General features: G+C 58.6%; 46 protein-coding genes, 1 other RNA gene and 1 pseudogene (1 of these 48 running past the window's edge). 8 read left to right on the plus strand and 40 right to left on the minus strand.

The window, feature by feature from the left end; genetic code table 11:
* The 40 genes from murJ to mraZ form a co-directional block, all read right to left on the minus strand.
* Positions 1 to 1,452, minus strand: the 5' portion of a protein-coding gene (gene murJ, locus EH55_RS09830; RefSeq protein WP_081839535.1) for a murein biosynthesis integral membrane protein MurJ. It extends 243 nt beyond the left edge of the window; only the first 1,452 of its 1,695 coding nucleotides appear in the window; it begins with the start codon at positions 1,450 to 1,452; the stop codon falls past the left edge of the window.
* A complete protein-coding gene (lptB, locus tag EH55_RS09835; RefSeq protein WP_037977253.1) occupies positions 1,452 to 2,198 on the minus strand; it encodes an LPS export ABC transporter ATP-binding protein in 747 nt (248 codons plus the stop codon). The genes murJ and lptB overlap by 1 nt, the downstream gene beginning before the upstream one ends.
* 1 nt (position 2,199) lies before the next feature.
* Complete coding sequence (locus EH55_RS09840) at positions 2,200 to 3,255, minus strand: hypothetical protein (protein WP_037977257.1); 1,056 nt, start codon at positions 3,253 to 3,255, stop codon at positions 2,200 to 2,202.
* A gap of 100 nt (positions 3,256 to 3,355) precedes the next feature.
* Complete coding sequence (locus EH55_RS09845; protein ID WP_051682812.1) at positions 3,356 to 4,237, minus strand: hypothetical protein; 882 nt, start codon at positions 4,235 to 4,237, stop codon at positions 3,356 to 3,358.
* On the minus strand, positions 4,238 to 4,834 hold the full coding sequence (gene pyrE, locus EH55_RS09850) for an orotate phosphoribosyltransferase (protein WP_037977261.1): 597 nt from the start codon (positions 4,832 to 4,834) through the stop codon (positions 4,238 to 4,240).
* Positions 4,834 to 5,541: an orotidine-5'-phosphate decarboxylase gene (pyrF, locus tag EH55_RS09855; RefSeq protein ID WP_037977262.1), complete on the minus strand. Its 708-nt coding sequence runs from the start codon at positions 5,539 to 5,541 to the stop codon at positions 4,834 to 4,836. Before pyrF ends, pyrE begins: the two co-directional genes overlap by 1 nt.
* 95 nt (positions 5,542 to 5,636) lie before the next feature.
* Positions 5,637 to 6,941: a dihydroorotase gene (locus tag EH55_RS09860; protein WP_081839536.1), complete on the minus strand. Its 1,305-nt coding sequence runs from the start codon at positions 6,939 to 6,941 to the stop codon at positions 5,637 to 5,639.
* Entirely contained in the window at positions 6,938 to 7,864 is a 927-nt protein-coding gene (locus tag EH55_RS09865; RefSeq protein WP_037977420.1) for an aspartate carbamoyltransferase catalytic subunit, read from the minus strand. Before EH55_RS09865 ends, EH55_RS09860 begins: the two co-directional genes overlap by 4 nt.
* 13 nt (positions 7,865 to 7,877) lie before the next feature.
* Entirely contained in the window at positions 7,878 to 8,429 is a 552-nt protein-coding gene (pyrR, locus tag EH55_RS09870; RefSeq protein ID WP_037977267.1) for a bifunctional pyr operon transcriptional regulator/uracil phosphoribosyltransferase PyrR, read from the minus strand.
* A gap of 240 nt (positions 8,430 to 8,669) precedes the next feature.
* On the minus strand, positions 8,670 to 9,878 hold the full coding sequence (locus EH55_RS09875; protein WP_160170744.1) for an HD domain-containing protein: 1,209 nt from the start codon (positions 9,876 to 9,878) through the stop codon (positions 8,670 to 8,672).
* Between the two features lie 82 nt (positions 9,879 to 9,960).
* Positions 9,961 to 10,518, minus strand: coding sequence for a ribosome recycling factor (gene frr / locus EH55_RS09880; protein ID WP_037977271.1), 558 nt, complete (start codon positions 10,516 to 10,518; stop codon positions 9,961 to 9,963).
* Between the two features lie 57 nt (positions 10,519 to 10,575).
* On the minus strand, positions 10,576 to 11,283 hold the full coding sequence (pyrH, locus tag EH55_RS09885; RefSeq protein WP_037977273.1) for a UMP kinase: 708 nt from the start codon (positions 11,281 to 11,283) through the stop codon (positions 10,576 to 10,578).
* A gap of 83 nt (positions 11,284 to 11,366) precedes the next feature.
* On the minus strand, positions 11,367 to 11,963 hold the full coding sequence (gene tsf, locus EH55_RS09890; RefSeq protein WP_037977275.1) for a translation elongation factor Ts: 597 nt from the start codon (positions 11,961 to 11,963) through the stop codon (positions 11,367 to 11,369).
* 1 nt (position 11,964) lies between these two features.
* A complete protein-coding gene (gene rpsB, locus EH55_RS09895; RefSeq protein WP_037977277.1) occupies positions 11,965 to 12,798 on the minus strand; it encodes a 30S ribosomal protein S2 in 834 nt (277 codons plus the stop codon).
* 138 nt (positions 12,799 to 12,936) lie between these two features.
* Positions 12,937 to 14,421, minus strand: coding sequence for a sodium/pantothenate symporter (gene panF / locus EH55_RS09900; protein ID WP_037977280.1), 1,485 nt, complete (start codon positions 14,419 to 14,421; stop codon positions 12,937 to 12,939).
* Positions 14,411 to 14,686 carry a YhdT family protein gene (locus EH55_RS09905; RefSeq protein WP_037977284.1) on the minus strand — a complete coding sequence of 92 codons (276 nt, stop codon included), beginning with the start codon at positions 14,684 to 14,686 and terminating at the stop codon, positions 14,411 to 14,413. The genes panF and EH55_RS09905 overlap by 11 nt, the downstream gene beginning before the upstream one ends.
* Positions 14,687 to 14,840: 154 nt before the next feature.
* The gene (locus tag EH55_RS14610) at positions 14,841 to 15,659 is read right to left on the minus strand and encodes a MogA/MoaB family molybdenum cofactor biosynthesis protein (protein ID WP_201769369.1); all 819 of its coding nucleotides are present in this window, start codon (positions 15,657 to 15,659) and stop codon (positions 14,841 to 14,843) included.
* 53 nt (positions 15,660 to 15,712) lie between these two features.
* Positions 15,713 to 16,042, minus strand: a complete 330-nt coding sequence (locus tag EH55_RS09915; protein WP_037977286.1) for a cupin domain-containing protein — start codon at positions 16,040 to 16,042, stop codon at positions 15,713 to 15,715.
* Between the two features lie 28 nt (positions 16,043 to 16,070).
* Positions 16,071 to 16,562, minus strand: a complete 492-nt coding sequence (gene moaC, locus EH55_RS09920; protein WP_037977288.1) for a cyclic pyranopterin monophosphate synthase MoaC — start codon at positions 16,560 to 16,562, stop codon at positions 16,071 to 16,073.
* A gap of 4 nt (positions 16,563 to 16,566) precedes the next feature.
* On the minus strand, positions 16,567 to 17,550 hold the full coding sequence (gene moaA / locus EH55_RS09925; protein WP_037977291.1) for a GTP 3',8-cyclase MoaA: 984 nt from the start codon (positions 17,548 to 17,550) through the stop codon (positions 16,567 to 16,569).
* Positions 17,538 to 19,460 carry a substrate-binding domain-containing protein gene (locus EH55_RS09930; protein ID WP_037977292.1) on the minus strand — a complete coding sequence of 641 codons (1,923 nt, stop codon included), beginning with the start codon at positions 19,458 to 19,460 and terminating at the stop codon, positions 17,538 to 17,540. The genes moaA and EH55_RS09930 overlap by 13 nt, the downstream gene beginning before the upstream one ends.
* Complete coding sequence (locus EH55_RS09935) at positions 19,445 to 20,683, minus strand: molybdopterin molybdotransferase MoeA (protein WP_037977293.1); 1,239 nt, start codon at positions 20,681 to 20,683, stop codon at positions 19,445 to 19,447. The genes EH55_RS09930 and EH55_RS09935 overlap by 16 nt, the downstream gene beginning before the upstream one ends.
* 32 nt (positions 20,684 to 20,715) lie before the next feature.
* Complete coding sequence (locus tag EH55_RS09940; protein ID WP_037977295.1) at positions 20,716 to 21,459, minus strand: SPOR domain-containing protein; 744 nt, start codon at positions 21,457 to 21,459, stop codon at positions 20,716 to 20,718.
* 16 nt (positions 21,460 to 21,475) lie between these two features.
* Positions 21,476 to 22,918, minus strand: coding sequence for a B12-binding domain-containing radical SAM protein (locus EH55_RS09945; protein WP_051682813.1), 1,443 nt, complete (start codon positions 22,916 to 22,918; stop codon positions 21,476 to 21,478).
* An 80-nt stretch (positions 22,919 to 22,998) separates the two neighbouring features.
* Entirely contained in the window at positions 22,999 to 24,291 is a 1,293-nt protein-coding gene (gene ftsZ / locus EH55_RS09950) for a cell division protein FtsZ (RefSeq protein WP_081839537.1), read from the minus strand.
* 19 nt (positions 24,292 to 24,310) lie between these two features.
* Entirely contained in the window at positions 24,311 to 25,657 is a 1,347-nt protein-coding gene (gene ftsA / locus EH55_RS09955) for a cell division protein FtsA (protein WP_037977297.1), read from the minus strand.
* A 99-nt stretch (positions 25,658 to 25,756) separates the two neighbouring features.
* The gene (locus EH55_RS09960; RefSeq protein ID WP_037977299.1) at positions 25,757 to 26,602 is read right to left on the minus strand and encodes a hypothetical protein; all 846 of its coding nucleotides are present in this window, start codon (positions 26,600 to 26,602) and stop codon (positions 25,757 to 25,759) included.
* 13 nt (positions 26,603 to 26,615) lie between these two features.
* Positions 26,616 to 27,494, minus strand: coding sequence for a UDP-N-acetylmuramate dehydrogenase (gene murB, locus EH55_RS09965; protein WP_051682814.1), 879 nt, complete (start codon positions 27,492 to 27,494; stop codon positions 26,616 to 26,618).
* Positions 27,495 to 27,503: 9 nt separating this feature from the next.
* Positions 27,504 to 28,916 (minus strand): UDP-N-acetylmuramate--L-alanine ligase, encoded by a 1,413-nt coding sequence (gene murC, locus EH55_RS09970; protein ID WP_037977300.1) that lies wholly within the window; start codon positions 28,914 to 28,916, stop codon positions 27,504 to 27,506.
* A gap of 35 nt (positions 28,917 to 28,951) precedes the next feature.
* Positions 28,952 to 30,016 carry a UDP-N-acetylglucosamine--N-acetylmuramyl-(pentapeptide) pyrophosphoryl-undecaprenol N-acetylglucosamine transferase gene (locus EH55_RS09975; protein ID WP_051682815.1) on the minus strand — a complete coding sequence of 355 codons (1,065 nt, stop codon included), beginning with the start codon at positions 30,014 to 30,016 and terminating at the stop codon, positions 28,952 to 28,954.
* Positions 30,006 to 31,154, minus strand: coding sequence for an FtsW/RodA/SpoVE family cell cycle protein (locus EH55_RS09980; RefSeq protein ID WP_037977302.1), 1,149 nt, complete (start codon positions 31,152 to 31,154; stop codon positions 30,006 to 30,008). The genes EH55_RS09975 and EH55_RS09980 overlap by 11 nt, the downstream gene beginning before the upstream one ends.
* Complete coding sequence (murD, locus tag EH55_RS09985) at positions 31,151 to 32,533, minus strand: UDP-N-acetylmuramoyl-L-alanine--D-glutamate ligase (RefSeq protein WP_236617108.1); 1,383 nt, start codon at positions 32,531 to 32,533, stop codon at positions 31,151 to 31,153. The genes EH55_RS09980 and murD overlap by 4 nt, the downstream gene beginning before the upstream one ends.
* Before the next feature lie 49 nt (positions 32,534 to 32,582).
* Positions 32,583 to 33,554 carry a phospho-N-acetylmuramoyl-pentapeptide-transferase gene (locus EH55_RS09990; RefSeq protein ID WP_051682816.1) on the minus strand — a complete coding sequence of 324 codons (972 nt, stop codon included), beginning with the start codon at positions 33,552 to 33,554 and terminating at the stop codon, positions 32,583 to 32,585.
* An 81-nt stretch (positions 33,555 to 33,635) separates the two neighbouring features.
* Positions 33,636 to 35,138, minus strand: coding sequence for a UDP-N-acetylmuramoyl-L-alanyl-D-glutamate--2,6-diaminopimelate ligase (locus EH55_RS09995; RefSeq protein ID WP_037977304.1), 1,503 nt, complete (start codon positions 35,136 to 35,138; stop codon positions 33,636 to 33,638).
* Between the two features lie 38 nt (positions 35,139 to 35,176).
* Positions 35,177 to 36,586 carry a UDP-N-acetylmuramoyl-tripeptide--D-alanyl-D-alanine ligase gene (locus tag EH55_RS10000; RefSeq protein WP_037977305.1) on the minus strand — a complete coding sequence of 470 codons (1,410 nt, stop codon included), beginning with the start codon at positions 36,584 to 36,586 and terminating at the stop codon, positions 35,177 to 35,179.
* The gene (locus EH55_RS10005) at positions 36,586 to 38,088 is read right to left on the minus strand and encodes a UDP-N-acetylmuramoyl-L-alanyl-D-glutamate--2,6-diaminopimelate ligase (protein ID WP_037977307.1); all 1,503 of its coding nucleotides are present in this window, start codon (positions 38,086 to 38,088) and stop codon (positions 36,586 to 36,588) included. The genes EH55_RS10000 and EH55_RS10005 overlap by 1 nt, the downstream gene beginning before the upstream one ends.
* Positions 38,089 to 38,126: 38 nt before the next feature.
* Positions 38,127 to 39,821, minus strand: a complete 1,695-nt coding sequence (locus EH55_RS10010) for a peptidoglycan D,D-transpeptidase FtsI family protein (protein ID WP_037977310.1) — start codon at positions 39,819 to 39,821, stop codon at positions 38,127 to 38,129.
* Positions 39,805 to 40,206: a hypothetical protein gene (locus EH55_RS10015; protein ID WP_037977311.1), complete on the minus strand. Its 402-nt coding sequence runs from the start codon at positions 40,204 to 40,206 to the stop codon at positions 39,805 to 39,807. The genes EH55_RS10010 and EH55_RS10015 overlap by 17 nt, the downstream gene beginning before the upstream one ends.
* A 17-nt stretch (positions 40,207 to 40,223) precedes the next feature.
* Positions 40,224 to 41,129 (minus strand): 16S rRNA (cytosine(1402)-N(4))-methyltransferase RsmH, encoded by a 906-nt coding sequence (gene rsmH, locus EH55_RS10020; protein WP_037977314.1) that lies wholly within the window; start codon positions 41,127 to 41,129, stop codon positions 40,224 to 40,226.
* Positions 41,126 to 41,566 carry a division/cell wall cluster transcriptional repressor MraZ gene (mraZ, locus tag EH55_RS10025; RefSeq protein WP_236617109.1) on the minus strand — a complete coding sequence of 147 codons (441 nt, stop codon included), beginning with the start codon at positions 41,564 to 41,566 and terminating at the stop codon, positions 41,126 to 41,128. The genes rsmH and mraZ overlap by 4 nt, the downstream gene beginning before the upstream one ends.
* A gap of 468 nt (positions 41,567 to 42,034) precedes the next feature.
* Here mraZ and rnpB point away from each other — a divergent pair.
* The 8 genes and pseudogenes from rnpB to EH55_RS10065 form a co-directional block, all read left to right on the plus strand.
* Positions 42,035 to 42,383: RNase P RNA component class A (gene rnpB / locus EH55_RS13580), an RNA gene on the plus strand.
* A 198-nt stretch (positions 42,384 to 42,581) separates the two neighbouring features.
* Complete coding sequence (locus EH55_RS10030; RefSeq protein ID WP_037977324.1) at positions 42,582 to 43,394, plus strand: phage minor capsid protein; 813 nt, start codon at positions 42,582 to 42,584, stop codon at positions 43,392 to 43,394.
* A gap of 209 nt (positions 43,395 to 43,603) precedes the next feature.
* Positions 43,604 to 43,999: a YjcQ family protein gene (locus EH55_RS10040; protein ID WP_037977327.1), complete on the plus strand. Its 396-nt coding sequence runs from the start codon at positions 43,604 to 43,606 to the stop codon at positions 43,997 to 43,999.
* Positions 44,000 to 44,065: 66 nt separating this feature from the next.
* On the plus strand, positions 44,066 to 44,458 hold the full coding sequence (locus EH55_RS10045; RefSeq protein ID WP_141730548.1) for a hypothetical protein: 393 nt from the start codon (positions 44,066 to 44,068) through the stop codon (positions 44,456 to 44,458).
* Positions 44,459 to 44,621: 163 nt separating this feature from the next.
* Positions 44,622 to 44,939, plus strand: coding sequence for a hypothetical protein (locus EH55_RS10050; RefSeq protein WP_141730549.1), 318 nt, complete (start codon positions 44,622 to 44,624; stop codon positions 44,937 to 44,939).
* Between the two features lie 160 nt (positions 44,940 to 45,099).
* Positions 45,100 to 45,498 carry a transposase gene (locus tag EH55_RS10055; RefSeq protein ID WP_037977333.1) on the plus strand — a complete coding sequence of 133 codons (399 nt, stop codon included), beginning with the start codon at positions 45,100 to 45,102 and terminating at the stop codon, positions 45,496 to 45,498.
* A 213-nt stretch (positions 45,499 to 45,711) separates the two neighbouring features.
* Positions 45,712 to 46,950, plus strand: a complete 1,239-nt coding sequence (locus EH55_RS10060) for an IS256 family transposase (protein ID WP_051682817.1) — start codon at positions 45,712 to 45,714, stop codon at positions 46,948 to 46,950.
* 339 nt (positions 46,951 to 47,289) lie between these two features.
* Positions 47,290 to 48,008: pseudogene (locus EH55_RS10065) on the plus strand (IS256 family transposase); the annotation flags it as partial.

Raw genomic sequence — 48,008 nt, forward strand, 5'->3', positions numbered from 1 at the left:
CTTTTCCCCTATGCTGCGCGAGAGCAGCCGCGCCGCGAATATCGCGGCCGAAGTGAAGGCAGCTGCGGAGGCCGCGGCAAGACCGGCGTAGCCGAAGCTCCGCATCAGCAGCACGCTCGCGCCGAGGTTGACGCAGACCGTTACGCCCGTTACCATCACGGCGGCGCGCGGCATGCGCCTTGCGTAGATCGCGCGCATTATTATCGTATTGCTCGCCATGCCGGGGAGCCCGAGCGCGTAGAGCGAAAGCGCGGTGGAAGTAGCCTTCCACGCCCATTCGGAGAAGGCGCCGCGGTAAAAGAGTATGTGCACGACCTCGCCGGAAACGGCGGCGAGCCCGACGGCGACGGGCAGGATGACGAAAAGGTTGAAGCGTATCGCGTCGCGCGCGAAATCGCGGAATTCGGCGGTCTTATTCGGGTCCTGCCGCGAAAGCATCGGAAGCACAGCCTGCGATATCGTTATCACAAAAAGTCCGAGAGGCAGCTGAAGCACGCGGTCCGCATATGTGAGCACGGAGATGGAGCCGGCCGAAAGGAAAGAGCCGAGCATCCTGCTTATCACAGGGTTGAGCTGATTGAGCGAGAGCCCGGCGGCGTAGGGAAGGAAGAGCGCCATCATGCTGCGCAGCTGCGCGTCGTTTTTGCGCGGCACGGCCGGGCGCAGCGGCATTTTCAGCTTCGAGCACCAGCAGAGCTGCAGCAGCATATGGAAGAGCCCGCCGATAAGTACTGCGAACGCGAGGTTCCACACCGAAAGATGTTTTCTCGTAGCGACTAGGAAGAGTATATAGGCTAAGTTGCTGACCGCCGGCGCGACGGCGGGGATGAAGAAGCTGCCCATGCTGTTCAGCACGCCCATCGCCAGCGCGCCGACGGATACGAGTATCAGGAAGGGGAACATCGCGCGCGAAAGGGCTATCGCGAGCGCGCGCTCCGCAGGAGCGAAGCCGGGCGCCATTATGTCGACGATCGCCGGCGCAAGCAACACTCCGGCCGCTATCACGGCCGAACAGCCGAGTATCAGGATTGAGAGCGCTTCATTCGAAAGCCTGCGGGCCCTTTCACATCCGTCGGCCGCGAGCGAGCGCGAGAACACCGGCACGAAGGAGGCCGAGAGCGCGCCCTCGGCGAGGAGCTGGCGCGACAGATTGGCGATCGTATAGGCGACGAAGAAGGCGTCGAGCTGACGAGTCGCCCCGAAGAGCGCGGCGGTCAGCATTTCGCGGATAAGGCCGAGGATGCGGCTGAGCAAAGTGCCCGCCATCATCCGCATCGCGTGGAAGACCATGCCCGATAACGCATCGGGACGCTTGGTCCCTATGGTAGTCTCTTCGCTTCGCGCTTTGCGCGAAGAGGGACCCGCGCAGCCCGATAACGCATCCGGACGCTTGGCCCTTTCCTCTTCGGTTATTTCCGGCTCGTTCGAGCCGTTCGTCTGGCTTTCTTCCATTACCAGGTGAAGTCTTCTCCGAGATAGAACTTTTTAGCGTCTTTGTTTTCCGTGATGTACTCCGGCTCGCCTTCGAGGAAGACTTTGCCTTCGTATATGAGGCAGGCGCGGTCCGTTATTTTCAGCGTGTCGCGGACGTTGTGGTCCGTCAGGAGTATGCCGTAGCCGCGCTCCTTGAGGTCGCGGATCATCGACTGGAGGTCCGCGACGGCGATCGGGTCGATGCCGCTGAAGGGCTCGTCAAGGAGTATGAAGAGAGGTTCCATCGCAAGGCAGCGCGCTATCTCGACGCGGCGGCGTTCTCCCCCGGAGAGCGCATGGGCTTTAGTGTCCTCAAGGCGCGAGAGGCCGTATTCTTTGAGCAGCCCCGTTATCTTCTCGCCGCGTTCGTCGCTCTCCATTCCCGATTCTTCGAGCACCAGGTCGAGATTTTGGCGCACCGTGAGGCTCCTGAAGACCGAAGGCTCCTGCGGAAGGTAGCCTATCCCGGCCCTCGCGCGGCGGTACATCGGCATGCCGGAGAGCGAGACGCCGCCGAGCGTGACGTTGCCGCTTTCGGGCAGTATCCGGCCGACTATCATATAGAAGGTGGTGCTTTTCCCGGCTCCGTTCGGGCCGAGCAGCCCCAGTATCTCTCCGCTCTTTATCTCTAAACTGACTTCGTCGACGACCCGCCGGCCGGAAAATGATTTCACAAGTTTTTCCGTGCGCAGCACCGCTGATCTTTTCCCGTCAAGCTGCGCCATTTTAATCGTTCACCCATTCTTCTTCTTCGTATGAAATATGCTGGTCGTCCGGGCGCCGCCGGCCGCTCTCCCCGGGTTCGCCCTCAGGGGCTTTTTTTTCGGCCTGTTTCGTCTCCTTCGCCCGCTTCGCTTCGTCCTTCGGAGCGCTCTTCGTGTTCGCCGGCGTTTTCTTTTCTTTTCCTTCGACTAAGAAGACTATCCTCGAATTTCCCTTGGCTTCGACGACCTTCGTGTCCTCGTGCATGACCATCGTATCGGCGGTCACCGTCTTGCCGTCGCTGCGTACGGCCTTAGTGTTGCCAGACACCACGACGGTGCCGCGAGCCTTCGAGTAGACGGCCTTGTCTCCGGTGATCTTCGTCTTCTTTCCCTCTTTGTCGATATAATCGAATATTACGTTCTTCTCCGCCACCATCTCGGTCATGCCCTCATCCCCCGTCTGCGGGTCCTCGGCTATGCGCCCCTCGACGCTCTTCGCGGAAAGGGCGAATTTTTTGACCTTGTCTTCGTAGCGCCTCACTTCGCGCGCCCAGAACTTGTCGTTTATCCTCGTGAATTCGTCGGAGTTTATCACCCTGTTGTCAAGCACGCCGTTGACCTTGCCCTTGGCCCAATAGTTTTTCGTGCCCATCTGCCAGCGCACGTAATCGGCGTTGAGCCAGTCCTTAGGCTCGCGCGTGAGCTTCACGTTGCCCTGCGCCTCGAACGTTCCGTCGGTCTTCTTCGTACTGTCGCCCGTCCACGACGCTCTGTCGGATTTAAGCGTTACGCCCTCGTCGGGAAACTTTCCGTCGACGTTGCCGCGGACCCTGAGTATCTCTTTTTCGGTGTTGCCGTCGGCCTCAGCTCCCTTTATAACCGCTCTGTCCTTGACGATCACCACGTTGCCCTTAGCGAAGGCGTCGCCGGTATTCGTGTCATAGCGGATGTCGTCCGCGGAAAGGGAATTTTGTGTTTCGGCGGCGTAAATCGTCCCCGGCTGCGCCGCAAGAAGGCCGCAAAGCGTGCAGAGCGCGGCGGCGGCGCATATTTTTTTTAATTTTATTTTTATTGCCATATCGTACCCCTCATTTCAGCAAGATGGAGCGGAGCTGCGCGAGCTCACAGATAGGGATATTCTACATGATTCGGCGCGATACCGCGATATATATTCAGAATCATTTTCCACTTCCGACCCTCTTATTTTTGCCCTGCGGCGCGCTCTGCGCCGGCGCTTTCAGCCTCTTCTCTATCTGCGTGAATATATCGTGCAGGAAGACGAAATAATCCATGCCGTTCTGCGGGGCGGCGAGGGTGAGGCGGTTGGCGTGCGCTACGGCGGCGTAACGGATCGTCTGCGGCGTCCACGGGTCGAGCAGCAGCAGCCAGCCGCGTCTTTCCGCTTCGTCGAGCGCAGCTGAGAGAGCGGCGGCGTCGCCGTTCAGCCAGCCGCGCCAGACTTCGTCCGGCGGGCGCACGACGCCCGGGAGCGACGAGCGTACCCATCCGCCCTGAGCGCCGGTAAGGTCGAGCATCTTTGCGTTCGCGAGCAGGTGGCGCCCGACTCCCATCGCGCTGTCGATGCGCGACTGGAATTCGGCGAGCCTCCTCTGATAATACGAATAATTTTTCCCATCCGCGCCGGCGATTATCTTCATCGTCTCCTGCGCGATGAAAGGCAGCATCGCTGGGTCGAAGAAGGCGGCGCGGCGCTTCTCCTCGCCGAGCGGCAGCTTCGGGTAGAGAATCCTCAGTTTCTTATTGCCGGAGGCGATTTTCAGCGTCGCCGCTTCCTGCGCGTCGAAGGCTATTATTATTTCGCCGGCCCGCGGCCGGCTCGACGGCACCTCTACGCCGGCGTCGTTCCATACCGCGAGAGCGCGCACCGAGGCCTGCTTGCCGCCGATGAAGGAGGCGACTTCAAGAAGCCACGGCGAGGCTACGGCGGCCCTGAGCTGCTGCGCCGCAGCGCAGGGCCCGGCGTTTGCCGAGATCAACAAAAGAAGGAGAGCGGCGCGCAGCGCGAGAATCGCACGGCGGGCGCGTCTGCCCGCTTCCATTTATTTTGCGTCCGGCCTGCTGCCGGGCTTTACGAGGGGCAGGCCGACTTTGCAGAGAGGGCACTCCTCCGGCCTGTAATTCGCGAAGCAGACCTTCACAAGCGATTTGAGGTCCCATTCAGGCAGGCAGCCCTTCGCGCGCCTGTCGACGATGCAGCCCGACGCCGCCCACACGGCCCCGCCGTCGGCCAGCGCCATAGCCGCCTCGCGCGACGATTTGCCGGTGGTGCACACGTCCTCCACCAGCGCAAAGCGAAGCGAGCCGGGGTGAGGGAATCTTTTCAGACGCATCTCGCCGTCGACCCGCTCGGTGAATAGGAAGGGAACGTCGAGGGCTCGCGCGACCTCGTGCCCTATTATCAGGCCGCCGAGCGCCGGCGAAAGGATGAAGTCAGGCTTATGCGGGGCGAGCAGCTTCGCGAGCTCCACGCCGGCGTAAGCCGCGTATTTCGGATAGCGGAGCAGCAGCGCGCACTGCATGTAGTTGTCGCTGTGGAGCCCGGACGTGAGCTTGAAGTGTCCCGTCAGATGGGCGCCGCTTGCCGCCATCATTTCAAGAATCTTTTCCGCCGCGTCGTTTTCACGGGAACGAGTCATCAGCGTGAGACCTCCTCAAGCGAAGCGATGATGTCCTTCGCGGCCGCGACGGGGTCCGCCGCTTCGAGAATCGGGCGCCCTACTACGACATATGTCGCTCCCGCGAGCGCCGCCTCCTTCGCCGTCGCGACGCGCGCCTGGTCCTCGGCGCCGGCCCTCTTAGCGCGGATGCCAGGCACCACGCGCATCAGCTTCCGGGCCCTTCCCTTCAGCAGATCGAGGTCGAGCGGCGAGCAGACGATTCCGTCGAGCCCTGCGCGCTCGGCCGCTTCCGCGCGCGCGACAAGCGCCAGCCCCATATCGCAGCCCGGGTGGACGTCTTCCCAGAGCTCCCCTCCGAGGCTCGTCAGCACCGTTATGCCGAGCAGCTTAGTCTCGCTTCCGGCTCTGTCGCGCGCCGCGACGCTGCGCGCCATCATCTCGCAGCCGCCCGAGGTGTGCAGAGTGAGGGCCCAAAGGCCGAGCTGCGAAAGAGGCTCGACAGCCGACGCGACGGTATTGGGAATGTCGTGCAGCTTAAGGTCGAGGAAAATTTTATAGCCGCGCGAAATCAGCTCGCGGACGAAGGGGACTCCTCCGAGCGCGTAAAGGCGCGGCCCGATCTTTATATATTCGGTGGCATGCCCGAGCCTGTCGAGAAAGCTTCTCGCGTCGTCGGGGGCTGGCACGTCGAGCGCGGCTATCAGCCCACATTTTTTGTCGTTCATATTTTTCCCTCCATAAGACGATAGCACAACAGATTTCGTTGTGCTATCGCCGCTGTCATTATTATAACCAGTTTGCCCGGTATTTTGGCGCTTCGCTACAGTTCCTCTTCGTCCTGCCAGATTCTTTCGCCGCCGACGAAGGTCGCCACGGGCCAGCCCGTCAGGGCCGTGCCTTCCCACGGGCAGCAGCGCGCCTTGCTCTTCCACGCCGAGCAGTCGACTATGCGGGTCCTATCCTCGTCGACGACCGTGAGATCCGCCGGGGCTCCCTCCTCGATCCTGCCGAGCCCGTGCCACTTCTCCGGCAGAAGGGCGGCGGGGGAGGAAGTCATCTTCCTGAATAGCAGTTCGAGCGGAACCTCGGGATAATTTCTCGCACGGTAGTCGAGGAGCACCGCGACGGCGCATTCGAGCGACGCGATTCCGAACGGCGCCTCCTGAAAGGGCTCGTCCTTGTCGTCGAGATGCCACGGCGCGTGGTCCGTCACTATCGCGTCGATCGTTCCGTCCAGCAATCCCTCCCAGAGAGCCTTCTGGTCGTTCGCGGAGCGGAGCGGCGGGTTGACCTTGAAACGCGAATTGTAGCCGCTCGCGATCACCGCGTTCTCGTTGAGGGTCAGATGGTGGAACGTCGTGTCGCAGCTGACGTCCAGCCCCGCGCGCTTCGCGTTGCGGATGAGCTCTACCGCGCCGGCGCTCGAAAGATGCGTGAAATGTATCCTTCCGCCCGTGTCGCGGACGAGCGCTATGCCGCGCGCGACGTCTATCTCCTCGGACGCGCCGGGGATGCCTTTAAGCCCGGACATCGCGCTGACGCGCCCCTCGTGCACCTGCCCTCCCTGGAAGAGGCTTATCTCTTCCGGATGTTCCATCACGCGCGGCAGCTTTTTGCCCGTGTACAGCAACGCGAGGCGCATCAGGTGGCTCGTTGCGATAGGCGATCCGTCGTCCGTGAAGAATACCGCGCCGGCCTCGGACATCTTTTCCATCTCGCATATCTCTTTGCCCCCGCGCCCCTTGCTTACGCAGCCGGCCGGAAGTATGCGCGCCGCGCGCGCCGCGGCGCCGTGGCTTATCACGTATTCGATCAGCGCCGGCTCGGATATCGCCGGCTTCGTGTTCGGCATCGCGACGAGCGTCGTGAAGCCTCCGGCAGCTCCGGCGCGCGCGCCGCTTTGCAGGTCTTCGTTCCATTCGCCGCCAGGGTCGCGGAAATGCGCGTGCAGGTCTATGAAGCCCGGCGTCAGCAGGCGGCCGTTTCCCTCTACCGTTTCGGCGCCTTCGCATTCGAGCGCCGAGCCGACCCTCGATATCTTGCCCTCCTCGGTGAGGAGGCACTCTTCCTTTATGAATTCTTTGCCGTTGAAAATTTTAAAATTTTTGAAGAGAAACTTCATCATCTTGCACCTCCGCCGCAGAGATAAAGAAGCGCCATCCTCGTCGCGACGCCGGAACGGACCTGTTCGAGTATCACGCTCTGATGCCCGTCGGCAACCTCGGAGGCTATCTCCACACCCCTGTTTATCGGCCCGGGATGCATCGCGAGGGCTCCGGGCTTCGCGCGCTTCATCAATTCTTCGTCGGCGCCCCACCAGCGGTGATATTCGTCGACCGACGGAAAGAGCCCCTCCTGCTGTCTCTCTCTCTGTATCCTCAGCAGATAGACCATATCCGCACCCTTCACCGCGTCGCGCGGTTCGCGCTCGTAGGCTACCCCCAAGTCTTCGACCTCGCGCGGCATCAGCGTCGGCGGGCCGGAGAGGACGACTTCGCAGCCCATCGTCCTGAAGGCTATGACGTCGCTGCGCGCCACCCTGCTGTGCAGTACGTCGCCTATCAGCGCGATCTTTCTGCCCTCAAGGTCGCCGTAATGCTTCCACGCGGTGTAAACGTCGAGCAGCGCCTGCGTCGGGTGCGCGTGAGTGCCGTCGCCGGCGTTGAGCACTATGCCACGCTTCAGCTTCGACGCGAGATACTGCGCCGCACCGACTGCACCGTGGCGCATCACGACTATGTCGGCGCCCATCGACTCGAGCGTCCACGCGGTGTCGCGCATCGTCTCGCCCTTCGCCGTGCTCGAGCCGGAGGCCGACCAGTTGACGACGTCGGCCGAGAGCATCTTTTCGGCGAGCTCGAAGGAGACGCGAGTGCGCGTCGAATTTTCGAAGAAGAGATTCACGCACATCTTGCCGCGCAGAGCCGGAACTTTTTTCACCGGCCTGTCCATAACGTTCTCCATCTGGCGGGACTGGTCGAGGAAGAATAAAAATTCGTCGCGCGTCCAGCCGTCAAGGTCTATAACGCTGCGATGGCGCCAGCCCATCGTGCCCATCTCGTTACGCGTCGCGCTCACAGATTACCACCTCATCCTTTCCGTCAAGCTCTTCCACCCTGACCTCTATGACTTCGTTCTTCGACGTCGGCACGTTCCTGCCGCAAATATCCGCGTGTATCGGCAGCTCGCGGTGCCCACGGTCGACGATCACCGCAAGCTGGACGCTCTGCGGACGACCGAGGTCGACGAGCGCCTCGAGCGCCGCGCGCACTGTGCGCCCCGTGAAGATGACGTCGTCTACGAGGAAAATATGCTTGCCGCAGATATCCTCAGGCATCCTCGTGCTGTGGACGATGGGCTGCTCCGAAAGCGTCGTCAGATCGTCGCGGTAGAGAGTTATGTCGAGCTCTCCGCAGGGGACCTTCACGCCTTCGGCGTCTTCAACGAGCTTCTGCAGGCGGCGCGCTATATATACGCCGCGGCGGTGGATGCCGACGAGAATCATCCTGTCGGTGCCCTTGTTGCGCTCGACCATCTCATGGGCGATTCTGCGTATCACGCGGTTCAAGTCCTGCGCGTTCATCAGCTTCGCCTTTTCTCTGAGCTCTGCCATTTATACTCCCCCTGATTCAATTGTTTTCCGGCAAAAAATAAGACCGCCCCTCTCGGGACAGTCTGTAAAAGCAGCGAAAGGCACGGCTTGGAACGGAAAAGAATCTCGCCGAAGCTCTGAAACGAAATCCCATTTCATCATCCGCCGCACCCCCTTTTTCTGAACTGCGAGCATTATACAGGATATTTTTATTATATGCAAGCGGTTGCAAAAATTATTTCCGACGCTTCGGCGGCGTACTTATCCCCGCTGGATTAGCCTGATAAGCGGGTCGTTTTTCAGCGCTTCTATCTCCTTCGCGCGGATATATTCGCCTATCTGCGGGCCGCTCAGCCCTTCGGGGATTTTGCACTTCGACGCTTTTTTGACGAGCGCGAGCAGCCTGTCGTAATCGTTCAAAAAGGCGGGCGTCTCGCCGCGATTGTCGGCCGCCATTATCACGGAGAAACCGTCGGCTCCGATAGCTTCTTTTTCCAACGCGCGTATCAGGTCGCGGATCTCAGGCGGGCTTTTCATGCGGCTCGCGCGCATATGCTCCCTTGCTGCGAATGCCGCGCTCCTGCTCCACACGCGCGGCAGCGAAAGGGCCGCAGCGATCTCGCCGATCATCGCTTCGCCCTTTTTTTCGTAGCCGTAATGACGGGGCAGCTCTTCCTCCGGCGTTTCACCCTTGCCGACGTCGTGCATCAGCACGGCGAAGCGAACCTCCGGGCGCTCAGTTTTTTCGGCCGCCGCGTCGAGCGCCGTCATCGTATGCTCGAACGCGTCGCCTTCGGGATGAAACTCCGGCGGCTGCGCTTTGCCGATAAGCCTGTAGAGCCACGGGAACTCGCTTTCAAGAAGGGCTGCGTCGCGCAGGTGTCTGAAGTACATAGAGGGGTGCCGCACGACGATAGCCTTCGCGAGCTCGAAAAATTTTCTCTCGGCGGGTTCGGCGCGCAGCTCCTCCGCGCAGCGCGCCATCATCGAAAGAGTCCGCGGCTCTATTGAAAATTCGAACTGTGCGGCCTGCCTCGCTGCGCGGAGAGCGCGCACGGGGTCTTCGTAGAAGCGCTCGGACGTCGCGCGTACGACGCGCGCAGCTATATCCCTCGCCCCACCGTAAGGGTCGATGAGCCGCCCCTCCGAATCGCGCGCCATGCTGTTGAGCGTGCAGTCGCGCCGATAGAGGTCTTCCTCGATCGTTATCTCTGGAGAGCAGAAGACTTGGAAGCCCCTATAGCCGCTGCCGCTTTTTTTCTCGCGCCGCGCTAACGCTATCTCGCAGCGCAGCCCGTCGATCTCGTGCAGGAATACCGGGAAGGAGCGTCCGACGCGCCGCGCGTCCGGGAATTCCGACAAAAAATTTTTCGCCGCCACGCCGCATACGACGTAATCCCTGTCGCTCACTGCGCGCCCCATCAGAGCGTCGCGCACCGCACCGCCGACTAAGTACGCCGAGCCTCCCATTTTTTTTACTCTTGCAAAAAATTCTTTTTCCGTCATCGCCTATAAAAAAAGCCGCCTTCCGGCGGCCCGCGCTTCGCTTCGCTTACTTGTCCATTATCTCCTTCTCCTTGTCGGAGAGGACCGCGTCTATTTTTTTTATGAAAGCGTCGGTTTTGTCCTGCGCTTCTTTCTGGAATTTTTTCAGATCGTCTTCTGTAATCTTGCTGTCTTTTTCGAGCTTCTTCAGCGCCTCTATCGTGTCGCGGCGGATGTTGCGGACTGCGACGCGCCCCTCTTCGGCCATTTTATTTACCATTTTTTTGAGTTCGACGCGGCGCTGCTGGGTGAGCTCCGGCAGGTTGAGGCGAATCGATTCGCCGTCGTTCTGCGGGGTGATGCCGAGGCTCGACGCCTGTATGCTCTTTTCGATGGCCTTTATCGCGCTCCTGTCCCACGGAGTGATGACGATCTGACGCGCCTCTGGAACGTTCACGCTGCCCATGTTTTTGATCGGCGTCGGAGTGCCGAAGTAGTCTACCTTTATATCTTCAACGAGAGCGGGGTGCGCCCTACCGGTGCGAATCCCCAGCATCGAACCCTTGAGGTATTCTATGCTTTTTTCGCAGCGCGAGGTAAGTTCTTTCAATATTGCCTGAGGCATTCAGCTCACTCCTTAGATATTTTTTGTAATTATAGCACAAATGTTTTTCGGCGTTTCTCAGCACACCGTCGAGCCGATGTCCTCGCCGTCTATCAGCAGCCTGCGCAGATTGCCCTTCTGAAGCATGTTGAAGACTACGATCGGGATTTTGTTGTCCTGGCAGAGCGAGAAGGCCGCGGCGTCCATCACCTTGAGCTGCATACTCAGCGCGTCCATGTAGCTGATCCGCGGCAACATGACGGCGCCGGGATATTTCGTCGGGTCCCTGTCGTATATCCCGTCGACCTTCGTTGCCTTTATCACGCAGTCCGCTCCTATCTCCGACGCGCGCAGCGCCGCCGTCGTGTCGGTCGAGAAGTACGGCGAGCCTGTGCCAGCCGCGAATATGACTATCCTGCCCTTTTCAAGGTGGCGTATCGCGCGGCGGCGTATCACGGTCTCGGCAATCTGGCGCATCTCTATCGCCGACTGGACGCGCGTCGGGCATCCGAGGCGTTCGAGGGCGTCCTGCAGCGCGAGCGCGTTGATGACCGTGCCGAGCATCCCCATGTAGTCGGCCTGCGCTCTCTCCACGCTCGTCGTCTGAGCGCCGCGGATGATGTTCCCTCCTCCGACGACCATCGCGATCTGTACACCCTGCTTCGCCACCTCCGCGACCTCGGCGCAGATGTCGCGTATCGCTTCGTAGTCTAGTCCGAAATGTTCCTTCCCCGCTAAGATTTCGCCGGAAAGCTTAAGCAGCACCCTGTCGTATCTGCGTCCCATTTAACAGCCGCCTTTCATAAAAAATTTGCCTCGCATAAAAAAAGCGAGGGAAGAAGTTCCCTCGCCTGACGGTTTTTGTTACGCTACGCCGCTATCTCGAAGCGGGCGAAGCGCCTTATTATGATGTTTTCGCCTATCTTCGCAATGTTCTCGACGACAAGGTCCTTCACCTTGATGTCGGGGTTGAGCGTGAATTTCTGCTCCATAAGGCAGTTCTCCTCGTAGAATTTGTTGAGGCGGCCTTCGGCGATCTTCTCGAGCATCTTTTCCGGCTTGCCCTCTTCGCGGGCCTGAGCCATGATGACCGATCTCTCGCGCTCAAGAACGTCGGCGGGAACGTCTTCGGGCTTCACATACGCCGGGTTGGCCGCCGCGATGTGGAGCGCGATGTCGTGCCCGAGCTTGTTGAACTCCTCGGTGCGCGCTACGAAGTCCGTCTCGCAGTCGAGCTCAAGAAGGACGGCGAGCTTCGTGTTGAAGTGCATGTATGTGAACATCTTGCCCTGAGAGGCCGTGCGCCCGGCTTTTTTCGCGGCCTTGGCGAGCCCCTTTTCGCGGAGGTAGTCGCAGGCTTTTTCCATATCGCCGTCGCATTCCACGAGGGCTTTTTTGCAGTCCATCATTCCGACCGATGTGCGAGCGCGAAGCTCCGATACCATTGCTGCGGTGATATTAGCCATTTTAGTTCTCCTTCCAGCCCTTCTGCTCAGCGAGCTCTTTCCCGCGAATCCTCAGCTCATCCTCCGAAAGATCTTCCTGCGGCAGCTCTTCTTCCGCCGCCTCGGCCGCGGCCTCCCCTTCGGCAGGCTCCTCTTCGGCCTGGCGCGCGTCCTGTCCCTGTCGTCCTTCGATGAAGGCGTCGGCCATCAGCCCCACCATCAGCTCGATGGCGCGGATGGCGTCGTCGTTTCCGGGAATCGGGTAGTCGATCAGGTCGGGGTCGCAGTTCGTATCTACGATGGCGATGACCGGTATCTCAAGCTTGCGGGCCTCGAGGACCGCGATAGTCTCGCGGCGCGGGTCGATGACGAATATCGCGTCGGGAGCGTCTTTCATATCCTTGATGCCGGAGAGGTATTTTTCGAGTTTGTCTCGCTCTTTGCGGAGCTTGACTACTTCCTTCTTCGGATATTTGTTTATGCTGCCGTCTTCTTCCATCTGCTGCAGCTCGACCATGCGCGTCACGCGGCGGCGGATCGTAGCGAAGTTCGTAAGCAGCCCGCCGAGCCAGCGCTGGTTGATGTAGAACTGACCGCATTTGAGCGCTTCGTCGCGGATCGGGTCCTGCGCCTGGCGCTTAGTGCCGACGAAGAGGACGCTACCGCCCTCCTTGGCGATCTCGCGCACGAAGTCGTAGGCTTTTTCCAGCCCCTTGACGGTCTTCTGCAGGTCGATGATATAGATTCCGTTGCGCTCCGTGAAGATGAAGGGCTTCATCTTCGGGTTCCAGCGTCTTGTCTGGTGTCCGAAATGGACGCCGCATTCAAGAAGCTGTTTCATACTTACCACACCCATGTGTATCCCTCCTGTTTTTTTCCTCCGTGCTCGTCATCCGCCAAAGAGCCCGCGGCGGGGAACCTCTTTTGCGTCGGCGCACGTGTGGATTGCGAACCGCTCTCAAGTATATCACAGTACCGAAGGATATTGCAAACTTCAGTGCTCCATTTCAAAAATTTTCAGCCGCTCAGCGCTCTCCGGCTTCCCGAAAAAGCTTCCGAGCGCGAAGGCGATTATCGAGACGGCGATCGTAGGCACTATAGCCGTCGTACCCGCTACGCGGGTCTTCGTGATGTTGAGCCAGAAGAACGCTCCGGCCCCCGTCAGCATCGAGAGTATCGCGCCAGTGGAGTTCGCGCGCCGCCAGTAAAGGCCGAAGAGCGTCGGGCAGAAGAAGACCGCCTCTAGGCCGCCGAAGGCGAAGAGGTTTATCCAGACGAGCAGCGACGGCGGCTTCATCGCGGCGAAGAATACCAGGACGCCTACGACGGCCGTCACGACGACGCTCATGCCGTGCACCTTTTTCGGCGGCAGCTTTTTATCGTCGTTCTTGGCGACGTAGTAGAAGTAGAGGTCCTTGACTATCGCCGCCGAGCACATGATCAGCATCGAATCGACTGTCGACATGATGGCCGCCAGAGGGCCGGCGATGAAGACTCCGGCCCAGAAGGGGGAGAGCAGCCTCACAGTCAGCGTCGGCACCGCCAGGTCTCCGACTTCTATTCCCGGGATTACGGCACGCCCCATCGCCCCGACGAGGTGCATCGCGAGCATCGTGAAGCCGACGACGAACGTCCCGATGATCATCGCGTTGTGCATCGAGCGCGAATCTCTATAGCCGAGGCACTTCTGGGTCGTCTGCGGCAGGCCGAGTATGCCTATGCCGACGAGGACCCAGAAGGAGAGGATAAAGGGCTTCGGTATCGCACCGCCCGCGCCCGTCGGCGTCAGCAGCTGCGGGTCCGCCGCGTAGAGCGTGCCCATTATGCGTCCTACGCCACCGCCGACGGAGACTACGGCGGAAAGTATCGCGACCGACGCGACGAGCATCATTATGCCCTGGATCGTATCCGTCAGCACCACCGCGCGGAAGCCTCCGACCGTCGTGTAGATGACGACCGTCAGGCCGAATATGATCAACCCGGTCTGGTACGAGTAGCCAGTGACGGCTTCAAAGAGACGCGCGCCGCCGATGAACTGCGCGAGCATCGACGCCATGAAGAAGACGAGAAGCGAAAGCGACGCGAGCACCACTACGAAGTCGCTCGAGTAGCGTGCGCGGATGTAGTCGGTGATCGTCACCGCGCTGGTGCGCCGCGCTATCAGCGCGAAGCGCTTGCCGAGGACGCCGAGCGTAAGGAAGGCGGTCGGCACCTGTATCATCGAAAGAAGAATCCAGCCGAGCCCGACGTTGTACGCGACGCCAGGCCCGCCTACGAAGCTGCTCGCGCTCGTGTAGGTCGTGATTATCGCCATAGCCAGCACGAAGCCGCCCATCGAACGGCTGCCGATGAAGTACTCCTCCATGAAGCCCTTAGTGTCGCTCTTCTTCGCGGCGGCGCGGTTGCCCCAGAACGCGATGCCCATTATCAGTATGAAATAGAGAATCAGAGGAACGATCGTTCCGGCGTTACCGCTCATTATTTTTCACCTCTTCCTCGTCGTCAAGAGGCAGTTCGATGAAAAAGAATTTCACGCAGAGCCACAACAGAATCGAAATCCCGATATATCCGACTATGCAGCTGTAGAAGAACCATTCAGGAAAACCAAAAACAAAACGGTACTGCGACGGATCATCTCCGAAGCCGTAAGCCGTGACATACCACCACGCGAAGAAGAGGACGTAAAGAGCGATAATAATCAGAGTCTCCCTCTTCGTCGCCTGCACAAACTTCCTTGAAGCCATGATCGCACCCTCCGTTTAAAATTAATTTGTCTATGGCTTATGGCGAATAAGTATAGTACAAAACGAGGTATTTTGCATCGCAAAAAAATGCGGCGGATAAAAAATTATCCGCCGCGGCAACTCTTTTTCAAAATTCTCTATTTTGCGTCGACCTTCAGGCGCCACGACGATGCCCGCCGCAATCTGAGGACGCGCCGATGAGGGTCTCGACGGCGTGACGCAGTCCGCCGCTCACCGCTTCGAAGCACTGCGAAGCGCCGCGCCTGCTGCCCGGGAAGGCTATTATAAGAGAAGCTCCGCGCACGATCGCGAGCGAGCGCGTAAGGAAGGCGCGCGGCGTGTACTTAAGCGTCTGCATCCTCATCATCTCGCCGAAGCCCGGGACGAATTTGTCGGCGATCGAAAGAAGCGCCTCCGGCGTGTTGTCGCGCGGAGAAAGCCCCGTGCCCCCGGTCGTCAGTATCAAGCTTATCCCCTTAGCGGCCCATGCGCACACGGCTTCGCGTATCGCGTCGGGGTCGTCGGGCACGATTTTTCTTTCCTCGGTAACGCAGCCCTGAAGAAAGGCGAGGCGTTCGAGCTCCGGACCGGCCGTGTCGACGCGCTCGCCGCGGCTCCCCTTGTCGCTCACGGTGAGGACCGCGCTCCGCAGCGGCTTCCATATCTCAGCGAACTGCGAAACGCCGATAAATCCCGCCGCGCATACGATAAATTTTTCGCCGGCCGCGTTCCAGCGCAGCAGCGCGCCTTCGTCGACGGAAAGGAAATCGCCCTCTTCGACGCCCGCCTCTGGCGGCAGCACGACCGTCAGCGCGCCGGCGAATTTTTCTGCGACGAGAGGCTCGCCGGCGCGCGCGAATCTCAGCGGGAGCTCGGCGTCGTTGACGCAGCTGCAGCCCGCACCGTTGGCGTGGACGTAGCAAAGAGTGTGCTCGCCCTCTAAAGACGGCGCGTAAAGCCTTAATATCCTCATTTATTTTTCCCTCCCAAAATATCTTCGCCGATTTAATCCAGCGCGGGAGAATATCACGGCTCGACGACGACCGTAAAGAGCACGAGTTCCTCTTCGCCGGTGTTGATTATGCTGTGCGAATCTCCGGCGAGCGCGCAGCAGCAGATGCCGGGATAAAGTTTTTCTTCTGCACCGCCGCAGAACGATTTTCCCTCGCCGCTGACGACGAAATTTATGTCCGTGCTCGTCTTATGTCCGTGCATTCCTATCGAGGCGCCCTTCGGCAGCCGCGAATATATTACTTTCCCCTTAGGCAGGGGCGAAAGCTTCGCAAAGATTTCTCCGCTCCCGCCGTTCATGCCGCTTATCGATATTTCTTTCAGCTTATTGAAATCGATTCTCATTCTGCCGATCCCTTCACGCCTCCGGATTTTATTTCCCGTACCCTTTTTCAGCGACCCATTCGCCGCTCTTGCCGCCGGTCTTACTCAGCAGGCGTATGTCCTTTATCACCATGCCCTTGTCGATGCCTTTGCACATGTCGTAGAAGGTCAGAGCCGCGGCCGAGACCCCGGTCAGGGCCTCCATCTCGACGCCGGTGACCTCGTTCGCCGACGCTTCGCAGGTGATCTTCACCGCCTTCTTTTCGCCGTCGAGGTCGCAGCGCACCTTAACGTTGTCGAGGCGTATGTTGTGGCATAGAGGTATCAGCTCCGGCGTCCTCTTAGCGCCCATTATACCGCCGAGCTCGGCTATCCTTAACGGATCGCCCTTCTTCACCGCGCCCTGCGAAACGGTATGGAAAATCTCCTCGGGCAGGTAGAGCCACCCCTCCGCCAGCGCCGTCCTCTTAGTAACGGATTTGTCGCCGACGTCGACGAGCGTCGGGCGCCCGTCTGCGTCAAAGTGCGTGTATTCTCCCATTATTTTATCCTCCGATCCCAGACATCTTTATATCGCCGTTGTTCACGACGTCCCAGCAGCGCGGCTTTTCCGCGGCGGCGGCCACTATCACCTCGCGCAGTAGCCTTTCGTCGCGCCGCCGAATCACTTCCTTCAGCGGCGTCTCCTGCGGATTGAAAAGGCAGGTGCGAAGCTTTCCCTCCGCCGACACCCTCAGGCGGTTGCAGCTTTTGCAGAAGTGATTCGAGACGGCCGCTATTATCCCTATTTTGTCGCCGGTCTTTCTATTCACATAATACTCCGCCGGTCCATCGCTGCCGCCGCACCTTCCGCTCTTCTCCCAGGCCGCGCCTTCAGGCAGCGCCGCGAGCAGGTCGCGGCCGACGATGAAAGCGTCCTTCTTCCAAATGCTCTCCTGCAACGGCATGAATTCGATTAGGCGCAGCAGCAGCCCTTCGCGCCGCGCGAACGAAAGCAGCGCGGGCACCTCGCCGTCGTTGAAGCCTCTTATCAGCACAGCGTTGAGCTTTATGTTTTTAATCCCGGCGGCCTTCGCCGCGGATATCCCTTCAAAGACTGCGTCTATGCTGCCGACGCGCGTCACCTTGGCGAATTTTTCCGCGTCGAGCGTATCGAGGCTGACGTTCAGCGAATCTATGCGCGCCTCGGCCAGTTCGCGCGCACAGCTTCCGAGCAGCGACGCGTTGGTCGTCATGGCCATCTTCACGTCGGGCATCTCTTCGCGCAGCTCCTTCATAAAGGAGACGAGCCCCCTGCGCACGAGAGGCTCGCCGCCGGTGAAGCGGAATTTTTCGACGCCGAGCCCGCGGAAGACGCGGCAGAGGAATTTTATATCCTCGTAGCGCAGTATCTCGGCGTGGCTCAAGCATTTGACTCCCTCCGACGGCATGCAGTAGAGGCAGCGGTAGTTGCATCTGTCGGTCACGGATATGCGCAGATAGTTCAGCCTGCGTCCGTAGCCGTCTCTCAGCTCCTTCACTTCGGCCATCTGTATCCGCCCATCTCCTCGACCTTACCGCGCCATCCGGCGTCGTTCAGGCTGTCGAGCAGCGCGGCGACCCCCGGATGGTCGAGGTACTCATGTAAAATCACGAGCTCGTAAGGCTCCTCCGTTATCGGGATGAAGTCCAGCCCGAGCGCGTCGGCCGCGGATTTTATCCCCAGCGCCGCGTCGGCCGCGCCGGCGAAGACGCGGTTCGCCGCCTCCATATGAGTCGTGCATATCTGCGAATAGCCTTTTATCCTCTCGGAGCAAAAGCCCTCCTGCTTCAGCAGGCAGTCGAAGAGCACGCGAGTGCCGGCGCCCGGCTGCCTGTTCGAAAAGACTATATCCTTCGTGCAGAGGTCGCGGAAGCGGTAGATGCCTTTCGGATTGCCGCGCGCGACGATTATCCCCTGCGTCCTGTAGAAGAGGAGCAGCCTCTCCCAGCGCTGCCCCTTGGAAAAGCGCTCTATGAAGAGGTCGTTGTAACCTCCCGTCTTTTCGTCGAGAAGATGAGCCGCCGCGACGTGGCACTCGCCGCGCGACAGCGCGGCCAAACCGCCCATGCTTCCGACAGCGCGGCAGACGAAATCCGCGCCGCGCCTGCGTATCGGCGTGACGAGGAGCTGGACCGCCGGGTCGTCGGAGCCCTGGAAGAGGGCGCGGCGTTCGAGGTCGGCGTCGCGCGTCATCCAAACGTCCACCTCCGTCCCGCGCTCGCATTCAAGAGCGGAGGGAGGCAGCAGTGCCACCCCGTCCGATTCGGCTATAGCCCAGAGCACGCTCGCTCCGGAGGTAAGGGCCCAGGAGTATACCGTGCCGCCGACGAGGGCGGTCTTCATCTTCAGCCATTCTTCTATCCCCGCCGGCGACGAATGCTGCACGAGCAGCTTCGTCGGCATTATTTTTTTCACCGCGAGCGCTTCGCGCGCAAGCTCGCGCGTTTCTCCCCCGGCTCCCGCGAGAAGCCTCAGCAGCGGGTAAACGAGAGACCAGAGGGCGACGGCCGTCGACATCGGAAAACCCGGCAGGCATATCACGGGCTTTCCCTTTATTTTAGCGGCTATCGCGGGACGCCCGGGCTTCATGCGCACTCCTCGAAAGAGCACCTCGCCGAGCTCCGAAAGAACTTCTATCGTATGATCTCTTTCGCCCTTAGCGGAGCCGGCACCCACCAACACCACATCGTAATCCTCAACGCCCTTTTGCACGTATTCCTTTAAAATCTGCGGCACGTCGGGAAGTATCGGCGCGACATCGAGCCTGTAGCCCCACTTTTTGAAGGAGGCGGCGATGAAGAGCGAATTGCTTTCCGCCGCGGTGCCGGAGCGCTGCGTTTCGCGCGCCAGCCACTCTTCGCGCGGGATCATCTCGTCGCCGGTCGGGATGAAAAGGGTTCTCGCGCGCCGCCTTACCGGCACATCCTCGAGGCCGGCGCATAGGAAGAGGGAAACGAGCGCCGGCGAAACCTCTTCGCCTTCTCGCGCTATTATCTGCCCGGCCATCACGTCCTCGCCGAGAGGGCGCACGTTTTCCGACGGCGTCAGAGATTTATATACGACGACCTCTTCCTCCTCACGCGAAGAATCTTCCACCATCAGCACGGAGTCCGCCCAATCGGGCAGAGCCGCGCCGGTGTTCATCCACTGCCATTTATCCTTTTTGATTCTGACCGGCGTGGCGAACGAAGATCCGGCCGTATCTCCGGCGCTCAGCGCGTAGCCGTCGACCGCGGACGCGGCGTAATGAGGGACGTTGCGCGCCGCCGTTACGTCCTCCGTGAGGATGTGCCCGAGCGCCGCAGAAATCTCCATCTTCGCCGCGAATCTTCCGGCGTATTCGCCGAACGCGCGGCGCAGAAGCCCCCACGCCTCGTCGAGCGTTACATGTTCAGGATAATTCACTGCCACAGCCATATCTCAGCTTCCTCCCCCGCCCTTATCGTCTCGCGCTCCTCAGGCATGCGGATAAAGCCGCACGCACCGCCGAGCGCTGAAATATATCCGGATTTCGCCGCCGCGGGCTCGGCTCTGCCGTCGGCGAGCAGCCTGCAGGCAAAAAATTTTTCCGCTCCCGTGCGCGCCGCCAGGTCACTCGACAGCGGCAGCCTGACGCGCGTGCCGCATTCCTTTTCCTCCGCGCCTATGAGCCTCAGCAGCAGCGGCAGCAGCAACGTGAAGGCGACCGCCATGCACGAAAGAGGATGCCCCGGCAGGCTCACGACGAGCTTCTTGGAGGCCATGTCGGCGGCTATCAGAGTCGGCTTTCCCGGGGCGACGTTGAGCCCTCGCAGGAGAAGCCCCGGCTCGGGAAGCGACGAGAGCAGCCGGAAGGCGTGGTCGCGCATCCCGACTGAGGAGCCCCCGCTCAATATCAGCACGTCACAGCCGCTCAGCTCGTCGCGGAAGCGGCGTTCGAACTCCGCGCCGTCGTCGCAGGCGATGCCTCGGTAATCGGCTTCAAAGCCGAAGCGCAAGAGCAGGGCTTTGAGGTTCCACGCGTTCACGTCGCGCACGCAGCCCGGCGCCGGCTCACTAGTCTCGATCGGCACGACCTCGTCGCCGGTCGAGAGCAGCGAAATTTTCGGCGCCGCGGTCACGATCGACGAAACGCCGGCGGCGGCCAGCGGCCCGATCGAGCGGAAATCTATCAGGGCGCCGCGCGGCAGCAGCTTCGCGCCGAGCTCTATGTCCTCGCCCCGCCTCACGACGTTTTCTCCGGCCTGCACGCCGCGCCGCAGCTCGATCCAGCCTCCGGCTACATCCGTCTCTTCGAGCATCACGACCGCGTCGGCCCCCTCGGGCAGTATGCCGCCCGTCGGGATCGCCGCGGCTTCTCCGGCGGAAATTTTAAAATCCGGCGCGCGCCCCATCAGCACGTCGCCCCTCTTCGTGAGGAAGAGCGGCGTACCCGAGGAGGCGCCGGACGCATCTTCGTGGCGCACCGCGTAGCCGTCGCGGAGGCTCCGCGAAAAGGGCGGGTAAGGCGCGCCGTTCGTCATCTCTTCGGCGCACCTCCTGCCTACGGCTTCGCCGAGCGGGAGTTCCTTTTTTGGACAATCCCACGGGAATAAAAGTCTGCGCGAAATTTTTTCTATCGCGTCGATCCTGCCGGTCACTTCTTTAACAAAACCTGCCATAGAATCAGCGGCCTTTCGCGAATAAAAATTTTTTATTTTTTTATCTGGACCAAATAGACGGGGAAGCCGGCTTTTTCGAGGCGCCCCGCAAGCTCCTGCGACGCGGCCTTGTCTCTGCTTCCCGCAACGCGGACCTTGTAAAAGGGCTTTCCGTTGAGGACGGATTCTACGACGTAGGGCGCGTAGCCGGATTCCTTCGCCTGCTTCACGGTGATCTCCGCTCCTTCCTTAGCGGCGAAGCCGCCTATCTGGACGTCCCACCTCTCGCCGCCGGGCTCCTTCGCGCTCTGCTGTGGAACCGGCTTGGAAATATTTTCCTTTTTAAGCGCGGCGCCGCCTTTAGGCTGCTGCTTCGCCTGAGCGGCCTCGTTCTTCGGCTGGAGCTTCGAGCTCTGGGCTTTCGTCTGAGCTTTCGCCGCCTGCGTATTCGTCTGCTGAGCCTTTGTTTTCTTTTCCTCGCCGGTCGTTTTCTTCACGCTCGTCTTCCTCGGGGCGTCGTCGGTTTTCTGATTCTGCGCCGCCTTTGCGTTATTCTCGGGTAGCGCCGCTATTTCAGCTTTCTCATCCGCATCGGAGGAGGAAACCTCCACCTGCTGAAAACGCTGAGGCAGAATAGACGGCCCGTCCTTCTCCGGCGCGAAGAAGAAGAGCTTCACGCTCAGATAAAGCAGCGCGAGCGCCATGATGAGAGTCAGCGGCAAAATCAGCCTCCCGAAGAGAGTGAGCCCCTTCTTTTCTTTATAATCGCGCGAGCGAGTCCTGCGTGAATGTGTCATTTGTCCCCTCCAACCGTCAGCCGATGTGCCTGAGCTGCTCTTTCGTCCTCTCTCTGCCGGCCGCGGCCGCCTTTGCCGAGCCGCTCCGCACGCAGCGCGCGAGCTCCCTGCTTTCGTCGAAGCCGTACCACGCGAGGCTGAATTCCTCCTGCGCCTCTTTTATTCCCGTGAGGCGCAGCCGCGGAGTCTTTTTCGTTATAGATCTTATCTCTTTTTTTATTTTCTCATATTTTTGCCCGATTGCGAGCTTTCCGGCAAAAATTTCATCCTCCCAAGGCGTGCCCGGCTTCGGTACGAACGGATTGATGGAAAGCGTGAGGCTCTGCCCCGTCTCCGAGACGACGGCGCGGCAGAGCTCCGTTATCGCCGATACGTCCTCGTCCGTCTCGCCGGGGAGCCCTATCATGAAATAGAGCTTTACCCTGTCGATGCCGCGCTCCCTCGCAAGAGAAAGTTTTTCCGTTATAAGCGCGTTCGTAAATCTTTTGCCGCACGAGAAGCGCAGCGCGTCGCTGCCGGTCTCCGGCGCTATCGTGATGCTGCGGCGACCGCCGGCGGCAAGAGCCGAGATCATCTTTTCGTCGAGCCTGTCGACGCGCAGAGAAGCGAAAGAGAGCGCGATATTTTTCTGTGAAAGGCTGTCGATCAGCTGCGGCAAAAAGGGATAATCGCCGGCCTCGGGGGTGACTAGCCCAGCCTGAGGAACGCCGAAGCGCCGCGTCTCCGAAAGCGCCTTTTCTATTATATCGAAACCGCGGAAGCGCGCGCTGCCGAAGCAGCGCGGCAGAGTGCAGTAGCTGCACGAACGCGCGCAGCCGCGCTGAAGCTCCAGCAGAAGCGTTTTGCCGAACACCCCGCGCTCCGTCATCCACACGCTGTGAGCGGGATAATCGCCGTTGAGGTCGAGGCGCCGCCCCGTCTTCAAATCGCGCGTCAGTTTCCCCTCTCTTATGTCGACAGGGGGCACCAGTATCTCCTGGTGCCCGGCGAGCCTGCGCCATAGCTTTTTGCGCTCCGCGGCGCCGCATTCTCGCAGACATTTTACCGCGTAGTCGAGGGGCTCCATGCCGTCGCCGAGGATTATAAAATCGCAGACGCCGGATAAGGAGAGAGGATTTATATAAGAAAGCGCGCCTCCCGCGCCTACGACGGGGAAGGAGCCCTCCGCCCTTTCCTCCGGCAGCAGCGGAATCCCCGCCGAGTCGAGCCACCTGTAGAAGAGCGGAATACTTCCTTCGTACGCGACGGTCGCCGTTATCACGGAAAATCTCTCGAGCATCGTATCGGCGTCGGCCGAGCGGTAAGGCAGCGGCGCGCAGAAAAATCTTTCGGCGGCGACACCTGAGAGCCGAAGCCTCTCGAAAATGTATTGAAAACCGAGGCTCGCCGAGCCGACCGAATAATCCGCGGGATAAAAGAGAGCCCAAGGCAAATCTCCTCCCTTGGGCAGCTCTCTCAACCATACTTCGTCTCCGCGGTAATCCTCCCAGCTGCGCCAGGCGGTTATTTTTTCGGAGCGTCCGGAACGCGCGCGTATGCTCAGGACTGCCGCTTCTTTCTGATATACGCCGGCACGTCGTACTGGTCGACGGGCGCGCCGCTCTGCGTGAAAAGGTCCCCCTCCTCGGCTGCGGGAGCCGGAGAGGCCTTCGGCGAATATTCCGCTTTTTTCTGCCTCTGCTCCGCGGCCGCGGGCTGCTGTACATTCTGACTGGATGTGAAGCTGTTGAGATTTTTCACCGCAGATATGTCGAGCCCCTGCGTAGTCACGCCGGAGGATACCGGCCTCTGGCTCTGCATACGCGGCTCGGCTCTGCGCGGCGCCTGCTGCGCGCGCTGCTGCCGTTCGGGCTTGCCGTTTTCGTCGAAGCCGGTCGCTATGACCGTGATCTGTATCGCGTCTTCCATCTCCGGGTCGAAGACGTGCCCCCAAATTATGAAGGCGTCTTCGTCGGCCGCTTCGGTGATTATGTTTATCGCTTCGTCTATCTCGTGGATGCCGACGTTCGCGCCGCCGGTGATGTTGAAGAGTATGCCCTTCGCCCCGCTCATCCTGCTGTCCATGAGCGGGCTGTTGATCGCGTTGTAGGCCGCGGTGGCCGCGCGCTTCTCGCCGTAGCCTTCGCCGATGCCCATTATCGCGGTGCCGGCGTTCGACATGATCGTCTTTACGTCGGCGAAGTCGACGTTTACGAGCCCCGGGCGCTTGATGAGGTCTGTGACGCCCTGAACGGCCTGGTGGAGAACGCCGTCCGCCATCTTGAAGGCGTCGTTGACCGAGGTTTTTTTATCGGTGATGCTGAGCAGCCTGTCGTTCGGGATGATTATCAGCGCGTCGACTTTGTCGCGCAGCTGCCCGATGCCGTAGTCCGCCTGCTTTATCCGCCTGCGCCCCTCGAAGGTGAAGGGCAGGGTTACGACCGCGACGACGAGAGCTCCGGCCTCTTTTGCGATGCTCGCGATCACCGGAGCGCCTCCCGTGCCGGTTCCGCCGCCCATTCCTGCGGCGACGAAGACCATATCGGCGCCTTCGACGGCGGCGCGAAGCTCCTCGCGCGATTCCATAGCCGACTTGCAGCCGATCTCCGGATCGGAGCCGGCGCCGAGCCCTTTAGTGAGCTCTCTGCCGAGTATTATGCGGGTAGAGGCTTCCGAAAGCTCAAGATGCGCGATGTCGGTGTTCGCGGCTATGAACTCCACTCCGCCGACGCCCCCGCGTATGATATGATTCAGCGCGTTGTTTCCCGCTCCGCCTACACCGATGACCTTTATGACTTCTCTTGACGGATAATTCGAACCGTCTATCTGGAATATTTCTGACATTTCACCCATTTTAAATTCCTCCTGCGCCTTAGAAGATATCCTTGAAAATCTTTCTCACAGCGCCGAACAGGTCGAAGCCCTGACCGTCCGAGCCTTTCTGCGGCTGTGTCCCGGGATAGAAGGGCTCCTGCACCGGCTGTACCGGCCTTGCCTTGTCGCCGCCCTTTATGACCGAGGGGTTGTCGAGGTAGCGGAAGGGGTCGCGTTCGCGCTCGAGTATGTATTTTATGATGCCAGCCGCTGAGGAGAATTCCTGCGTATTGCGATTCGGCGGCATGCGGTTCGCATCGAGGGGCAGCGCCGAACGCGCGGGTAGGTTCAGTTTCTCAAGGAAGAAGTCTTCTATGCCGTCCGTCTTCGCGACGCCGCCGGTGAGAAGCACCCCGCCTGGGAGCATCGTGATCTTCGCGGTCTTTATCTGAGGACGGATGAGTTCGTCGCACAGCTCGGCGAGGCGGCAGCCTACTATATCGTGCAGGTCCGTCTTCTCGATGCTGTATTCTCTGCCGTGATGTTCAAAGTTCATCGCGTCGCCCTCTTCGAAATCGCTCCTGAGGGAGATCGTGCGCTTTATCTCTTCCGCTTTGTTGAGGGGAAGCTTGAGGACCGTCGCAAGGTCGTTCGTGATGTGGTCGCCTCCGATGGGAAGCAGCGCGAGATGCTTCGGCCTGCCGTCGGCGAAGACAGCGACTCCCGTCGTGCCCCCGCCGATGTCGAGGACTACCGCTCCGGCGAGCGCGTCTTCGGGGGAGAGCACGCCGAGCGCCGAGACGAGCGGCTTGATGACGAGGCTGTTGACGTCGAGCCCAGCGCGCGTCACGCAGTTGAGCACGTTCTGTATCGTGGCCGTCGGCACTATTATCGACTGCACGTCGATGTCGAGGCGCATGGCATTCATACCGAGGGGGTCGTCGATGCCAATGTTGCCGTCAAGCGAATATTCGACGGGTATCGTATGCAGTATGCTCTGGTTCATCGGCACCACGACGTTTGCCTGCGCAGCGTCTATGACCCTTTCTATGTCGAGCCGCGCTACGGAGCGCGGCGAACGTCCGAGCGCCACCATGCCCTTCGAACGGATGCTCGTCACTTCTCCGCCGCCGAATGCGACGGTCACGTCCCTTATGTCCTGCCCGACCATGTTCTGCGCGTCGCTGACCGCCTGACGCACCGAACGGACCGCTTGGTCGAGGTTTACGATGAGGCCCTTTCTTATGCCGTTCGAAGGCGCCTGTCCGACGCCGATGATCTGCGCCTCGTCGCCGTCTGTCTCGCGTTCGGCTACGACCACGGTGACCTTGCTCGTCCCGAGGTCAAGGCCGACGAGCAGTTCAGGCTCTCTGCCCTGGGTGTAGTTTGACGTTTTTTTAAACAAAATATTTACCCCCTCTTCTTAGGGTCGTACCCCAATACATTTTACATTATATCCCTTTCGCAATAAACATACTTGCGCAGAAAAAATTTCGAACAAAATTCAATTCCGCCTCTTCACATTATTTTTATTCTCCTGCGCCACCTCCGGCTTTGCCGGCTCCTTTTTTTCCGCTCCGAGGTTTCTTATGAGGATTTTCCCTTTATATGTGCCGTCGATGTAAACATCCGGCGGAAGGTTCGCTATGCCGCCGTAAAGCTTGCGCACCGCGAGCCCAGTCTCGGCCCACTTCTCGGCCTCGTTGGGAAGAAGCAGCTGCGCGCCGTTTTTGTTTCCGGCGGTGTAAAATATCACCCTTACGATCGGCGCGCCCTCCTTCACTCCAGCCTGTATGAACTTAACACTTTTGCCCCAGCCGAGCTCCTCGGCCATCGAGTACCAGCTTTTGATCAGCTTTATCGGGATGCTCGACGAAAGGATATTGCCCTTGACCTCGGCCATGTCTATCGGCGTCGCCCTGTCGGTCCCCCATGTGAGGACCGGTTTACTCTCCGCGTCGTGCTCGTCGAGCATACTGTTGTATTCGAGCGAGGAGAGCCAGAGCTTCCCTTCGCCGGAGAGGTACCAGTACCTTCCTCCCCAGAAAACTTTAAATGAAGGGACGAGCGGCTGCACGGCGAGCCTGAATCTGCCCCACCCACGCAGCTTCAGCTTCACCTCGGCAGGGTAGTAATTTTCTATCAACCCTTCGTAATCTTTTTTCGAAGCGAGGAGCGCCGGCCAGAAACGCTCCTGCTTCGGCGTGAGCACGCCCCACACGGCGCGCTGCGGAAGAGCGTCGGGCGGTAGCACCGCGATGTCGCTGACCCTCATGACGGCGTAGCGCCCCTCCGCCGCGATCAGGAAACCGACGAAGAGCGCGGCGAGCAGCAGCAATATTTTTCTCAATCTTCTCCTGCGTCTAAAACGCTCCAAAGAATTTAATTTCATATTCCAGCGTTACTCCGTACTCCTCATAGACCCTTTTTCTGCACATTTCGGTCAAAGCGTAAATATCTTCGGCGCGCGCGCCGCCGGTGTTTTCGACGAAATTCGCGTGGCTCGGGGAGACCCGAGCGCCGCCGACCGACAATTTTTTGCAGCCGCAGCCGTCGAGCAGCCGCCCGGCGGAAGCTCCGTCCGGATTTTTAAAGACGCAGCCTGCCGTGCGCGCGCCTATCGGCTGCCCTCTCTTCAGCGACGAGAAGCGCCTTATGTTTCCGATTATTTTTTCTCTCGCGCAGCGGCGCAGCGCGATGGAGGCCTTCGTTATCAAAAGAGGCGCTTCGCGCCACGGGCACGCGCGGTACGCCCACACAAGCTCACCGGACGCCCAGCGCCTCGGCTCGCCGTCGTGCGACAATGTGTCCGCCCATTCGACAAGGGGCGCGAAAGAAGCTCCGGCCGCTCCCGCGTTGCCGAAGAGCGCGCCGCCGAACGTGCCGGGGATTCCGGCGAGGAATTCAAGGCCGGTCACCCCCTCTTCCAGCGACAGCGCGAGAAGTTTTTTCACAGGCACTCCCGCAGCCGCCTCTATCCGCACGCCGCCTTTAGTTTCCGTCACTTTAAGCGCGTCCATCGAACGCGTCAAAATAATTCCCGCGCGGATAAAGCCGTCCTGCACGAGGACGTTCGAGCCCCCTCCGAGTATGTAAAGCCCGACTCCTTCGTCCCGCGCTTTCTTTATCGGCAGCACCGCCTCTGAAACGCTTTCCGGCCGCGCAAGCCACAGGCAGCTGCCTCCACAGCCCCACGTGTTCAGCCCGCTCAACCCGCAGTTTTCGATGAAGGCGCCGCCCATTTTTATTCCCTAAGCCTGCAGCTCGGCGAGCTTTTCGGCTATTTTTTTGCCGAGCGTGCCGACCGAGCCCGCGCCGAGGGTCAGCACGATGTCGCCGGAGCGCGCGGCCTGGCAGACCGACGTGAGCAGGTCGTCGAAGTTGCCGGAGAGCTCGTAGTGCGAGCGCATGTCGTCGGACGCCGCGTCGAAGATGAGCTTCGACGACACGCCGTCTATCGGCTTCTCGTCGGAGCCGTATATCGGCAGTATGAAGGCTCTGTCGGCGAGCGAAAGCGCGTCGGCGAATTCCCTGTAAAGGGCCGCGGTCCTGCTGAAGCGGTGCGGCTGGAAGACGGCGACGAGCCTGCGCCCCGGATAGATTTTGCGTACGGTGGAGAGCGTCGCCAAAATTTCATTCGGATGATGCCCGTAGTCGTCGTAAATCAGAATGTCTCCGACTTTGCCCGTCTTCTGCAGGCGGCGCTTGGCTCCGCTGAAAAATTTGAGGCTGTCTATCATATTCTCCAGAGGCACTCCGATCTCGCTGCACGCCGCGCAGGCGGCGAGTGAATTCAGGACGTTGTGCTCGCCCGAGACCGTCAGCCCGACCCTGCCGAGCTCCTTTCCCTCGTGGAAGAGAGTGTATGAGACGCCGCCTCCCTCGCGATGCTCGACCTCGGCCGCGCCCCAGTCCCAGCCGCGTCCCCAACCGTACTTCACGATCGGGCGCGATACGCTGTATTCTTCGCAGAGCCTGCGCACGCCGTTGTCTTCCATACAGAGTATTATTTTCCCGTTTTCTTTGACGTGCGAGAGGAATTCTGAGAAGGCGTCGGTAACGGCCTTGAAGGTCATGTAATGGTCTCTGTGATCCCAGTCGATGTTCGTTATGACGGCTATCTCAGGATGGAAATAGACGAAGGAGCGGTCGCTCTCGTCGAGCTCCGCCACCATGCAGTCGCCGGCGCCGAGCTTGGCGTTCGTTCCGATCTGGGGCAGGTCGCCGCCGACCGCTATCGTCGGGTCGAGTCCGGCGTTCTCGCAGATAAGGGAGGCCATCGAAGAGGTCGTCGTCTTGCCATGCGTCCCGGCGATTCCTACGCCGCGGCGCACGTTGAATATGCGGCTTAAAATCTCCGCGCGGCGCGAAACTTCGATGCCCTGCTGCCACGCCTTCAGTATCTCCGGATGATCGTTGGGCAGCGCGCTTGAATAAACAAGGATGTCCGGCGTGAACTCGTCGATATGTTTCGCCTCGTGTCCGATGCGCATCGCTATGCCGCGCTCGCGCAGGCGCTTCATATAGGACGTCTCTACGGCGTCGCAGCCCGAGACGCTCGCCCCTATGCCGTGGAGCAGCAGCGCGAGCCCGCTCATTCCTGCACCACCGATGCCCATCAGGTGAATGCTTTTGTTCTTAAGAGCAGAATCCCTGTTTTCCAATTGATAAATCCCCTTTCAAAAAGACAAAGCCTCTGTCAGCGGCTCCAAAGAGCGCTCCATAGATTTTCGCATATAGTTCTGCCGCGCGCGCCGTCTCCGCGCTTCTTCGCCGCACATATCTCACCGAGACGCAGCAGCGACGATTCAAGCTCATCGTCCCCGTCCTCCGCGCTCCAGATCAGCCCTTCGCTTTCGCTGACGAACGACAGCGCGTTCTGGTACTGATGATTATCCGCGGCCCCCTTCCAGGGAATCACGAGCGACGGTATGCCGGATACGGCGGCCTCGGTGAGAGTCGAGCCTCCGGCGCGGACTATAAGGACGTCCGCCGCGGCGAAGAGCGCCGAGGGATCCCACATCTTCGGCAGCAGCCAGACGTTCTCTCGCGCACGCCGCGCTTCTTCCGCAACGGCGGGCACGACGAAGGTCCAGCCGCTGAAATTTTTTTTCGAAGCGAGCTCCGTGATTCTGTCCCTGATAGAGCCGCTTCCCAGCGAGCCCGTGAGGACCGTCGCTATCGTACCGCCGGGAAATTCCTCCGGGAAGCCTAGTATCTGCCACGCGTCCCTCTGCGAGAGCCGCGTGAAATTCCTCACCGGCACGCCGGTATAAAGATATTTTTTCTGCGAAAGCGGCAGGCAGTCGCGCCAGCCGCTGTATATTTCCATTCCAAGCTTCGCCGCGAGGCGCGTCACCTTGCCGGCGCGCGCGTTCTGCTCGTGCATCGCGCAGCGCACGCGCGATCTTTTGCACGCGGCTATCAGCGGGAAGGAGAGATAGCCGCCGAACAGCAGCGCGGCGTCGGGACGGAAGCGCGATATTTCCTCGCGTGCCGACCTATAGGCGCTGAAAATCTGCTTCGCGCGCCCGCACTTGACCGCCAGGCGCCCTGACAGAGGAGAGCCGTCGACGGGCAGAACAAGCGGAGAGATTCCCGCTGAACTGTACATCTCGAGCTCCATCGGCCGCGCGCCGCAGACGTACGACAGCTCGCACTCCGGGTGATGCCTCTTTATCCACGCACCGAACGCTATCGCGGGCCAGATGTGCCCTCCCGTTCCGCCGGCCGCGAGCAGCAGCCGCGTCTTGTCACGCGCCATCGAATTCCTCTCCCCCGAACCAGCTGTCCTTCTCAAGCCGCAGCAGAAGACCGACCCTCGCCCACATCGTTACGAGCGACGTGCCGCCGTAGCTCACGAAGGGAAGGGGCATACCCGTCAGCGGTATCATCTTCGTCACGCCGGCGACGTTTATCACGAGCGGCAGGAGAATCGTGAGCGATATCCCCCAGATGAGCGTCGCCTTGAAGGAATCTTCGCTACGGAAGTAGCTATCGCGCGTCTGCATGAGCCAGAAGGCGAAAAGAGCCAGTATGCACAGCGTGCCCGCGAAGCCGAGCTCCTCGCCGACGGCCGCGTAGATGAAGTCCGTATAGGCCGCGGGCAGATAGTTCAGCTTCTGAAAGCCGTGTCCGAGCCCGCTGCCCCATAGGCCGCCGTTTGCGAAGGCAATTAGTCCCTGTATCGCCTGAAAGCCCTTGTTTAGGGGGTCGCGCCACGGATCCAGCCACGCAAGGAGGCGCCTCATCCTGTAAGGCTCAAAGACGATCAGCATCGGCAGCGCCGCGGCGGCTATGGAGCCCCCGGCGAAGAGCGGATAGCGCCACCCCACCTTTTCGACGTACATGCCCATCGCGACGGTAAATATCAGAATCGTCGTACCGAGATCCGGCTGGGCGATAAGCGGCAGCACGGCGAGCAACGTGAGGATCATCGTCATCGTGAAGCTCTTCAGCGGATCCCGCTCGGCTTTGCGCGACAGTAGCTTCGCCACGTGCAGCGCGACCGCGAGGCAGAGCAGCTCCCCCGGCTGCAGCGACACGGCGAGCCCCGGCAGGCGTATCCAGCGCCTCGCACCGCCTATAGCCTCTCCTACTCCGGGGAAGAGCGGGAGCCACGAGACGAACCACATCAGTATGAGCAGCAGCGACGAATATTTGTACCAAATCCTTATCGGCACCGAATAGACGAAGAACATGCCGCAGAGCGCTATCCCAAGCCAGCGCAGCTGCTTTATTCCCATCTGGAACGGCGTGCCGGTATAAATGAAGGAGGTGGGGCTCGTCGTTGAAGTGATCATAAGGATGCCTATCCCGCTCAGGATAAGCGGGATGACCCAGATGAACGGATTCGCCTTATAGCCTCTTTCTTTTGATTCGGCTTCGCTTTGCTCTGTCATTTGTTTTCTCTCTCGATTATTTCCTTCGCTATAGCGCAGAAATGTTCGCCTCTGTCGTTATAGCTCTTGTACATGTCCCAGCTCGTGCAGGCCGGCGAAAGGAGCACCGTGTCCCCGGCCTCGGCGAGCGAGTAGGCCGCGTTCACCGCCTCCGGCATATCCGCCGCGAGCTTGTAGCCCGCAGCGCCGGCCGCGTCGAGCGCGGCGGCGATCTTTTTCTTCTCAGAGCCGAGTATCACGGCGGCGCGCGCGTAATTCTTGACGGCGAGGGCGAGCGGCGCGTAATCCTCTCCCTTGCCCTGTCCGCCGAGTATCACGACCTTCGGCCCCGAGAGCGACGTCATCGCGGCGATCGCCGCGGCGACGTTCGTGCCTTTCGAGTCGTCGACGAAGGTTATCCCCTTTACGCTGCCGGCGAAGGCGCAGCGGTGCTTCGGCGGCACGTAAGAGCCGATCAGTTCCTCAGGCACCTCCCCGAGGTTGAAGAGCGCGATGGCCCCCAGCGCCATCGCCGCGTTCTCAAGGTTATGCTTTCCGAGGAGCTTCACGTTCTCAAAGAAGAACAGCTTGTTCTTCATGCGGCAGTCGCCGCCGTTGATCCACGCGGCCTTCACACCCTCGTCGAGGTAAATGCCGCGGACGTGCGGGCTCTCTTCGCCCCAGAAGAGCGGAAATTTTTTTATATCTTCCCTTATATCCAAAGCCTCTTCGTCGCGCTTTTGATATATCGCGGCCCCCCCCGGCGCCACGCATTTCAGCAGCTTCGCCTTTGCGGCGACGTAATTTTCGTAGGAGCCGTGCCAGTCGATATGGTCCGGCGCGAGGTTCGTGACGACGCCGATGTCGCAGATGAAATCCTTCGCCCAGTAAAGCTGGAAGCTCGACAATTCGAGCACGATGAAATCATAAAACTTATTAGCGGCCTTCGCTACCGCGTTGCCGATATTGCCTCCGGCCATCACGGAATATCCCATCCCCTCAAGGTAATAGCCGATCATCGACGTAGTGGTCGTCTTTCCGTTGCTTCCCGTGACGCCTATCACTATGCCGTTGAGGTACGGAGAAACGAAGTCGAGTTCTCCCGTTATCTTTATCCCCTTTTCGCGCGCCTCGGCGAGAATCGGGACGTCCGGCGAAAGGCCCGAGCTGACTATGATCTCGTCGGCCTCGAGCGCCCGTTCGCTGTTTCCGCCCTCCTCCCACTTGATATTCTTTTCGCCGAAACTTTCGACGATCTCGGGAGCTATCTCATTTTTATCCGACACGAAGACCTCGGCGCCGAGCTCGGCCGCGAGCTCGGCGAGCGCGCGGCCGCTCACGCCGGCCCCTATCACGCTTATTCTTCTGCCGCTCAGTTCTTTATTTTCCTCCATGCTCATCAACAGCTTTCCGACTTAAAAGTCAACGTAGTATAATAATTCAAAAAATCTATATCCGCAATAAAAAGACGAAACAATGGAGCAACGCCGATAAAAGGCATATCCCTACTATATGCGCGATGTAAAAGCGGGCCGTGATCTGCGTCTCCTTCCAGCCGAGCATCTCGAAATGATGGTGTATAGGGCTCATAAGGAAGAGCTTGCGGTGAAGCTTGTGAATCGCGAATATCTGAATCGCGACGGAGAAAATTTCCACGCCGAAGATGAAGCAGAGCGGCACGACCATGATCAGCGCGCCGGAATTTATGCAGAGCGAAAGCATAAAGCCGGCGAGAAAATGCGCGCCGACGTCGCCCATGAAGACCGACGCGGGGTTCGCGTTGTGCCACAGGAAGCCGAGGCATATACCGCACGCGGAGGCGGCGCTCAGCAGCGTCATCGGCGACTGAGGCAGCAGCGCGAGAGCCGCAAAGAAGGATATCAGAGAGCAGCCGGCCGCAAGCCCGTCGAGCCCGTCAGTCACGTTGACCGCGTTCTGCAGGCCGACACCGATGAACGTAACTACGGCGACATAGAGGGGGAAGGGCAGGCACAGCCACGGAAGCAGCTCATAAGGCGGGCGCGAGGCCCAAAGCGCCCACGGCAAAGTCACCGCGGTCTGCAGCAGCAGCTTGCTCAGGCTAGTCAGGCCGTCGCTTGAATGGCGGCTGTATTTGAGCCAGTCGTCTGTGAAGCCGACGCCGGCGGCAAGCAGCGGATAAAGCAGGATACGCATCGCATCCGCGGCTGAATGATCTCCGGCGAAGAGCATTATCAGCGGGAGAGAAAGGATCAGAGCCGGTATGAATACGACTCCGCCCATCGTCGGCGTGCCCATCTTCGTCTTCTCGTGCCACGCCGGCCCGTAGAGCTTCGTGACCTGCTCTATCTTCATGCGCTTCATCACGGCGATCCATTTTTTCTGTAGGATCAGCTCGACGGCGCAGCAGAAGGCCAAAACGAAAGTGAAGGGAAGCAGCATCTCAGAGCTCCATGGACGCAAAGAGGCGCGCCCTCTCCGACGCAAACTCGACTTCGATATGAACGGCGCGGCCGGACGGCGTCATAGGACTTTCCTTCCGCGCAGCGCGCACCAATCCGTCATTATCTCCCTGTCCACGAGAGGGACAGCCCCCTCTTTCAGCAGCTGACGGGTCTCGGGGCCTCGCCCGGCTATTACGATAACATCGCCGCTGCCGGCGCGGTCGAGCCCTTCGTACACCGCCGCGCGGCGGTCGACTATCATCGCGTAGGGCGTGCCGTGCCTCTTGACACCGGGTTCGATCTCGGCCATTATAGACGCGGGGTCTTCGCCCCTCGGGTCATCCGTCGTAAGAATCACAAAATCCGCGCCTCGCGCCGCCGCTTCGCCCATCGCGGGACGCTTCGATTTATCGTTCTCGCCGCCGGAGCCGAATACAATGACAAGCTTACCGGCACATATAGGGCGGAGCGCGCTGAGCGCCTTTTCGATGCCGTCGGGCGTGTGCGCGAAATCTATTACGCAGGAGGCGCCGTTGTCGAGGCGGTAAAGGTCGAGACGCCCCGAAACGTTCGGGATCGTCTCAAGTACTGCGAGAGAATCTCTGTAGCTCACTCCGAGCGACCAGGCTATAGAGAGCGCCTGAAGAGCGTTCGAGACGTTGTGATCGCCGAAGAGCGGAAGTCTGGCCTCATCTCCGCCGCGCGACTCCGGCGTTTTCACTTCGATGGCGAGCCCCTTCTCCGTCACCCCTTTGACCGACGCGAAGAAATCCGCCCTCTCATCCCTGACGCTGTAACTTATCGCCCTTTCGCCGAGGGCGTGGAAGAGGCGGCGCCCATATTCGTCGTCGATGTTTACACAGGCCTTCCAGTCGTTCCTCATATACTTGTCGAAGAGTTTTTTCTTTGCGAGGAAGTAATGCTCCATGTCTCCGTGGTAGTCGAGATGCTCCCAGGTCAGATTGGTAAAGCCGGCGCGGTCGAAGCCGAGGCCGTTTATCCTTCCCTGCTCTATCGAATGCGACGACGCCTCCATCGCGCAGGCTTTGCAGCCGTTGGCCGCCATCCTCGAAAGCAGCCTCTGTATGTCGCAGCCCTCCGGCGTAGTATGCTCGGCTTCGTCGACGCTTTTCCCGTCGTCGTTCTGCACCGTGCCCATGAGGCCGCTCTTTATTCCGGCGGCGTTCAATATCGCCTGAGTCATGAAGGTGGAGGTGGTCTTGCCGTTCGTGCCGGTCAGCGCTATCATCGTCATTTTTTTCGCGGGCTCGCCGTAGAGGAAGGAGGCGACGCGCCCCATCGCCGCTCGGACGTTCGGAGAGATTATCTGCGGAACTCTCTCCTCCACCTCGCGCTCGCAGAGCACGACGGGCGAACCCGCCGCGACGGCCTGCGATATAAAATCATGCGCGTCGCGGCGGTCGCCCTTCGTAGCAGCGAATATAGCGCCGCGGCAGACCTTTCCGTCGTCGCATACCATGTCGGAGACTTCGATCTCCGCCGCGGAAATCCCAGGCGGTAAATGAAATCTATAGTCTACTCCGCCCTCATCGAGAGCTTTTATCAATTTGTCGAGTCTCATCAAATCCACCCCCGCCGCAAAGCCCCGCTCAGGCGGCGCTACACCTTGCCATCTGAAGCGCGGTATTCCGGAAAAGCCTCCGCGACGCGCTTCAATCCGTATGAGTTCGAACCCTTTACAAGGATTATCCTGCCATCCGACGCGTCCACGTCTATCGCGCCAAAGAGCTCGTCGAGCGACGCGAAGAGCCGCATTCCTTCAGGCAGTTCTCCGCACTCGCGCCATTCTTCCCCGAGAAGGGAGACTTCGTCGAAGTCCGCGAGCTCTTCGATTATTTTTTTGTGCCACTCAGCGCCGTCCCTGCCGAGCTCCTTCATACCGGCGAGTATCGCGCATTTGCGCAGGCCGAGATTCCCCGCGGCCGCTCTCGCGTTGAGGATAGCGGCGTGCATCGACGCGGGATTGGCGTTATAGGCCTCGTCGACGAGCCAGCCGCGCGGCGCCGTCCTGCGGCAGACGCCGCGCCCCGAGAGCGGCGAAGTCTTGGCGATACCGCGGGCGGCTTCGTGCGGCGAAAGCCCGAGGCGTACCGCAGCGGCGAAGGCGTAGGCCATATTGTAAGAATGCTGGAAGCCGAAGAGCGCGCTCGACAGAGTGATTTTTTCTCCCCCCGCGCTTATCTCCGCCTCAGTACGCGCCCCGTCCTCGCCGAGCGCCACCGCGACCCTTCCTATCCTCACAGCGGCCTCCGGAGACCTGCCCACCGACGTTTTCGCTATATTCATTCCGGCGTGCGCGAAATAATTTTTCAGCAGCCCGTTGTCACAGTTGTAGATCGCGGCATCGAGCCTTTCGCTCTCGCATATCTCCGTCTTCGCGCGAAGGACGCCCTCTACGCTGCCGAAACCTTCTAAATGGCACGGGGCGACCTCGGTTATCACCGCGAGCTCCGGCGGGAAGTTCGCGACCATTTCGGATATTTCGCCGAAATGATTCGTACCGAGCTCAAGGACGAGCACATCCGTCTCTTCGGGCATCGCGAGTATCGTCAGGCTGCAGCCCGTCAGCGTGTTGAAGCTCCTTATCGCGCTGTGGACGCGGTATTTTTCTCTGAGAGCCGCCGCCGTCAGCTCGCGCGTCGTAGTCTTGCCGACGCTCCCCGTTATCGCCGCCGTCTTCGGCGAGACGCGGCGCAGATATTCCTTCGCAAGTTCGCAGAGCGCCCTCTGAGTCTCTCTCGCGGCGATGAAGGAGACTCCGCCGTACTTCTGCGCGAGGGCTTGTCTTTCGACTTCGCCCGCTTCGGCGAGCACGAGCTCCGCTCCTCTCTCGACGGCCTCTCTTATGTAGAGATGCCCGTCGCTCGACGAGCCCTTCATCGCGACGAACGCGCAGCCTTCGGAGGCTTCGCGGCTGTCGCATACCCAGCGCCGTGAAATTTCAACGTCGGGCCCTATCAGGAGGCCGCCGCATATCTTCGCCCCCTCGGCGGCGGAAAAGAGGGTCATTACAGCACTTTCCTCCTGCGCAGCGCGCACCAGTCGGCCACTATTTCTTTGTCTACAAGAGGAATCGGGCCGTCCTTCAATATCTGACGAGTCTCGGGGCCGCGCCCGGCTATCACCGTCATGTCGTCCTTTCCGGCGCGGTCGAGCCCGTCGTAGATCGCCGTGCGGCGGTCGACTATCATCGCGTAGGGCGTGTCGTGCTTTTTGACGCCGGGCTCTATCTCCGCCATTATCGACGACGGCTCCTCGCTCCTCGGGTTATCCGACGTCACGACGACGAAATCGCCGATGCGCGACGCCACCTCGCCCATCAGAGGGCGTTTCGTCCTGTCGCGGTCGCCGCCCGCGCCGAATACTACGATGAGCTTGCCTCTGCATATCGGGCGCAGTGCGCCGAGCGCCTTTTCCAACCCGTCGGCCGTGTGCGCAAAATCTATCACGCAGGAGGCTCCGCTGTCGAGCCTGTAGCGCTCGAGACGACCCGGGACCTGCGGCATATTTTCAAGGGCGGAGAGGGCCGCGTGCGAAGAAACGCCGACGGACCACGCGAGCGATAGCGCCTGCAGCGCGTTAGAGACGTTATAAGAGCCGAAAAGAGGCAGCTTCGCGCTCTCTTTTCCGAGCGACTCGGGCGTCTTTACCTCGATCTCGAGCCCGTCGATCGTTACGTTTTTTATCGACGCGTAAAAGTCAGCGCTTTCGTCAGCCACGCTGTAGCTTATCGCCCTTCTGCCGACCGCGCCGCGCAGCCTGCGCCCGTATTCGTCGTCGACGTTTATGCAGGCTTTCCAGTTGTTCCTCATATATCCGTCGAAGAGCTTCTTCTTCGCGAGGAAGTAATGCTCCATATCCCCGTGGTAGTCCAGATGATCCTGCGTCAGATTTGTAAACCCCGCGCGGTCGTAGCAGAGGCCGTCTATCCTTCCCTGTATTATAGCGTGCGACGAAGCCTCCATCACGCAGGCCTGGCAGCCGTTCGCGGCCATCCTCGAAAGCAACCTCTGTATATCGCACCCCTCGGGCGTAGTATGCTCGGCCTCTTCGACGATTTTCCCGTCGTCGTACTGCACGGTGCCCATAAGTCCGCTCTTTACTCCTGCCGCGTTTAATATCGCCTGAGTCATGAAGGTGGAGGTCGTCTTGCCGTTCGTGCCGGTCAGCGCTATCATAGTCATTTTCCGCGACGGTTCTTCAAAGAGCAGCGACGCGACACGCCCCATAGCCGAGCGGACGTTCGGACAGATTATCTGCGATATATCCACGTCGTAGGGGCGCTCGCAGAGCACTGCCGGCGAACCGGCCTCCACGGCTTGCGGGATAAAATCGTGCGCGTCGCTGTGTCCGCCCTTCGTCGCGGCAAATATTACGCCGCGCCCCGCCTTTCTGCTGTCGCAGACGATATCCGATAGTTCGACCTCGTCGGCGTCGACTTCGTGCGGGATGTATGCCCTGTGCTCCACAGCGCTCTTATCGAGGGCGCGGATCAATTTGCTCAGCTTCATCAAAAGCACCTCTTTTGCATAAAATAAGCGGCCGCTCTCTATATCTTGTCCCTGGGAATCTGAAGGATATCCTCCACGATCGATTTGAATATAGGTGCCGCGATCTGGCCGCCGTAATAGCGCGCGCCCTTCGGCTCGCCGAGCGTTATCAGCATCGCGTACTGCGGCCTGTCGGACGGCCAAAAACCCGTGAAGGAAGCGACATACTGCCCCTTGTTGTATCTTCCGGCCGCCGCCACCTGAGCCGTCCCCGTCTTTCCCGCTATCGCCACTTTATCGGATTTAGCGTGCTTGCCTCCGCCCTCGGAGACGACCTTAGCCATCGCCTGGCGCAGGAAAGCCGCCGTGGACTCGGACATGACGTTGTAGCGGACACGCCTCGCCCCCTTGTGTATCACCTTGCCGGCGTTGTCGCGGACTTCTTCGACTACGTAGGGCTTGAGCAGCTTGCCGCCGTTCGCGATGCTCGATATCGCCATCACGACTTGCAGCGGCGTGACCGCGATGCCCTGCCCGATGAATATGTTCGCCGTGACCGTCCCGAGCCACTCCTCCGGCTCCTTTATCAGCCCCGCCTCTTCTCCTGCTATCTCGACCTCCGTCTTCTCGCCGAAGCCGAACTGCCTCAGCATACCGTAAGCTTGATACTTCGGCACGGACATAGACATCAGCGACATGCCTATGTTGCAGGAGTTCATCAGCACGTGTGTGAGATCCTGCATGCCGTGCGCCCTCTTGTTGACGTCGCTCATCGTTTTGTCGAACAGCTTCATCGTGCCGCGGCAGAAATAGGTCTTATTGCGCGAGGTCGCGCCGGTCTCCAGCGCGATCGCCATCGCTATAGGCTTGAATATCGAGCCGGGCTCGAAGACGCGCCCGACCGCGTTGTTGCGCACGGCGTTTATATTTCTCAGATTGTTTCTGTTGTTCGGATTTATCGTCGGATAGCTCGCTATTGCGATTATCTCCCCGGTGTATGGGTCGACGCAGACTCCGGCGGCCCACGAAGCCTCCGCTTCTTTCGCACCTTCGGCGAGGCGCAGTTCGAGCATCTGCTGCACGCGCGAATCGATCGTCAGCCTTATCGAGCCCGCCGTGTCCTTGCCTGCGTCGGCGCCGCCGCCGAGTATGTCAGTCGCCGAGCCCTTCGAGTCGCGCGTAAGAAAGCGCGTCCTCGGCGGCGAATAAAGAATGTGATTCCACTCCAGCTCTACTCCGGCCTGCCCGTACTCGTCTATGTCGCAAAAGCCGAGCAGATGGAAGGCGAGAGAATCGTGCGGGTAGATGCGCTTCTTCTCCGTCATCGTGTAGAGTCCCGGCACCTTCCTGCCTTCAAGCGCCATAGCGCGCTCCACGGGCACGCTGCGCGCGACCCAGTGGAAGCGCCCCGGCAGCTCTTTGGAAAACTTCGCGGCGACAGCCGGGCCGAAGGCGCCCTTAAGTACATCCGCGCTCGCCGGATCCCAGAACTTAGGGTCGATAAAAAAACTTTTGGAGGGCACCGATATAGCAAGCGGCACCCCCCTCCTGTCCTCTATTCTTCCGCGCGTAGCGCTCACCACTACATTAGCCCAATATTGCTTCTGCGACTGCTGGACTATGCGGAGGTCGGGCAAAAGCTGTACCTTCGCCGTGCCGACGGCGAGGGCCGCAAGCACGAGAAAAGCCGCGCCCCAGACCGACCTCGAGCGGCGCGGATCGTCTCCGGCGTCCTTTTTAATTATTCTCGGCATGGGCCTGGTTCACGAGCGGATTCCTGTTTTCGGCGAAGCCGCTCCTCTCAGCACGCTCCTCTTTGATTTGCGCCAGCTTCACGGAGCGTTCGCTCAATTTTATAACCTTGATATCTTCAACGTTTTCCATTCCAAGGCTGCACTTAGCGTAATTATAAATCCTCGCTGGAGAGAGAAGCTGGGCGTAGCGTCGAGAGAGCGCGATATTTTCTTCCTTGCTTTTTTCTATCCTCACCATGGTCTGCGATATACGGTGTTCAAGATAAAGTCCGTAGAGCCTCAGCGTGCCGAGCGCGGCGGCGCAGAGAAAGACGCATAAGAAGCTTATTACGAAAAGCGTGGAATGCTTCGATTCGCTTTCCTGCGCGTGTTTTGTGTAATTCATTAACGTTCCCCCTTCCCTTACTCGGATTTCACAAAAATCCTCAGCTTGGCGCTTCGCGATTTATAATTATTCGCGATCTCATCTTCCGAGGGAATGACCGCTTTTCGCGGCCGAAGTTCCCCTTTCCCCTCGTCCTTCCACTTTCTGAACCGCAGCTTCACCATCCTGTCCTCGAGCGAATGATAGGATATGACGGCGGCCGCTCCTCCCGGGGAAAGTATTTCGGCCGCGCCGTCGAGCGCTTCGGAAAGGGCGTCCATTTCATCGTTCACCGCGATGCGCAGGGCCTGAAAAATTTTTCTCGCCGGGTGTCCGCCCATTCTGCGCTGCACGGGCGCCGGCAGAATTTTTCTGACGAGGGCGACCAGTTCGCCGGTCCTATTCAACTCGCCTCCGTGCTCCCTGTCGCGCACGATGCCCTTCGCTATCTCGTAGGCGTAGCGTTCCTCGCCATATTCGCGGAAAATTTTCGTGAGCTCCTGTAAACTGGCCCTTTTCAGCAGATCCGCCGCGCTTTCGCCCGAAGCATCCGAGCCGTGCTCCATCCTCATATCGAGAGGGCCGTCGTTCTGGAAGGAAAAGCCGCGCTCCGCCTCGGTAAGCTGAAGGTTCGAAACTCCAAGGTCGAATAAAATAAAATCGGCGCCGCGAAAGCCCTCCATCTCGCGCAGCGATGCGATATTCCTGAAGTTGTCCGCGATGACCTCAAAGCGCGGCGAAAACTTAGCAAGACGCGCGGCGGCCTCTTCGCGCGCTTCGGCGTCCCGGTCGAAGCCGTAAAGAAAAAGCTGCGGGAACGCTTCGAGCAGCGCCGAGGCGTGTCCGCCGAGCCCGAGCGTCGCGTCCACCGCGGTGCGCAGCTCTTTTACCTCTCCCGCCGCGGCGAGAATCTCCTTCAGCATGACCGGGAAATGCTCCTTCATATTTCGTCGAGCTCCTCGGCCATCTCGCTGAAGTCGGCCAGAACTTCGGCGCGGTGCTCCTCCCACTTAGCTGTATCCCAAATCTCCAAGTGATCCTCCGCGCCTATGAGCGTGACCTCCGACGCCGAGCCGGCGTAATCGCGCAGAATCTGCGGGATCAGTATCCTGCCGGCCGCGTCGATCTCCTGCTCGCTCGCCATCGAAAGCAGCACGCGCCTGAAATCTCTCGTCTTCTTCTTGAACGACGAAAGATCTTTCAGCTTCAGCAGAAGCTCCTCCCAGCGCGGCGCGGGATAAAGCGCTATACAGCGGTCGATGCCGATGGTAGCCACGACGGACGAGCCAAGTTCTCCCCTGAACTTGGCGGGGAGGACCATGCGTCCCTTACCGTCCAATTTATGATTGTAGCTTCCCACCAACATGCACAATTCACCCACTTAATACCACTTTGTCCCACTTTGCTACACATTATACTTTGACGCCGCTTTTATCAATCCAACGAAATTCAAAGTTATAAACAATATTGAGTCTTTAGGCCTAATATTTTACCAAAGTGCTTTACCAGCCGCTTTTAGATACTTTTCATCTCCTATTTCGACAAATATTGACTGAAAGTATGCATACAAGAAGATTTTGCTTTTTGAATTTTATAATGCCAAACGCCCTTTTTACTTTAATAGTTACAGCCACAGATATTCGACGCAACCTCCGGCTTATAATGCGGGAGGGGGGCACGTGCCTCTTGCGCCATAATGTAAGCTGAGAGACGACGGGGCGCTGAAAACATAGGATATGTAAATTTCGGCAGAAGCGGAATAAAAGCCTCGCGCTCCGGACCCGGGCGCATGAGGCTCACTGCCGCGCCGAGCGCTTCGGCCGCCTCGTTTATGCTATAATTTCCCACAGGAGTATCCAAACCGGCCGCCGGCGCTCAGGCGCGGGAGGAAAGTCCGGGCTCCGCAGGGCGGGATGCAGGAGAAATTCCTGCGGGTGCGAACTCAGGGAAAGTGCCGCAGAAAAGAATACCGCCGCGAAAGCGGTAAGGGTGAAAAGGCGGGGTAAGAGCCCACCGGCCGCATGGGGAACCAGCGGGCCAGGCAAACCCCATCCGGAGCAAGGTCGAATAGGGAAGGTTGAGGCTGCCCGCCGACTTCCGGGTACGACCGCTGATTCGTGCGTGCAAGCGCGCGATTAGATAAATGGCCGGAAAGAGCTGCGCTCTTCACAAAACCCGGCTTACTGGGTGCTCTTCATTATCTAAGGCTGCTGAACAAAGCTGTTTTCGGCTTATCAGCAGCTTTGACTTATAAATAACGTTTTGGGCTGCACGACTCTCAGACACAAATCGGTTGGTAAATTCTACACCGTGCCTGTCTAAACGCATTGCACCCGACCTCTACTGGTGTAAAGCTTTTATAATGGTACGACGCCATCGGCAACGTGCGCCGGAACATGCAGAAGGTATCGGAAGACGCCGGTATCACGGCGTTTATCGACAAGCGCGGGCGCTCGTGGAATATGGCGAGTTACACCGACATGCTCTGCCGGACGTCCTCGATGCAGATATTCCATCAGGCTAAAACGAACGAGTATCTCGCGCACGGTGAAGACCTTGTCATCGTGTCGAGCCATTCCCCCACCTGCGACAAGTGCGCGCCGTGGAACGGCAAGGTTCTGTCGCTCACCGGCGAAACGCCTGGATACCCGACGATGGAAGAGGCGAAAGCGGCGGGGCTGTTCCACCCGAACTGCCGGCACACGTATGGGCTGTATATACAGGAAGAGGAACTAAACATTGAGGAGAAGCACGCACTCAACAGGTATGTCAGCTCAGACTCATATAAAATAAATGAGAAGCTGCGCACAAGGAGTCAGTTAACAGATGACGAGAAACAATTCATTAATCTGTTAGATAAGGCCTTAGACAAACTTCCTGATTATCAGGGGACGGTCTATCGTAATATTACCCTTGATATGGCGAGCGAAGAGGAGTTTGATAACTTTGCACGCCGTCATTCCGTTGGTAATTTTGTTGGTTATGAGGGGTATACTTCGACCTCGAAGGATAAGGAGGGCTACATAATCGATGGTGATAAAATTGTGTTAATCACGATGAAAGTCAAGCACGGGAAGGATATCAATCATTTTGGTTATGGTATCCCGGAAGAACAGGAGGTATTATTGAAACGCGGTGCAAAATTTGAGATAACGAAAGCTCAACTGGAGGACGGCAAGTTATTTCTTACAATGGAGGAAAAGGAATGAAGCATCGCTGGGACAACGAACCCCTTGAAAATGCGATAAAACTCTGTAATGACTGTAAGCATATTTGGCCACACGAAATTAAGTGTGACGCATATCCAGATGGCATACCGGATGACGTCCTGTTTTGCCGCCTTGACCATCGCAACCCTATAGACGGTGACCATGGCATACAATTTGAGCCGAAAGAAAACAACGACGGAGGTTAGTATATGTCAATAGACGCCAAACTTTTTGTTCTATACGCTATTTACGTCGAGTATCAGAAGGACCTGCCGAATATGGAGTCCGTCACCGCAGAAGCTCTTGGCATTGACGAAGACGTCTTCAACGTGGCCGTCCTCAAGCTGTGCAATGAAGGCTATATTACCGGGGCTGATCCGATTTATGTAGATCAGCTTGCGTATCCGGTTTCTGTCGATATGTCGCGTGTGATGCCGACGCAGAAGGGTATTGAGGCCGCTTCCGGCGACCTTGCGGTGACCGCGAGGACAGGCGGCGAACGGGTGCGGCAGATGGCGGGCAGGTTCATTGAATATGGCTGGCAGGGGCTGACGGACTTCGCAGCCAAAGTGCTCGTCGAAATAGGGAAGCAGGCTCTCAAGTAAAACAAACAACATCAGTCACATAGCCGCCTTCGGGCGGCTTTTTTCATGCCGAAAGGAGGCGAGCGAGTGCAAAACCTTAAAGAAATATGCGAAGAATGGGCGCCGAGGTTGGGGCTTGCCCATTGGGAGATAGCCGTCCGCTGGGCGGATGAAAAAGACCTTGAAGAAATGACGCCGTGGGCTGAATCCGACGTAAAATTCAAGCCTTGCGCCGAAAAGGCGGTGATACGGGTAAAAAGAGAGGGAGATTACAAGCGGCTCGACAGGAGCGAGCGGCACGACGTGGAAGCTATTGTCGTTCACGAACTGCTCCATCTCGTTTTCTCCCACTTCACCTACGGCGAGGACGACGGCATAAAAGACAGTTTGTTCGATATAGGAATAGACAGAATCGCCAAATGTCTGGTGAAGCTGAAGAAATGCCCGTGCGGCGATGGCGAGGGCGGTGAAAAACAATGAACAAAAAACAGGGGGTTGCTGATGTCAATACTGACAAAAACCGGCGGTAGCGCACTCATAATACTTCGCTGCGCGCCGTTATAGTTCTCTACCACACTCCGAAATGCTATAATAGCAGCAACGTATTAAAGACTGTTACCAAAGGATGAAAGGTGAGTCCGTCGTGGCTACAGAAATGAAAACGACACCGTTCGGCATGAAAATAATGGGGCTGTGTCGGGACGCTCTTGGCGGAAAGCTGACCGCCGGCGGGTTCCAGGCGGCGTATGACAAAATCATGCAGGGAGACAAAGACCCTGACGAATGGTGGTCAGACTGGGAAGACGACGAATATATGGCAGACCTTGCGCTCGCGGTCGAAAACTACGAGCCGAACAAGGCGATCCGCGACTCCGACGATTGCGGCTACCTTGACGATGCCGGAATGATGGAGGCAATTGAAGCATGTTACGCCAAGTACCAAGCGGCGATGCAGGGGTAATCTCAGAAGAATACATCCCTATACAATAAAGATACATAAAAACGACCTCATGTTGATAAGCATGAGGTCGTTTTTGTTGTCAAAAATTCGACGAAAAGGAGATGTCATTTATGGGCTGTAAGGCTAAAAAGAAGAAAAGAGTGGCGGCGCAGGCAGATACGTGTCCTATAAAGATTCAAAGCCGTTGACGGACGACCTGAAAGCCGTTTACACCACCGTCGACGAGCCTTTGGCTCTTGATGAGCTGGAGGGCTTCGCTGAGAAATGGGATGCGAAGTACCCGAAGATATCAAAATCGTGGCGGAAAAACTGGGCCGGGCTCAGCACATATTTCAAATACCCGCAAGAAGTGAGACGGCTTATATACACCACCGACACAATCGAAAGCTTCAACCGGCAGCTTCGTAAAGTGACCAAAGCGAAGTCGGTATTCCCGACGGACGACAGCCTGCTGAAGATGCTGTACTTGGCAATGAAGGACATCACGAAGAAATGGACGGGGCGGCGTCGGGACTTGAGCATCATCCATCCCAGCGAGTTTGTGAAAAAATCTCTGTAAATAGATCTTCTATGATAAGAGTTGAGGATTGAAGAGCTGTATTCTAGTAGATCAGAACACACAATCCTTTATTCCCTTATAATTCATGCAAGTGAGTATGTCAAGTACAAGCGGAGTGAAAACTCTGCCTGTGGGATAGCGCGTAAAAAAATGAGTAACCCTCCTCATATTCGGTAAAGTACAATATACAGACAAAACAGGAGGTCTAACGTTATGGCAAAACGAACAAGCCCGCTGGGAGAAGCGGGAAGCAAGAAGCTCCGCGAGATGATAAAGGAGTACGATATCAGGACGATGGACGACGTCCACAACTTCGTCAAGATGTTGACCGCCGAGACCATCCAGACGGCATTGGATGCCGAACTTGAAAACGAGCTCGGTTACTCAAAATATGACTACAAGAATAAGAATACCGACAACAGTAGAAACGGCTATTCATCCAAAACCGTCCAGGGAAGCATGGGAGAAGTCGATATCAGCGTTCCCCGTGACAGAAATGGCGAATCTGAGCCGCAGCTGGTCAAAAAGCACCAGACAGACGTATCTTCGATAGAAGACAAGATTATATTCCTCTATTCGCAGGGCGTATCAACACGCGATATCCAGAAAACTATGAACGAGATGTACGGAATAGATGTTGATGACGGACGCGTATCCAAGATAACGGACAAACTGCTTCCCGTCATACGAGAATGGCATGAGCGTCCGTTACAGGCTGTTTACGCCCACCTCATACTGGATGCGGTGCACTATTCGGTACGAGACAACGGCTCCGTGGTCAAAAAGGCGGCATATGTGATAATCGGAACAGATCTTGAAGGTCATAAAGATGTACTTGGTATATGGATCGGCGCAAGCGAGTCGTCCAAATACTGGCTGGCGGTTCTTAATGGTCTTAAGAACCGTGGCGTGCGCGATATCCTTATTGCGTCGGTCGACGGGCTGACGGGCTTTGTCGAAGCGATAAACAGGGCGTTCCCCGACACGGAAGTCCAAAGATGCGTGATCCACCAGATACGCAGCTCAACCAAGTACGTTTCATACAAGGACGTCAAGAAATTCGTTTCGGATCTGAAGCCAATCTACAAGGCCCCGACGGAGGAAATTGCGATCGAGGCGCTGGAGAGCCTGGAAAACGAATGGGGTAAGAAATACCCGCTCGCCGTGCGTTCATGGAAGAACAACTGGAACGAGCTCTCCGTTATGTTCAAATACTCCCCCGAGATACGTCGTATGATATATACGACCAACGCCATAGAGAACTTCAACAGGCAGCTGCGGAAGGTAACAAAGACAAAGAGCGCCTTCGTTTCCGACGACGCTCTGATGAAAATGCTCTATCTGGTTACGATGAGAGTAAGCGATAAATGGACGATGCCGATACAGAATTGGGCGTCTATTTTGGATAATCTTATGATACACTTCGGGGACAGGGTCAAATTGATTTACTGACATGGACCTCGCCCCTCAGGCTACAAAAAAGTTTTGAGGGGTTTACACAAAATTTGCTGCGCTACCGCCTGTGGTTGTCTGCTGTCGAACCTGGATCCTGAAAAAAGGTCATTCCGGCATTCGGTCAGGATATATGATGCTCAGGTTCGCGAGAGTATAACAAATTCTGTGTAAACTCCATAGAGAAGAAAGCAAGCCTCCTGGATTGGTGTTAAGATAAATTCAATCCAGGAGGATATTTTTATGGCAAGACAGAGAAAACTGACACCGGAAAGAAAAGCGCTTATTCAGAGTCTCCTTTCCCACTACAAACCGGAAGACGCCCAGGACGTACAGGCTATGCTGAGGGATCTTCTCGGAGATACGATCCAGCAGATGCTGGAAGCCGAGATGGATGACCATCTCGGTTACAGCAAATATGACTACAAGAACAAGCATACAGATGACAGCCGCAACGGCTACAGCCCTAAAACAGTCACCTCTTCGGCCGGAGATATCCCGATCGACGTCCCCAGAGACCGCAAGGGTGACTTCGAACCGCAGTCAGTCAAAAAGAACCAGACCGATATCTCAAATATAGAGGATCAGGTCCTGTCCATGTATGCAAAAGGCATGACGACCCGGGATATCTCGGCTCACCTGCAGTCTATCTACGGTGTGGATGCCTCTGCTGAAATGATTTCGCGAATGACGGATCGAATTCTGCCGATTGCCAAAGAATGGCAGAACCGGCCGCTGGCCAAAAAGTATGCAGTCGTCTTTATGGACGCCGTGCATTTCAATGTGAGGCAGGACGGCCGAACCGTCAAGAAAGCCGTTTATGTTGCTATTGGGACAAGACTGGACGGGCATCGTGAAGTCCTTGGCCTGTGGGTCGGCGGAAATGAGAGCGCCAAGTACTGGGTCGGTGTCCTTAACGAGATCCGTAATCGCGGCACCGAAGATATTTTCATTATCTCCGTCGACGCCTGACAGGCTTTGCAGATGCGATAAGCGCCGTATATCCCAAGGCCGAAATCCAGCGCTGCATTGTCCATCAGATCCGTTACACGACAAAA

The sequence above is a fragment of the Synergistes jonesii genome, from assembly GCF_000712295.1.
Taxonomy (GTDB): domain Bacteria; phylum Synergistota; class Synergistia; order Synergistales; family Synergistaceae; genus Synergistes; species Synergistes jonesii.

What these genes read in the sequence shown, in the direction of transcription:
- murB (WP_051682814.1), bottom strand. Translation starts at nt 27,494, where the DNA reads ATGGGCGGCGCCTTCATCGAAAACTGCGGGTTGAGCGGGCTGAACACG.
- panF (WP_037977280.1), bottom strand. Translation starts at nt 14,421, where the DNA reads ATGAGCGGTAACGCCGGAACGATCGTTCCTCTGATTCTCTATTTCATA.
- rsmH (WP_037977314.1), bottom strand. Translation starts at nt 41,129, where the DNA reads ATGAAGGAGCATTTCCCGGTCATGCTGAAGGAGATTCTCGCCGCGGCG.
- EH55_RS10000 (WP_037977305.1), bottom strand. Translation starts at nt 36,586, where the DNA reads ATGACCCTCTTTTCCGCCGCCGAGGGGGCGAAGATATGCGGCGGCCTC.
- EH55_RS10010 (WP_037977310.1), bottom strand. Translation starts at nt 39,821, where the DNA reads ATGCCGAGAATAATTAAAAAGGACGCCGGAGACGATCCGCGCCGCTCG.
- EH55_RS09905 (WP_037977284.1), bottom strand. Translation starts at nt 14,686, where the DNA reads ATGGCTTCAAGGAAGTTTGTGCAGGCGACGAAGAGGGAGACTCTGATT.
- EH55_RS14610 (WP_201769369.1), bottom strand. Translation starts at nt 15,659, where the DNA reads ATGAGGATATTAAGGCTTTACGCGCCGTCTTTAGAGGGCGAGCACACT.
- murD (WP_236617108.1), bottom strand. Translation starts at nt 32,533, where the DNA reads ATGAGCATGGAGGAAAATAAAGAACTGAGCGGCAGAAGAATAAGCGTG.
- EH55_RS09915 (WP_037977286.1), bottom strand. Translation starts at nt 16,042, where the DNA reads ATGAGAATCGATTTCAATAAGCTGAAAGAAATATCGATAAGCGGCATG.
- EH55_RS10030 (WP_037977324.1), top strand. Translation starts at nt 42,582, where the DNA reads ATGCAGAAGGTATCGGAAGACGCCGGTATCACGGCGTTTATCGACAAG.
- EH55_RS10015 (WP_037977311.1), bottom strand. Translation starts at nt 40,206, where the DNA reads ATGAATTACACAAAACACGCGCAGGAAAGCGAATCGAAGCATTCCACG.
- EH55_RS09935 (WP_037977293.1), bottom strand. Translation starts at nt 20,683, where the DNA reads ATGGCAGGTTTTGTTAAAGAAGTGACCGGCAGGATCGACGCGATAGAA.
- lptB (WP_037977253.1), bottom strand. Translation starts at nt 2,198, where the DNA reads ATGGCGCAGCTTGACGGGAAAAGATCAGCGGTGCTGCGCACGGAAAAA.
- EH55_RS09930 (WP_037977292.1), bottom strand. Translation starts at nt 19,460, where the DNA reads ATGGCTGTGGCAGTGAATTATCCTGAACATGTAACGCTCGACGAGGCG.
- EH55_RS09840 (WP_037977257.1), bottom strand. Translation starts at nt 3,255, where the DNA reads ATGGCAATAAAAATAAAATTAAAAAAAATATGCGCCGCCGCCGCGCTC.
- EH55_RS09875 (WP_160170744.1), bottom strand. Translation starts at nt 9,878, where the DNA reads ATGGGAGGCTCGGCGTACTTAGTCGGCGGTGCGGTGCGCGACGCTCTG.
- EH55_RS09940 (WP_037977295.1), bottom strand. Translation starts at nt 21,459, where the DNA reads ATGACACATTCACGCAGGACTCGCTCGCGCGATTATAAAGAAAAGAAG.
- EH55_RS10040 (WP_037977327.1), top strand. Translation starts at nt 43,604, where the DNA reads ATGTCAATAGACGCCAAACTTTTTGTTCTATACGCTATTTACGTCGAG.
- moaC (WP_037977288.1), bottom strand. Translation starts at nt 16,562, where the DNA reads ATGGGAGAATACACGCACTTTGACGCAGACGGGCGCCCGACGCTCGTC.
- EH55_RS09845 (WP_051682812.1), bottom strand. Translation starts at nt 4,237, where the DNA reads ATGGAAGCGGGCAGACGCGCCCGCCGTGCGATTCTCGCGCTGCGCGCC.
- pyrE (WP_037977261.1), bottom strand. Translation starts at nt 4,834, where the DNA reads ATGACTCGTTCCCGTGAAAACGACGCGGCGGAAAAGATTCTTGAAATG.
- EH55_RS09995 (WP_037977304.1), bottom strand. Translation starts at nt 35,138, where the DNA reads ATGAGACTCGACAAATTGATAAAAGCTCTCGATGAGGGCGGAGTAGAC.
- pyrF (WP_037977262.1), bottom strand. Translation starts at nt 5,541, where the DNA reads ATGAACGACAAAAAATGTGGGCTGATAGCCGCGCTCGACGTGCCAGCC.
- EH55_RS09990 (WP_051682816.1), bottom strand. Translation starts at nt 33,554, where the DNA reads ATGCTGCTTCCCTTCACTTTCGTTTTGGCCTTCTGCTGCGCCGTCGAG.
- EH55_RS09860 (WP_081839536.1), bottom strand. Translation starts at nt 6,941, where the DNA reads ATGATGAAGTTTCTCTTCAAAAATTTTAAAATTTTCAACGGCAAAGAA.
- EH55_RS10005 (WP_037977307.1), bottom strand. Translation starts at nt 38,088, where the DNA reads ATGAAGCTGAGCAAATTGATCCGCGCCCTCGATAAGAGCGCTGTGGAG.
- moaA (WP_037977291.1), bottom strand. Translation starts at nt 17,550, where the DNA reads ATGGCCGAAGTGAAGGAGCTGAGAGACGGCTACGGACGCAGGCTGAAC.
- EH55_RS10060 (WP_051682817.1), top strand. Translation starts at nt 45,712, where the DNA reads ATGGCAAAACGAACAAGCCCGCTGGGAGAAGCGGGAAGCAAGAAGCTC.
- EH55_RS09865 (WP_037977420.1), bottom strand. Translation starts at nt 7,864, where the DNA reads ATGGGCTGGCGCCATCGCAGCGTTATAGACCTTGACGGCTGGACGCGC.
- ftsZ (WP_081839537.1), bottom strand. Translation starts at nt 24,291, where the DNA reads ATGGGTGAAATGTCAGAAATATTCCAGATAGACGGTTCGAATTATCCG.
- rpsB (WP_037977277.1), bottom strand. Translation starts at nt 12,798, where the DNA reads ATGGGTGTGGTAAGTATGAAACAGCTTCTTGAATGCGGCGTCCATTTC.
- frr (WP_037977271.1), bottom strand. Translation starts at nt 10,518, where the DNA reads ATGCCTCAGGCAATATTGAAAGAACTTACCTCGCGCTGCGAAAAAAGC.
- EH55_RS09975 (WP_051682815.1), bottom strand. Translation starts at nt 30,016, where the DNA reads ATGGCGCGTGACAAGACGCGGCTGCTGCTCGCGGCCGGCGGAACGGGA.
- pyrH (WP_037977273.1), bottom strand. Translation starts at nt 11,283, where the DNA reads ATGGGACGCAGATACGACAGGGTGCTGCTTAAGCTTTCCGGCGAAATC.
- EH55_RS09980 (WP_037977302.1), bottom strand. Translation starts at nt 31,154, where the DNA reads ATGACAGAGCAAAGCGAAGCCGAATCAAAAGAAAGAGGCTATAAGGCG.
- tsf (WP_037977275.1), bottom strand. Translation starts at nt 11,963, where the DNA reads ATGGCTAATATCACCGCAGCAATGGTATCGGAGCTTCGCGCTCGCACA.
- pyrR (WP_037977267.1), bottom strand. Translation starts at nt 8,429, where the DNA reads ATGGCAGAGCTCAGAGAAAAGGCGAAGCTGATGAACGCGCAGGACTTG.